Consider the following 45,075-nt stretch of genomic DNA (forward strand, 5'->3'; position numbering starts at 1 on the left):
ATTTCGCGGCGCTGTTCCACTTCCCCATCCGGCACTGCAGGAAGCAGCACGTTCTCCAAGGCGCTCATCCCGTCAATCAAGGCACCGCCCTGATCCACGTAACCAATCAGTTCGCGGCGACGGTCGGCGATCTCGTCGTCGTTCATTGACTCTAGAGGGTCACCCTCCCAGAACACACCACCGCTGTTCGGCACGGTCAGCCCGGCGCTAACGGTGAGAATACTGGTTTTACCGGAACCGCTTCGGCCGGCAACACAGTGCATCTCACCGGCGTGCAGGGTCAGGTTAAAATGTTCGACGACGGTCACCGGCTCAGCGCCGCCACGCTCACCGCCGTAACGGATGGTGATGTCCTGCAACTGCAAGGGTGTGCCGTGATCCTCGGTGCGAATGATGGTGTTTGCCCGCGTCTGCAACGCAGGCTCTACACGAACTTCGGCGGTGGTTTCCGGGGTGGACTGCTCCTGCACGGGGATCTCCTGGGCTGAGTGAGGCGTGGTGGCTACCGGGGTTTGCGGTTGCTGGGGATTCAACGGATCAGTGGTGCTCAACGGACTACCTTTGTGGCGATGGGAACCCAAAGGACCACGGCCAGAAGGCCAGCAACACCGGCCCAGATCGCGGCGTAGGGAGCCAGAAGAAGGCCAACGGCGGCAGCACCCAATGCGCCGATAGGAACGGCGTAGGCACCCACCAGAGCGTTTTCAAAGAAGTGAACCTGCCGGAGCATGTCCGGGTTCCAACCCATCGCTTTGAGAGTACCCAGATAGCCGCGTTTAGCGCTGAGTTCAAAGCGGCCAGTAACGATGGTCAGCAAAAGGCCAACTGCTACACCGGCCACGGCAAGGATGATGCTGGGAACAATCACGCTCGCCAGCGCCACACCGCCCAGGGCACTGGACCCGGCGGCCCGGGGCAAGTCAATCAGGACAGCCACAAGAGCTCCTGCAGCCGCACCAAACACACCCACGGCAAGGGCCAAAGAAACGGTGTTAAAGCGATTGGTTTTAAGCTGCCGGTTGGCGAAGGTCAGGGGCGAATCAACCGTGATCAAGCCGTCCTCACCAGCTACCTCTTGATCAATGTGAGGGCGGTGACGCAACTGCTGAGCGGCAAGGAATGCAGCAACAACGTAAATCACCAAAACGGTGGCGGAGACCAGCACCGTGGCCAGATTCCAGCTCAACAGGCTGAGGATCAGACCAGCGACTGCCAGTGCGGCAGCCCCCACCCCAAACTCTTGCAGAACCCAAGACCGGATCCGTTTTTGGTTCCAACCCATGGCCCGCAAAATGCCAGCTTCACGCCGGCGCAGACGAACATAACTGACGGTGGCAGCTGCGGTCAGCAGGGTGGCACCAATCAGGGTCAAGAACAACAGCGTGAGGTTGGTTGCCGAGAGCGAGGCGGTAACGGCGTCGGCCGCTGACTGACGCACCCATGACTGTTCAACGGTGCCCAAGGGACTTTCCTCGCCGGCGTCGTTCTTGGAGTACCCGGGGACAAAAATACTGACTTCTTCACGGGCGGAACCGGCCACCACAGTGGCTTGAAGGCCCATGCCGCGGATTTGCTGGGCAAGCTTTTCAATCGCCGGACCGGCTTCTTTCCAGCCGCCCTGCGCGGAGGAACGAACACGCACAGCGTCAATCACATCAGCGTTTTCGGTGTATCCACGAGCCGCTGCAAGACCGTAGTAATCGGTGATGGCACCAGCGGACTGGCTCGCCAAACCGGCGGCGCTGAGCGAAGGCTTCAGCTGGGCTTGTTCAACGGTTTTACCTTCAGCATCCTTGGTCAGCGTGTACGGCACGGGATCGTAACCACCCAACGGCAACCGGTTAACGTCACCGGCAGCGGCCTTGACCTGCTCGGGGTCAAAGGTTCCATAAACCATCGGCAATGGGGTGGCTTTGGTGCCACCGGTTGCAAGATCCTTGCGGTAAGAACGCTCCTGGACTGGTGTGCGCTGCGACTGGTCCACAGTGGAGCCGTCCAAACCGGTTTGCGGCAGCCCGTTAACGGTCAACCATTCGCCCGGAACTGCAGACTTTTGCGCACCATCATCGGTGGCAGTGGCAGCCTTGTATAAGGGGGCGCCAGCAAAGTTAGTGCTCCACGTTGCCGGATCATAAAGACCCGCACCAAAGCTTGAAGTGCTGCCAAGCAATTCCGAGTGGTCTGTTCCGCCCGGCCAGTCCAAAACAAAGGGCTCACGCGAAACGAACGGCAAATAGTCCTTATCAAGAGACTTTGTGACGGTACCAATGTCCTTAACCACGTTGCCCGAGTCATCAAGTTGCTCAATCTTAACGTTGTAGTTCAGATCCAGAGACGTACCGGAACGGACAATGAGCGGGATGGCCTGTGAGTCATCGCTGAGCTGCTTGGCCCGAACTGCTGCCTCGTACTGGAACATCATCGGCGCCCAGTACTTCATCCGCTGGCCCAAAAAGTCTGGCCCCTGGTCTAGGTCTTCTTGGCTCATGCCGCTGGACAAGCGCTGTTGAAAGTACCGGCCAATCGAGCCAGCGTTACGGCCATCTGCCGGGGGCGCCTTTTCAAGCGGTGCCAAAAAATCACCAGCGCTGCCCAGCAGAGCGCGCTCGGCAGCAGGATCGACGGCGACCACTGACTCGGTGATTTCCGGCGCCATAGGCAAGGAAATAGAGAGATTAAAGAGGTTGTGTGAGGAGCCGCCTGCGGGGGAAGGGAACTTGATCCCGGACTCCCCTACTGCTGCTTCAATACGAACGCTTTTGCCGCCAGCCGTGTTCTCTTCAACAATCTTTGCTTTGGACAAGGAACCCTCGGCGCTGGTCTTAAAAAGTTCCTTGATTGAAACCCCATCGCCGCTTGTTGCCGAGGCGGTAATCCGGTACTTGGTGGGTGATTCAGGAAGAACAGACTCAGCAGCTGGCCACTTTGAACCATCTACAGCGCCGGGGTTCCCGCTAGTGCGTGAACCTGCCAGGCCCTGGTTAAACCCCAAGTAGTCCATGGCGTCCAAGCGAGGTGTTTCAAGGTTTTGAGTGACTCGAGAGACTAAGGAGATCGGTGCTGCCACGGCGGAGCCGTTAAGCTTGCGGATCTTATCCAGCTGATCAAAGCTGATGCCGCCTTGGCCATTGGCGATGTCCGGCTCCATCAAGGTGCTGGTGTCCTTGCCAGCTTCTGTGCCTGAGGATTCCGTGCCAGTTGCTGGTGTAGCGTCCTGGCCGGATGCCGCCGTATCACTTGCGGTGGGGGCACTCTTAGAATCAACTGGCGCCTGCACCAAAATGTCATAAATGCCGCGCGAATTCTGGTCCACGGTTTTACCCAGAGCCGCCTGCGACTGGCCCTGAACCAGCACAGACAACGCCATAGCTACGATCAAAATGGCCGCGGTCAACAGCAGCACTCGGCTCCTGATGAACCTCTCAACGGCGTTCATGGGACTCCCTGGGACCTGGATTGCGGGCGCACGTGCCAGCGGTCCCCGCGCTTCTTGCCAAGAACGGGGTACTGATATTGCGGTGGTGGTGCAGAACTTATGGCCGGCCTGCCAGCCGTGCCTGAAGAACAGACGCAGCTATTGTAGGCAGACCGGCCACAAGAGTGTTTGTCACAAAACGGTGAAGCTTAGCTTTCGAGGTCCACTTCGCGAACCATCTCGGCCCCAATACCAACCTTGATGGCATCCAGAACCTGCTGAGGAACTGAAGTATCCACCGTGAGCAGAGCCATAACCTGGCCGCCCTCGTTGTGGCGTGCTACCTGCATGCCACCAATGTTGATGTTGTTCATCCCAAAAATGTGGCCGATGGTACCGATCACGCCGGGACGGTCGGTGTAAGCAACAACTACCAAGTGGTCAGTGATGGGAATCTCAACGTCATAACCGTTAACGCTGACCAGCTTTTCAATCTGCTTGGGACCGGTCAAGGTGCCTGCTACAGAAATCTGTGAGCCGTCGCTGAGTGCGCCACGCAAGGTCAAAACGTTGCGGTAATCGTCCACATCGCTACTGGTGATCAGACGTGTGTTGATGCCGCGCTGCTCCGCAATGACCGGCGCGTTGACGTAAGAGACTTGCTCGGAAACAACGTCAGCGAACACACCCTTAAGGGCGGCCAATTCCAAAACCTTGACGTCCAAGGCAGCAATCTCGCCGGCAACTTCAACGTCAATCTGGGTGAGCGAAGCGTGCGTGAGAGCTGTAAAAATACGGCCGAGCTTTTCAATCAACGGGATACCCGGGCGAATATCCTCGGCGATTACACCACCGGCGACGTTAACGGCGTCGGGCACTAGCTCACCGGCCAAAGCGAGACGGACTGACTTGGCAACCGAGATGCCAGCCTTTTCCTGAGCTTCATCGGTAGAAGCACCCAAGTGCGGGGTAACTACAACGTTGTCCAAAGTGAAGAACGGCAAGTCGGTGCTGGGTTCCTTCACAAAAACATCCACCCCAGCGCCAGCAATGCTGCCATCCTGCAAAGCTTCAAAGAGTGCTGCCTCATCCACCAAACCACCACGGGCAACGTTGACCACATAGGCTGTGGACTTCATCTTGGAGAAGGCATCTGCCCCGAGCATACCCACGGTCTCGGGAGTCTTGGGCATGTGGATGGTAACGAAGTCAGACTGCGCCAAGAGCTCATCCAAGGTCACCAGCTTGACGCCGAGCTGCTGAGCCCGGGCCGAGGTGATGTAGGGGTCGTACGCAAGAATCTCCGTGCCAAACCCCTGCAGTCGAGCGGCTACAAGAGCACCAATGCGGCCCAAACCGATGATGCCGATCTTCTTCTCGTAGAGTTCAATACCGGTGTACTTGGAGCGCTTCCACTCACCGTTTTTTAGCGCTGAGCTGGCCTGCGGGATGTGACGTGCCAAGCTCAAAATGTGGCCAACCGTCAGTTCCGCTGCGGAGATGATGTTGGAAGTGGGAGCGTTGACCACCATCACACCAGCCTGGGTTGCGGCCTTGATGTCAACATTGTCCAGGCCAACACCGGCGCGGGCAATTACTTTCAGATTGGGGGCTGCGGCGATGGCCTCAGCGTCCACCTGCGTTGCGGAGCGAACCAGAATGGCGTCAGCGTCCGCAATGGCGGAGAGGAGTTGGGAGCGGTCCGCGCCGTCCGTCTGGCGGATCTCAAAGTCAGGACCCAGGGCCTCAACGGTAGCGGGGGAAAGCTCCTCGGCGAGGAGTACTACGGGTTTGGTGTTAGTCACCGGTGACCTCTTTAGCTCTCTTATTCATGTGGGGTTTTGGTGCAACATTGCCCAAGACAAAGATGCCGGGCCCGGCGAAGCAGGGCCCGGCATCTTTACCGAGTTCGGCGTCGGGAAAAAGCCTAGTTGGCTCTCCCCGGGCAACCTAAATGGCGCCCGAATATTAACCGATCAGTTAACTGCGTTGATGCGTCAGCGTGCGTTTAGCGAGCAGCTGAACCGTCGACGTAGCCCTCGTCAGTCTGCTTCCATGCGAACAGTGCACGGAGTTCGCGACCAACAGATTCGATCGGGTGAGACTCGGCCTTGGCGCGAAGTGCCTTGAACTCCACAGCACCGTTGTCCTGGTCATCGATGAAGCGCTTTGCAAACGCACCGGACTGAATGTCCGCCAAAACTGCCTTCATGTTTTCCTTGACATCCGGAGTGATGACACGCGGGCCGGAAACGTAGTCGCCGTATTCAGCGGTGTCAGAGACGGACCAGCGCTGCTTGGCGATGCCACCTTCCCACATAAGGTCAACGATGAGCTTGAGCTCGTGAAGAACCTCGAAGTAGGCGATCTGCGGCTGGTAGCCAGCTTCAGTCAGGGTTTCGAAACCGTACTGGACCAGCTGGGATACACCACCACAAAGAACTGACTGCTCACCGAACAAGTCGGTTTCAGTCTCTTCGGTGAAGGTGGTCTTGATAACGCCGGCGCGGGTTCCACCGATGGCCTTGGCGTAAGACTTTGCCAAATCCCATGCTGAACCGGAAGCGTCCTGCTCAACAGCGATGATGTCCGGGATACCGCGGCCAGCCTCGAATTCGCGGCGAACCGTGTGTCCCGGAGCCTTCGGAGCGATGAGGATAACGTCAACACCCTCGGGTGCTTCGATGTAACCAAAGCGGATGTTGAAACCGTGTGCGAAGGCCAGTGCCTTGCCCGGGGTCAGCTTGTCCTTGATGGAGTCGTTGTAGATGGCGCACTGGTGCTGATCCGGAGCCAAGATCATAATGACGTCAGCCCACTCGGCTGCATCGGCAACAGATTTGACCGGGAAGCCAGCCTCTTCAGCCTTGGCGATCGACTTCGAACCCTCCTTGAGGGCAATGGCAACCTGAACGCCTGAATCGCGGAGGTTCAATGCGTGGGCGTGGCCCTGAGAACCATAACCAACAATCGCAACCTTGCGCCCCTGGATGATCGAGAGGTCGGCGTCGTCGTCGTAAAACATTTCAGTCACTGGGATGTCTCCTTGGAGTGTTGTATTTCTACTGGTCTGCGTAAATCTTGGTGTTGCTAGGCGCAGCGTATGGCCGCTAGGCCGAACGTAATGCGCGGTCACTCATGGAGCGTGAACCTCGGCCCACGGCCAAGGTGCCGGACTGCACAATTTCGCGGATCCCAAAGGGCTCAAGCACCGAAAGCAGTGCCGTGAGCTTCTCCGGGTGGCCGGTGGCCTCAATAACCAACGAGTCTGTAGACACGTCGACCACTGAAGCGCGGAACAAATCTGCAGCCTGGGTAACTTGCAGACGAGTTGAGGCGTCCGCACGTACCTTGACCAGGATGTGGTCACGTTGCACGGAAGATTCTGAGGTGAGCTCAACGATCTTGATGACGTTGACCAACTTGTTGAGCTGTTTGGTGACCTGTTCGATCAAGTCTCCCTCGGCGTCGACCACTACTGTCATCCGGGAAATCCCGGGAACTTCGGTGGGGCCCACAGCTAGAGAGTTGATGTTAAAGGCGCGCCGAGCGAAGAGGGAAGAAACGCGGGTAAGAACACCTGGTTTGTCTTCTACCAGAACGGAAAGTGTGTGACGGTGCATGGTTAGTCCTCTTCTTCCCATTCCGGGGTCATGTTGCGAGCAACCTGGATCATGTCATTGCTGACGCCGGAGGGGACCATCGGCCACACCATAGCGTTGGGGCTGACCACAAAGTCGATGACCACCGGGCGGTCATTGATCTCGAGGGCCTTTTGGATAGTCGCGTCAATGTCCTCAGGACGCTCGCAACGCAAAGCGGCGCAACCGTAAGCATCAGCCAACTTCACGAAGTCCGGAATGCGCACCGTGTTGTGACCGGTGTTCAAATCCGTGTTGGAATAGCGGCCGTCGTAGAAGAGAGTCTGCCACTGGCGAACCATACCCAGTGAAGAGTTGTTGATGATCGCAACCTTGATGGGGATGTTGTTGATGGCACAAGTGGCCAGTTCCTGATTGGTCATCTGGAAACAACCGTCGCCGTCAATAGCCCACACCACACGGTCCGGGTTACCTACCTTGGCACCCATTGCAGCCGGCACCGAGTAGCCCATGGTGCCAGCCCCACCGGAGTTCAGCCAGGAATGCGGACGCTCATACTTGATGAACTGCGCAGCCCACATTTGGTGCTGCCCAACGCCTGCAACGTAAACCCCATCAGGACCGGTGAGTTCACCAATCCGGGAAATCACGTGCTGCGGAGCCAAGAGGCCATCTTCGGGCTCGGTCCAGCCCAGCGGGTAAGTGTCCTTGAGGTTATTCAGGAACGCCCACCAATTCTCCAAATCCGGAGCGCTGTCGGCTTCATTCTGAGCCCGAACAGCCTCAGTGAGTTCAGGGATGATCTCCTTCACGGAGCCCACAATCGGAACATCAGCAAGACGGTTTTTGGAGATTTCAGCAGGATCAATGTCTGCGTGGATCACCTTTGCATAGGGAGCAAAGGTGGACAGCACACCTGTAACGCGGTCATCAAAGCGAGCACCCAGGGTGATCAACAAGTCTGACTGCTGCAGAGCAGTGACGGCGGAAACCGAACCGTGCATTCCAGGCATACCTACATGCTGAGGGTGCGAATCCGGGAAGGCTCCGCGGGCCATCAGTGTAGTGACCACCGGAGCGCCGGTAACCTCGGCCAGCTCCATAAGTTCCTCGCAAGCGTGGCCCTTCAGCACACCGCCACCTACGTAGAGAACTGGCTTCTTAGCCGCGGCAATCAGCTTCGCTGCTTCACGAACTTGCTTGCTGTGCCCGCGCAATACGGGGCGGTAGCCGGGCAAGTCGATCTTCGGCGGCCATGAGAATGTCATCTGACCCTGCTGGGCATCTTTAGCGATGTCCACTAGGACCGGTCCCGGGCGTCCGGTGGATGCCAAGTGGAAGGCTTCGGCCATCACGTGGGGAATGTCGTTGGGGTCAGTAACCAAGAATGAGTGCTTGGTGATGGGCATGGTGATGCCCACAATGTCGGCTTCTTGGAACGCGTCGGTTCCAATCACGGCACTGGAAACCTGACCAGTGATTGCCACCAATGGAACTGAGTCCATGTGGGCATCCATCACTGCGGTAACGAGGTTGGTGGCGCCTGGGCCGGAGGTGGCGATACAAACGCCCACCCGTCCAGAAACCATGGCGTAACCTTCGGCGGCGTGGCCGGCTCCTTGTTCGTGACGGACCAACACGTGGTTCATGTTGGAAGCCATCAAAGGATCGTAGGTGGGCAGGATCGCGCCACCAGGCAAACCAAAAATGTCGTCCACGCCGAGTTCTTCGAGCGAGCGGACGATTGCCTGAGAACCGGTCATTTGCGTTGGGGGTACAACGTTGTTCGGTCCCAGTACAAGAGAGACGTGGGCAGCGTCGACGACGGGGGTAGCCGTTCGTTCGGACTTTTCCGGAGCCTTTGCAGCTCCAGCGGACTTCGTAGCCATCAGCGTGGGGCTGATGGGCGATCCTTTGCTCATCGGACTCTTCCTTTGTGCATCCACCATGGATGCTGGGTTATTTCTTCGGTGCTGCGGGAACAAAAAAACCCCTCAGCCTTATGGCTCTTCGAGGGGTTGCGCGTGACAGATCGTTTCCAATCGGGCTAAAACGCCACGCGCTTAATAAGGACGACGACGCCGGAAGCGACGGAAACAATCTTGATCATGCGTTTAGTTTTCCCTCTCAGTGAGATGGCTGTCAAAGAGCCAATCAGCCGTCTCACTATATGGACATCATAGTCCACAGATTGGGCACTCCCCTAACCCAACCGGCTCACAATTGTGGCTGCACCCAGCTCAGGGAACAGCCACAACTGCTAGCCAGTCAGGCTAGAGACGCTCAAGGAGAACTAGCCGCAGTAAGCGCCAGTTGATGCGCTGTGCACCAGCTTGGCGTACTTAGCCAAAACACCCTTTGTGAACTTTGCCGGAAGTGGTGCCCAACCAACCTTGCGAGATTCGAGCTCGGCCTCATCAACCAGCAGGTCGAAGCTGCGATTGGCAATGTCCACCCGAATCCGGTCGCCATCCTTGACGAAGGCGATCGGGCCGCCGTCGACAGCTTCTGGTGCAACGTGACCAATGCACAAACCAGTGGTTCCGCCAGAGAAACGGCCATCGGTGAGGAGCAAAACATCCTTCCCCAGTCCGGCACCCTTGATGGCGCCGGTGATGGCCAGCATCTCACGCATGCCCGGTCCACCCTTGGGGCCCTCGTAGCGGATAACTACAACGTCTCCTGCGTGAATTTCGCCGCGGTCCAAAGCGTCAAGGGCGCCCTGTTCACGCTCGAAGACGCGTGCCGAACCTTCGAAGACATCAGCGTCAAAGCCTGCGCTCTTGACAACGGCACCTTCGGGAGCCAACGAACCGTGCAAGATGGTGATGCCACCGGTCTTGTGGATCGGGTTATCAAGGGCGCGCAAGATCTTGCCATCAACGTCCGGTGGGTTGATCGCCGCGAGGTTCTCGGCAACGGTTTTGCCCGTGACGGTGAGGCAATCACCGTGCAGCAGTCCGGCGTCGAGCAGTGCCTTCATAATCACCGGCACACCACCGATCTTGTCTACGTCAGTCATAACGTAGCGGCCGAAGGGCTTCAGGTCGCCCAGGTGCGGGATCTTGTCGCCGATGCGGTTGAAGTCCTCAAGGTTCAGATCAACCTCAGCTTCACGGGCGATAGCTAAAAGGTGCAGAACGGCATTCGTGGAACCGCCAAAGGCCATAGTCACAGCAATTGCGTTTTCAAAAGCTTTTTTGGTCATGATGTCGCGAGCCGTAATGCCCAGGCGCAGCAGGTTCACCACTGCTTCACCGGACTTACGGGCAAATTCATCACGACGGCGGTCAGCCGACGGCGGGGCAGCGGAACCCGGCAGGGACATACCAAGGGCTTCACCAATGCAGGCCATGGTGTTGGCCGTGTACATACCACCACAAGCGCCTTCACCCGGGCAGATGGCCCGTTCAATGCGGTCCAAGTCCCCTCGGCTCATTTTGCCCGCAGCGCAAGCACCCACGGCCTCGAAAGCGTCGATCAGGGTGACTTCTTTTTCCGAGCCATCTTCGAGCTTGACCCAGCCCGGCATGATGGAACCGGCGTAGAGGAACACACTCGCGAGATCTAGGCGCGCGGCGGCCATCAACATACCCGGAAGCGACTTGTCGCAACCGGCCAAAAGGACCGAACCATCAATGCGTTCTGCCTGCATTACGGTTTCCACCGAGTCGGCAATAACTTCACGAGAAACAAGAGAGAAGTGCATTCCCTCGTGGCCCATGGAAATACCGTCGGAGACGGAGATGGTCCCGAACTGCATCGGGAATCCGCCGCCGGCGTGAACGCCTTCCTTGGCACCCTGGGCCAATCGGTTCAGGGACAAGTTGCACGGCGTAATTTCGTTCCACGAACTGGCAACGCCAATCTGTGGTTTGGCGAAGTCGTCGTCACCCATACCAACGGCACGGAACATTCCCCGCGCCGGGGCGGCGTGAATTCCATCGGTGACAACACGGCTACGCGGCTTGATGTCTGGCTTACTGTCTACTGCTGTAGTGCTCTCCTCGCTCATGTCTGAAGTCTATGACTCGAAATACCCGCTAGGTGACCAGCCACCAGCATTGCGGCCCGAATGACGCGAAATTCCCTCAATGTTTCGTCCATATTGTGGACTTGCAACATTCACGGAGCCGCTTTTCAACTTCTGGCGCTTGCCCCGATCCCTGCTGGCGCCCGCTTCCCTAGACACACATCAGTGGCAGAAGTAACGTCGAGGAAACGGCAACCCTGCCAAATGAACAGAAGGGCTCTGTTATGGAGTGGATTATCTGGGTCATCGTCATCATTGTGATCGTCGCCGTCGTCTGGTGGCTGCTGAACAGGAACAAGGGTCAAAGTTCACTGCCGGGCCAAAGCGCTACAAACCAGTCCACCAGCAATCCTCAGGAAACGAGGGCTGACTCTGCGGTGCGCGCCGCATCAGGTCAAACACCAACATCCGACGCCGGTGCCACCGCAGCAGCGGCCGCTGCCGGTGCCGCTCCAATCATCGCGGCCGGGGCAGCTGGCGCTTCCTCGGAGCCTTCCACAGCACCTCCCGCAACACAGAGCGCTCCAGCCGAAGAATCCTTCGCCGTCAACGAGTCCACGGATCCAGCGGATCCAGTTGGGCCCACCACTTCTGCAGAGGCCGAGGCACCCCGTTCTGAAGAGCCTGGTGTTTCAGCAGAGCCTGTATTTACTGAACCTGCACTGGAGGAGCCAGCCTTGGCTGAGCCCCGCGTCTCCGCTCCTGATACCTTCGACACTCCCGTGACTGACGACCCAAGGGATACCGCCGCGGGTGCCGGCAGTGAAACGTACATCGACGCAAGTGCCGCAAAAGTATCCGATCCTGAAGTTGGCATTCCGGACAGCACCGAAGATCAACAACAAGAGATCGATCAGCAGTCCCAGAACGAGGCCGCTGATCGTGAAAAGTGGGAGTCCTCATGGAGCGATTCCACAAGCACCCCCGCGCCGACGCAACAGGATGACTCGGAGGCTACTGCGCCTCAAGGATCTGAAAACCTCAGTTCCGGGAACTCTAGTAGCTATGGCGAAGGCATCACCGAGGAAACTGCCCGCAATTCTGAACCAGTTCACACTCAGTGGGGCCAAGCCGAGCCAGTACAGACCCAGGCCGCTCAGGCTGACCCCGCACCAGCTGAACCCGCTCAGCCGGTGGGCCACTTGGCAGTTGATAAGCCGTACGGAGAGGGGTCCGCATCGCCTAACCCGGACGGCAGTGCTCCGGAGGGCTTCACGGTCAAAGGTGACGCTGGCTCCATGATCTATCACGACGAGTCCAGCCCCTTATACAACGAGGCCGCAGCCGATGTGTGGTTTATCTCAGAGGCTCACGCCGAGGCAGCTGGGTTCCGCGTGCCTCGCCAGGGCCGCCACTAGGGACACTCTCTAAAGTAATTCTGGCAGGAAGTCCTTGAGAATCAGCGGGCGGTTTTGGCCGCCGAAGTTGCACTGAAAGTGCCCGCTGGTTCTCGATTTCACTTTTGAAAAAAACTCCCGTATAGTTTCATGTCGTTGCGAGATCAACGGAGAGAACAAAAAGCCTCTTCAGCCACTTGCAAAGTAATGCACCTCTAGCTCAATTGGCAGAGCAATTGACTCTTAATCAATGGGTTCCGGGTTCAAGTCCCGGGGGGTGCACAGGGATGAGGCTCCCGAACAGTTCAACTGTTCGGGAGCCTTTCTTGTTTTCACGATCGAGTTCTCACGATCAACTCCGCCGAATGGGCAGATAATGTCGTTTTGACGCGGAACTAAGGGACATTATCTACCCACTCGGCAAACAAATGGAGGACCACATGAGCGAACGGCTCACCCCCGGCCAGCAAGCCCCGGACTTCAGCCTGCAGGACTCACATGGCAACACCATCAGCCTCAGCGACTTCCGCGGCAAAAGCACCATCCTGTACTTCTACCCTGCAGCCTCCACCCCAGCCTGCACACAACAAGCATGTGATTTTCAAGACAGCCTCAACACCTTTAGCCACGCCGGCTACAACGTTGTGGGGATTTCCCCCGATGAGGTCAGCGCGCTCATTTCCTTCGCAGCAACGGAAACTCTGAAGTTCCCCTTGCTGGCTGACCCGGATCACGCAGCAGCTCTGGCCTACGGAACGTGGGGTGAAAAGAAAAACTACGGGCGAAGCTACGAAGGGCTCATTCGCAGCACCTTTGTTCTCGACGAAAACGGCGTTATCACCCAGGCGCAGTACAACGTACGGGCCAAAGGACACGTAGCCAAGCTGCAACGGGACCTAAAAATCGCCGAGGTATAGCCCGCCCCAAGGAGGCAAATCTGGCAACTCAAGCACCGCCGTCGAGCCGGTGACAAAGAATCGCTTCAAAGCAGATACACTTGATGCTGGAAACCGCAAGGTAACCAGCACCAGCGCGAGTGGTGAAATTGGCAGACACGCAGGATTTAGGTTCCTGTGCTTTCGGGCGTGTGGGTTCAAGTCCCACCTCGCGCACCAAGAGGCCTCGGCCCAGGACGACTATCCCGTATGAGCGGGGTATGCAAATTCTTGACGGGGTGATGAGCAATTGTCTAAAGCCAGACACCAGCGACTTCTTGCGCGCTTAGGTGTCTGCCTGATGGCAACGACTCTCGCCGCTTGCACGGCGACCCCTACACCGGTACCCACTGAGTCTGGCAGCCAGGCCACATCTGCTAATCCCACAGCAACTTTCAACTTCGGTACAGCAGCTCAACCACTTGGACTGGATCCCGCGCTCACCTCCGACGCGGAAACATACCGTGTGACACGCCAAATCCTTGAAGGACTCCTGGGTGTGGACCAGAACACCGGGAAACCCAGCGCGCTCCTGGCCACCGAATGGTCTGAAGCGGACAACGGATTGAGCTATTCCTTTACTCTGCGTCAAAACGTCAAGTTCCAGGACGGGACGGATTTCAACGCAGCAGCGGTGTGCAGCAACTTTGAACGCTGGTACCACTTCCCGCAATCGCTACGTAAAAGCCATACGGGAATCAGCTTCGGCACCGTATTCAAGGCTTTCTCCGATAAACCCGCAGCATCCACATACAAGGGCTGCACGGTAAAAGACAGCAATCACCTGTCCATCACCTTGAACCAGCGGTTTACTGGATTTTTGCAAGCACTGACCACGCCGGCATTTGCCATCTCCTCCCCCACCGCCTTGGCCGCTGGAAAAGCTGACCAGCCGGTCAAAGCCACAGACGGTACCAGCTACTCCGTCTACGCGCGCCAGCCAGTGGGAACCGGGCCATATACCCTCAAAAAGTGGACTTCCACCGAGGTGAACCTTTCGATCAACGAGGACTATTGGGGCGACAAGGGCCAAATCGGCACTTTGAACTTCATCACCTACGATCGCTCTGAAGCCCGCCTGGCTGCCCTAGAAAGTGGCACAATCGACGGCTACGATCTGGTCACCGTTGACAACTTTCAGCAGCTGGTTAAAGAGGGCAAACAAATCGTTCAGCGCGACCCGTTCTCCGTGATGTACCTCGGAATCAACGAGGCGGTGGAACCCCTAGGCAACTACAAGGTCCGCGAAGCCATTGAGTATGCCATTGATAAAGACACGCTCATCCGCAAATTCTTCATCGATGGGACGGCCAAAGCTTCCCAATTTGTCCCTGCCAAACTTTCCGGTTTTAACTCAAGCGCCACGAGCCTTGGGTACGATCCAGAAAAGGCCAAAACGGCACTCAAAGTCAGTGGCTACAAGAACCAAGAGATCAAGTTCTACTACCCGCTGAACGTTACGCGCGCCTATCTTCCAACGCCGGAAAAAATTTACGCCGAGATCGCTCGCCAGCTGACCGCCGTCGGATTTAACATCAAGCCTGTCCCCGTGGAATGGAGTGACGGCTACGTCCAAAAGGTAACGTCCCCGGGAGACCACGGGCTGCACTTGCTGGGCTGGAACGGCGCATACTCAGACCCGGACAATTTTGTGGCACCACTGTTCGGCGAAACCAACGGCGAATTTGGCTACCCAGGGCCTCAAGTGTTTAGCAAAATTGCCCGCGCCCGCGGCATCAGCGACGGTACCGAACGTCAAGATGCGTACACCTCAATCAACCAGCAGTTGGCCGATGACATCCCCGCGGTGCCCATCGCCTACCCAATTTCAGCCCTAGCGATGTCCAACCGAGTCCTTAGCTACCCGGCGTCGCCAGTGCTGTACGAAGTCTTCACCCAAGTAAAACTAACACAATAAGCCCTGCCGGCAATTTTAGTAAAGAGGTGGCAGGCGATATTCTGCTAAAGCCTTATGCCGCAGCAATCGGAGAACACCGTGACCTTCATTTCCAAGACCGCCAGCGCCGACGTCGTCCTCATTGGAGGCGGCATTATGAGCGCTACTCTTGGCGCGTTCCTCAAACAGCTCGAGCCCTCATGGACTATTGCCATGTACGAACGGCTCGACGAAGCAGGGCTTGAAAGCTCCGGACCCTGGAATAACGCAGGCACCGGGCACTCGGCACTGTGTGAGCTTAACTACAGTCCGCAAGCCAAAGACGGCTCCGTGGATCCTGCTAAAGCTCTCAAGATCAACGAGCAGTTCCAGCTGTCACGCCAGTTCTGGTCTCATTTGGTCAGCAACGGCATGATCGGGGATCCAAAGCGATTCATCCACACGGTGCCTCACATGAGCTTTGTGATCGGTGAGGATCACAGCAACTTCCTCAAGACCCGCTACGAGGCGCTCTCCCCCAACACTTTGTTCCGCAGCATGGAATACAGCGAGGACCCCGCGCAGATCCGTAAGTGGGCTCCGCTGGTCATCAACGGCCGCGATTCCAAGCAGCGCATCGCCGCGACCCGCTCCGCCGAGGGCACCGACGTAGACTTCGGCGCCCTGACCCGCGAGCTGACCACCTACCTCCAGCGTGAAGGCGTTGAGGTCAACTATGGCCACGACGTCACCGGCATTGAGCGCACGGCCGACGGCGGTTGGCAGCTTGGCCTCAAGCACATGCACTCTGGTGAACGCGGCTCAGTCAAGGCTAAGTTTGTGTTTGTTGGTGCCGGTGGTGGCGCTTTGCACCTCCTGCAAGCCTCCGGCATCCCAGAGAGCAAGGGTTTTGGCGGCTTCCCGGTCTCCGGCCAGTTCTTCCGCAGCACCGACGACAGCTTGGCAGAAAAGCACAACGCTAAGGTCTACGGCCAGGCATCCGTTGGCGCACCGCCTATGTCTGTGCCCCACCTGGACACTCGATACGTCAACGGGAAGCGGTCACTCTTGTTCGGCCCCTACGCCGGCTTCTCCACCAACTTCCTCAAGAACGGTTCACTCTGGGACCTGCCCCTGTCCATCCGTCCGAGCAACCTGATTCCTATGCTCGCCGTGGCCAAGGACAACATGGACTTGACCGCCTACCTGATCAAGGAAGTCGCCAAGAACCGTGGTTCCAAGGTTGAGGCGCTCCGCGAATACTTTCCGGAAGCCGAAGCAGACAATTGGGAGCTCATCACCGCAGGTCAGCGTGTGCAGATCATCAAAAAGGATCCCTCCAAGTGCGGCGTCTTGCAGTTCGGTACAGAGGTCATCACCGGTCGCGACGGTTCAATCGGCGCACTCTTGGGTGCCTCGCCGGGAGCATCCACTGCCGTGCCGATCATGATCGAATTGATGCAGCGTTGCTTCCCCAAGCAGTTCAAGGGTTGGGGCGCCAAGCTTCAAGAGATGATGCCCGGTTACGGGGTAACGCTCAACAACAATCCTGAGCTTGCCGAGGAACTGTCCAAGAGCACTGCTCAGACACTGAAACTGGACGATCCCAGCAAATAGCTTGAAACGAACCCCCGCCGGACACCGGCGGGGGTTCGTAGTAGGACACCGATTTTGAACTGACGGAGAGACCACCATGTTCCGCTTGGCACAACTATCTCTGGCCAATCGGGCCCTAATTGCGTTGATCACCATCTTCGCTGCCGTCTTTGGTGTGATCACCATGGGATCGCTCAAACAGGAACTTATCCCCTCCATTGAGTTCCCCCAGATCACTGTTCTCAGTGCGATGCCTGGTGCGTCCCCGGAAGTAGTGGACAAACAAGTCAGCCAGCCGCTGGAAACCACTTTGAACGCTGTAGAGGGCTTGGAATCCACTACCTCCACCTCACGTAGCGGCGTCTCCACCATCAACATGCAATTCGCTTACGGAACCAACCTAGACCGGGCGCGCAACCAGATTGACCGGGCCATCTCCACGGCCAAGCGCAATCTGCCCGATTCTGTGGAACCAACTGCAGTGGCGGGAAGCATCAGCGACTTCCCCATTGTTTTTTTGGCGGTCTCCTCCAATAAACCGTTGAACGACCTCAACGCCGATTTGCTTCGGCTCACCGTTCCGCGTTTGCAGAAGATCGACGGCGTCCGTGGCGCCGATGTTTCCGGCGGCGCGAGCCAGCACATTTCAATCTTGCCCAACGCCGAGGTGATGGCAGCACGCGGCGTGACCTCGACTGACATTTCAGATGCTCTCAAAAACAATGGCTCTTTGGTACCGGCTGGGACTGTTAAAGAACAAGGCAAAAACCTCTCGCTTCAAATTGGCAGCCCCGTGGAATCCCTTGACGCGATCAAGGCACTCCCCCTCATCGGTGCCAAGCAGCCCACCACGATTGGTGAGGTAGCCGCCGTCGGAATTGCTGACGATGCCAAAACCTCAGTGACACGAACCAACGGCGTAGAAACCTTGGCCCTTTCAGTGACAAAAAAGCCTGAGGGAGACACCGTAGGGATCTCACATCAGATCCGTGATCTGCTGCCGCAGCTTGAAGCGGAACTCGGCAACGGTGCCAAGATTACGAGTGTGTTTGATCAGGCTCCGTTTATTGAGAAATCCATTAAGGACCTGACCACCGAGGGGCTCTTGGGCCTTGGTTTTGCAGTGATTGTGATCTTGGTGTTTTTGCTCTCCGTACGTTCAACCCTTGTCACAGCGATTTCAATCCCGCTCTCTTTGCTCATCACCTTTATAGGCTTGTACGCCACCAAATATTCGCTTAACATCCTGACGCTTGGTGCACTCACCATTGCAATCGGTCGTGTGGTTGATGACTCGATTGTGGTGATCGAAAACATCAAGCGGCACTTGAGCTACGGCGAAGAAAAACGGACAGCAATTCTCAATGCCATCCGCGAAGTGGCCGGAGCCATCACCGCATCCACCCTGACCACCGTGGCAGTCTTTTTGCCGATCGCTTTTGTGGGAAACATAGCTGGGGAACTATTCCGGCCATTCGCCCTGACCGTGACCATCGCGCTGATCGCTTCCCTCGCCGTGGCGCTGACCATTGTTCCGGTACTGGCGTACTGGTTCCTCAAGAGCGGGAACAGTGCGGGCCTTCCCGCGGCCCAAGTTGAAGCCGATGCACATGCTAAGGAGCAAAAGGGTTGGCTTCAGCGCGGCTACTTGCCTGTACTTTCCGGCACTCAAAAGCACCCTGTGATTACCTTGGTTGCGTCCGGGCTAATTCTGCTGGCCACCCTGGCGATGGTCCCCTTGGTGCCTACCAACTTGCTCGGTAACTCAGGGCAAAACAGTATGACCGTCAAGCAATCCCTGCCAGCTGGTACAAGCCTTGAAGCTGCGGATGCTCAGGCCAGCAAGGTTGAAAAAGTTCTCCGCGGCATCGACGGGATCAAAGACGTTCAAACCACCGTGGGCAATGCGTCCAACGGATTCGCCGCTTTGGCTTCAACGGGTGCTGCCGATGCCAACTTCACCGTAATCACTGACGAAAAGAAGGATCAGACGGCTCTGCAGGATTCGGTCCGCAACACCCTGAACAACTCCGGTGCCACCGGCAAGGTCAGCGTGGGCTCCCAGCAAGGCGGTTTTGGAACCAGTTCCACCGTGGATGTCACAGTGAAAGCGGCAACCTCTGCGGACCTCAAAACGGCCAGCGACACCCTAGTGAAGGCCCTCACCGGCACTCCTGGCTCCAGTGAAGTTGTCACCAACCTTGCCGCGAGCCAGCCGGTTGTCCAAGTCAAAATCGACCGCGCTAAGGCAGCCGCCGCAGGTATTTCTGAGCAGCAAGTAGCTGGTGTTCTGGCCTCCGCGGTGAACCCACAGCTGGGCACCAAGATCCGCATTGATGCAAACGACTACCCGGTTCAGATTGGCACTGGAACCCAATTCACCTCGCTACAGCAGCTCAAGGACACTCCGCTACCCGGCCCGAGTGGACCGGTATTGCTTGGCTCCGTGGCCACTGTTGCCCAGGTTGATGTCCCGGTAACGATTACCAGCAGCAATGGCCAACGCACTGCCAAGATCTCTCTGACTCCCGAGGGATCCAACTTGGGAGGTTTGGGCACCGAGGTTCAAAAACGACTAGATTCCCTGTCCTTGCCGGCCGGTGTTACGGCGACACTGGGCGGGGCTGCAACGCAGCAGGCAGAGTCATTCCGTCAGCTGGGGCTGGCTCTTCTGGCCGCAATCGCCATTGTCTACGTGATCATGGTGGCGACGTTTAAGTCGCTCATCCAGCCATTGATTCTGCTGGTGTCAGTCCCCTTCGCAGCTACTGGCGCCATCCTTTTGCTCCTACTCACCCGCGTTCCCTTGGGCTTGCCGTCCTTGATCGGAATGTTGATGTTGGTAGGCATTGTGGTCACTAACGCCATTGTGCTGATCGACTTGATCAACCAATATCGCAAACCGGCTCCTGGACGGGAGGCTATGAACGTGGCCGAAGCAATTGTTCATGGAGCCCGGCAACGTCTTCGCCCAATCCTGATGACCGCGGCCGCAACGGTGTTCGCACTCACTCCGATGGCGCTTGGGCTGACCGGCGGCGGCGGCTTCATCTCACAACCGTTGGCCGTTGTGGTGATTGGTGGTTTGGTTTCCTCTACCGTGCTCACTTTGGTTCTAGTCCCGGTACTTTACCGCTTGGTTGAAGGCCGGCGCGAAGCCCGCGCTGATCGCCACAGCTAGCTCATCTTTGCGGCGGTTCTCAGGGGGCAGCGCTTGGAGTTAAACCACGACGGCGGAAGGAACCTCTTGTGGGTCGGCGAAAGCGTTGCGCGGCACCAGCACCAGTGACACAGCTGCGACTAGCGCCGTCACTCCGCACACCGCCCACACCGTCAGGTACCCGGCTAGCGGAGCAGCCGTGGCGCTTTGAACGGCTCCCGCAGCAGCCTCGGAACCTGCCGTAAACAGGGCAATGCCAAACACTGCTGAAGCCACAGCTCCACCAATAGTTTTTGTCGTGTTGGTCAGCCCCGTTGCCATACCCGTGCGATGCGCCGGCGCTGCCGCTGCAGCTGCAGAGGGCAATGCTGCCACCAAGGCGCCGGAGCCAAGCCCGGCAACCGCCATGTTGACCATCGCTTGCACCAGTGAGGCGTGGAAAGGCAAAAACAGTAGGTACCCCACCCCCACCAAAACGGCAGCACACACCAAAGTCCAGCGAGGTGTAACTACCTTGGTAACCACTGGAAACAACAAGGCGCCGATCAGCAATGAGAGCACGTACACACCGATGATGATGGAGACCTGCCCCGCCGCCAAGCCCATCCCGTAGCCAAAAATCTTTGGATCCGTGCGCGCAAAGGTGGACAAAGGCGCTTGAGCGCCAAGGACCGAAACACCAAACAAACCAGCCGTGAGAAACACCGGCCACATGTTCTTCTGCGCCACCATACGGATATCAACCAAAGGATCCTCAGTGCGCAGCTCATGCCGGGCGAAGGGCACCAGCAAAAGAACTCCGCTCACAATAAGGACCCACGGCCACCATGCAGCTGTCCCGTTGAGACGAACAAAAGTCAGCCCGGACGTAAGTACCAAGAGTGCTCCGGCGAGCAGTCCGAAGCCCACGGTGTCCAGACGCCGCGGTTCTTGAGCTTTTCCAGATCCTTCCGTGGCTCGTCCGGCGGGGGCTCGGGAAGCATCACTCGGCACACCAAAGGCGATAGCCGCGCAGACCAAGGTTGCCGCAATCGCCGGGATGGTGAGGGTCAGCCATAAAGAACCGGCGAAGACTTCAGAAAGCGATCCCGACGCCAGCGCACCAGCTATCACACCGAATTCGAGGGCACCAACCAAAATGCCGGCAGCCTTACGGGTGCGTGCCGCGGAGTCAGGTGCATCCCTGACGCGGCTGTGAATGAGCGCAATTTCCATAGGCAACCAGACCACGTAAAAGCCTTGCAACGCCCAGGCGATCAGGAAGCTCGTAAAGTCTTGGGCAATCACCACACCCCATGAAGCCAAAGCTGTCAGGACGCTCGAGACCAGAAGAATGCGCTTGTGTCCCCACACGTCACCCAACTTGGCCAAGAGGGGAACGGCCAAGGCGCTGAGCATCAATTGCCCTGCTTCAAACCAGTTGACGTCGGCATCGTGGATGCCCAAATGCCGTGCAATGTCAGTCAGGATCGGCGTGTAGTAGCCCTGCAAAATGCCGCTAGTGAGTTCCACCAGGACCAAGAAAAAGATAATGCGCCGCACACTTGCCTCCGCCTAATCGAACGCTCTCACCGCTGGGACGCTGTTCTTGCCGCGCGCGGTTGATTGAATCCTAAGCCCCACGATGAGCCGGGAATACTTCTGTGCACGCGTGGCTTATACATGTCGATAGATGCAAATGCATGTATCTAGGATAGAGTGAATGCAACACAGAGGAAGGTTCACCATGCAGATCGGCGTCTTCAGCGTCAGCGATATCACCACTGACCCCACCACCGGTAAAACCCCCACCGAGCACGAGCGTATTCAAGCTTCCGTGGCCATTGCCAAAAAGGTCGAAGAGATCGGCATGGACGTCTACGCGATCGGCGAACACCACAACCGCCCATTCTTCTCCTCCTCCCCCACCACTACGCTCGCCTACATCGCAGCGCAGACTGAACGCATCACACTCTCCACCACCACCACCCTGATCACCACGAATGACCCGGTCAAAATCGCCGAAGACTTCGCGATGCTCCAGCACCTCTCCGGCGGACGTGTGGACTTGGTGATGGGCCGCGGTAACACTGCACCCGTATACCCGTGGTTCGGCAAAAACATCCAAGACGGCATTGAACTGGCGATTGAAAATTACGCCCTACTGCGCCGCCTCTGGGACGAAGACACCGTCAACTGGTCCGGCAAATTCCGCACCCCGCTGCAGAACTTCACGTCCACGCCGCGCCCGCTCGACGGCGTTGCCCCCTTTGTATGGCACGGTTCCATCCGTACCCCGCAGATAGCCGAAGTGGCCGCGTACTACGGTGACGGCTTCTTCGCCAACAACATCTTCTGGCCCAAGGAGCACTACCAGCAGCTCATTGGCCTCTACCGCGAGCGCTACGAACACTATGGCCACGGCAAGGCGGATCAGGCCATTGTGGGTCTGGGTGGACAGTTCTTTATGCGCAAGAACTCCCAAGACGCTGTCAAGGAATTCCGCCCATACTTTGACAACGCCCCGGTCTATGGCCACGGCCCGTCGCTTGAGGACTTCACCTCCCAGACCCCACTGACCGTGGGTAGCCCGCAAGAGGTCATTGAAAAGACTCTGACCTTCCGCGAAGCATTCGGTGATTACCAGCGCCAGTTGTTCCTGATTGACCACGCGGGACTTCCACTCAAAACGGTCTTGGAACAACTGGATCTCTTTGGCGAAGAGGTTTTGCCGGTGCTTCGCGCCGAGTACGCAGCCAAAAAGCCAGCACACGTGCCGGATGCGCCAACGCACGCTTCCCGTGTTGCTGCTCGCGACGCCGCTCTGGGAGCAACAGCTGAAGCCACCGCTGGCGCCAGCGAAAATAACTAGCCACACTCCGAGGACAAAATGTCAGAAAAACCAAGCACTAACGATATTCGCGTGGCTGCAAGTTCCTGGGAATCATTGTTCCGGGCACAGGTGGCTGTGATGCGCCGAATTCAGCGTGGTAAAGAGTTCCACGAGCTGGCCTTGCGCGAATACGATGTGCTCTTTACCCTCAGCAGTTGCCCTACGGGGTGGCTGAGACTTAATGAGCTCAACGATCATGTGCTGTTGAGTCAATCAAGCCTGAGCCGGCTCGTTGAGCGGCTTGAAACCCGGGGCTTGGTGGAACGCACCACAGCCCCGGAGGACGGCCGCGGTGTGCTGCTACGGCTCACGCCGGAGGGCTCTGAATTACAGAAACGGATCGGCCGCGGGCATCTTCAAACCATTGCCGAGGTGATGCTGCCTGCTTTGACCCGAGAAGAGATGAAGCAATTGGAAGTTCTGACCGATAAGTTGCGGGCCGGCGTTGTGGCTAATTCTTAGCCGATAATCACCGCAGCGCCCGGATTGTCTACCGGCAAATTGCCGTTGACCACAGCAGTCACTGACATCCGGTTCAGGACTAGGCTGCCACCAACTGTGGACAAAAATGCGGTGTCCGAGGAGTCCCTGCCAGCACAAATACGCAACAGAGTTTCGCGTGGGGCCAAGCCCGTGGGATCAATAACGTGCCATTGGCCGTTCACATGAGCTTCGGCCACCGCATGGAAGTCCATCGGGTCCAGCCCCGGAGCGTAGACCGCTGCGAGGCGGGCAGGGACATCCTTGGCCCGAAGCAGAGCAATTGCCAAGTGAGCAAAGTCGCGGCACACACCGCGGCGGTGCAACAAAGTCTCCACGGCGCCGTCGGTCCCTCGTGAAGAGCCACTGACGTAGCGCAGCTCCTGGTTCACCCAAGTACGGACCGCATCGAGAAGTTCCATGCCGTGCAAGCCGCCGAACTCGGCGTAGGAAGTAGGCAGAAGCCGGTCCGATTCGGCGTAACGGCTGGGCCGAACCAGCGTCACTAGCTCAAGAGTGCTGGGATCCTCAGGGATAGCTCTTCCCTCAACGGAGGCCGTGTATTCCACTGATACATCTGCGGGTTCGGCGAATTCCATGTAGTGAGTGATGGAACCATTGGCTCCCTCAAGCACCTTTAACGGTACGTCTTGATCCCCTGACCGGACTGAGAGGTGTTCCTCGAGTCTGGTGTATCCACTATTGCGCGCAACAGCAATGGACATGGCCACCTTGGTGTTGGCGACGGTCTTGAATTGAATACGTGCAGAAACGTTGCGTTCCATGGGACTCCGTGGGTTGCGGGGAAGGCTCAATTGGTGATTTTCAGGGACAAAAGCATCCGCTGAACATTAGCGAACTCGGAGCTTTCATTGACGAAACGCGCCGCTTGGTTCAAAGTGTCAAAAGACTTCAGCGGGGCAACTTTCTCATCTGGCGACAAGGCGCGCAACTCGCCCGTGTCGGCGAAGCTCACTCCCCCAACGCTTTCCGAGCCGGTCACGATGTTTTGCAAGCTGCATGCCTTTGAACCGGCACCACCCACCAGGTTGGTAATACCGTAGGAGCCAAAGAACTTGTACCCCTGAATCACACGAAAAACGACGCGTGGAGAGATCGTGTTGGCGGCATCCGAGTGCGGAATATCCACTGGCACACTGCTGATCACTGTGTAATTCTTGGCGTTCGCGGCCTTGCATGCGGCAGGTTTCGGGGTGGGCAAACCAGTCTGCAACACCGCTACCGGGTTCCCGTCTTGATCCTTAACTTCCACCTTCACAGCGCCTTGTTTGGTGCCAGCGGCAGGGGAACCGCTTTGGGCAATCCACTCTTGAGGCAGGTCAAAACTGACCTTTTTGTCCGGATCGGTGAAAGTTTTCCAGGCACTGGCGGTGGCACCGGTGTCTGGCGTGGGGCTGGCACTGCCCGTCCCGTTGGACGCGCCCGACGACGGCTGCGTACCATCGCTGGCAACCGAGGCGCCTGGTGTGGGGCTACTAGAGCTTGCGCCCGCCTCGTTATTACCGGAACCTGCCGTCCATTGCGGCGCCGGGGTGCTGCCAGCGCATCCGGAGAGCAGCAGCGAGGCAGCGAGAAGCGCCCCGATTTTTTGTGCCACCGGTTTGAGCCTATGCATCATTGGTGCCTCAGTCATGTGATCCAGCCTAGAGCCTGCGCAACAAGGTCTCGCAAAAACGCACACCGTCGCTCAATGATTTGAGTCCTATTTTTTCATCCACCCCGTGTATAGATTCCCGCGCTGCAGTGTCCATAACAAAAGGCGCAAAGCGGTAGACGTTGGCGCAAATTTCTGTGAACCGCCGTGAATCTGTTGCCGCAAGCATCACGTACGGGACGGCCGGAACGTGCGGGAAAACGGTGCTGATGCAGCCACTGAGGAACTCCCATGCTTCCCCTTCATCCGGCGATACGGGCGAGGGGTCGCTGCCTTCAAGGACCATCATCTCTACGGCGGGATCTGCTATCACAGTAGTGATTCTTTTGAGGGCGGATTCTACGGTTTGCCCTAGGGCCAAACGAATATTCACGTTGGCGGTTGCCGTTGCGGCCAGAACGTTGGCGCCCGCGCTACCGCTAAGCGTGGTTACGGCCATGGTGGTACGGACTAGCGCGCTACTTTCCGGGCCCATCAGGGGCAAAATACGTGCCAGAGCCAAGCGGAGTTTCCTTGCCCGGGAGAATACCAATGACATTGGTTTCGGTGCCAACGGCGCAAGCCGTTCAAACATGGACACAGTGGCCAGCGGTAATTCGACGGGAAACTGTTGCATCTCCAAGCGCATGATCGCCCGTGCCAAGCGAGCCGTAGCGCCCATCCGTGGTGGTTGGGACGCGTGGCCGCCGGGGCTACGCGTTGTTAGTTGCAGGTCCATAATGCCTTTCTCCGCAACCCCCACCATCGCAGCCGGGCTTTTGATGCCGGAGAGAACTCCAGTGGCAATGGCTCCACCTTCATCTAGTACCAGCCACGGTGAAATGCCGCGTGCTTTCAACAGCTCCACGGCAGCTTTGGCTGAATCCCCTGCGGTTTCTTCGTTGTTGCCGAAGGAAAAATAGACGTCGTTTTGTGGGGTGAAGCCCTGCTCTATAAGAGCCTCGGCAGCTTCAAGCCACGCTACGAGTGCGCCTTTGTCGTCCAAGGTCCCGCGTCCCCACAGGTGTTCGCCGTCGTTGTGTCCTGAAAAGGGCGGGTGAGTCCAGGTTTCTGGCTCGGCAGCAGGCACTACGTCGTAGTGGGCCATCAGAATAGTTGCCCGGCTCGCGCCGTCGTAGGTTCCACTGGGGTTGCTACCGGCCCAGCGGATCAAGAGGCCATGCTGGTTCACGCGCTCTAGCTCGAGCTGGGTGTGCACCAGGGGGTATAGCTCGCAGAGGGTTTGCAGGAATGATTCAAACACTTCTGGATTGTGATCGTCGGGATTGCGTAAAGACACTGTGGGGTGCTGAATTAACCGGCTCAGTGAGGCAGCTGCGCGTTGGCCGGGGAGGTATAAAGCACCTGAGAGAAACGAATCTGGAGCCGGTTTCATGCGCCGAAGTCTATCCGGGCAGACATGCACCACAGGGCTAGGCTTGCCGTATGTCCAGTTCAGATGCACCAGCAGCCCATCAAGACCCCCATAGCAGCGAGTCAATGTCGGCTTTGGAGATAGCCGATTGGCGCCTGCAGACCTTTGGGATCTATTCCACTGTCCGGGAGATAGCCCGAACCAGCCCGCGCGATGCACACGAACACTGGTGTACCGAACGGGACCGAATGTTCCGCGAGCACCCCGCATCGGCGCTCGACGCAGCTTCAAAGGCACACTTCACGGGGCTGCACGTGGCCGCCTATGACCCTGACTTTCGATTTGAACTACCCTTGCTGAGCCGTGGCGCTGGCGAGGTACGCAACGTAACAACAGGGACCGACGGCGTTGTACCTTTTGAGCGCTTGGGAACCTTCGCGGTACCAGAGATTGGTGAACTCGCTGTGTGGCGGCTAAAGACCTACGGTGGTGGCATTTTTGTGCCGCTGCGCGATACAACAGCAGGCAAAGCTGGTGGCTCTTACGGCGCAGGAAGATACTTGTTGGACACGATCAAAGGCTCCTTTACCGGAGTAAATGAAAGTGGGGAGTTCATTCTGGATTTCAATTTCGCCTACAACCCTTCGTGCGCCTATAACGAAGCGTGGGCGTGCCCTTTGCCCGGTCCGGACAACAGGTTAAGTACAGCCATTGAGGCTGGTGAGATGTACGCCCCAGATCTTGCCAGTACAGAGTGATGCTCGCTGTGTTGCAAAAATCTACGTAACACTCTGGCTAGGACGTAGGATGTCTGAATGATCTCTACTCTGCCCCGCCGAATCGCCCGCGTACGTCCTTTGGCCGGAGATTCTTCGGCCAAGCAAGGCCAGTACTTCGTGGCCAATGATGCCGCTAATTTTGGCTCGGCAGCAGGCCAAGAATGGACTGTCATTGACTCCCCCTTCTCCGGTTCCTTGGCTAATGCAGGCTCTCCGGCGGTGGCTGGTTGGGAAATCGGAAGTACCGTAGCTCAAAGCGACTTCACGTTTTTAGCCCCGTCCGCACCGGCGAACGTTTTTGGTATGGCCCACAACACTGGCGCCCCCGGACGTGCCTTGCCGCCGCAAGCATTCCACAAAGCATCCACCTCGGTGATTGGCCCGGGCGAGGCGATTGAGCTGAGCGAAAGTGTGGGCTACGTTGACCCGGAAGCGGAACTGACCATCGTCGTCGGACGTGCATGCCGAGGCTTGACCTTGGAGACCGCACGGGAAGCAATTCTGGGTTTCACCATCGGTAATGACGTCTCGGCCCGCGACTTACAGAAGTCTGACGAGTTATGGATCAGCGCCAAAAGCCAAGACACCTTTACGCCCGCCGGGCCATGGATCGTCACAGATCTGAACTACAGCAACGCGCCGATCAGCATTGTGCACAACGGCAACGAACTCAAGGCTGCAAGTACTGCTGATTTGGGCTGGAACGTCGAGGAAATCATGGTTTACTTGACCTCCTTTATGACCCTTCACCCAGGCGACCTGATCTTGACAGGCTTCCCCGCCGAATGCGCACGAATCAACCCCGGAGACACAGTAGTGTGCCGCGTTGGTGGAATTGGCGAACTCCAAAACCCCGTGGTCGCTTCAACCTGGGCGTAGGCCGCAGACAAATTTCCAGCTACCAAATAGCAGGTTCACAGTTTGATGTGAAAACCTTGCAGCATGGAGCACAGCCTGCGGGAACCCGCGCGTGAGGTGGACCGCCAGGTGAGCATTGCTCCGGGGCGGTCCCTCCGCCGTCGCGGTTTATTGCGTTTCCCCCTGATCCGCCAGCTGATTCGCTTCACCGGTGTGGGGATTATTTGCACACTTTGCTCGATCGGCTTGTATGCCGTGCTGCGTCCGTGGACGGGCCCACAGACCGCAAACGCGCTGGCACTGATCTTAACTTCGCTGCTCAACACGGCTCTGAACCGGCGGTTGACGTTCAAAATCAACGGGCAATCACGGCTGCTACACGATCACCTCAACGGGCTGATTGTTATTGTGGTGGCCCTGGTGATTACCGGGGGCAGCCTTGCCGTGCTGCATTGGATCAATCCCCACGCCACGGTGTCCCAGGAACTTTGGACCACCACCATCTCCGGATTTTTTGCCACAGCTGTGCGCTTTACGCTGCTCCGTCACTGGATCTTCCGCCGCGCCAGAAACCGCTAACGGCTCAGGGCTCACCGCCCACCGCACCGAGTGAGGTAACTCGACCGACGGCGGTAGTCACCAACGCGGCGGCCCTGCGCACTTGCTCGGCGTCAACCCCTTGCGCAAAGCTAAAGCGCACCGCAGTCTGCGCGATCTCACGAGCCAACCCAATGGCGAGCAGCACCTCAGAGGGCTCGTCGGATCCGGCCGCACACGCGGATCCACTTGAACACACCACGCCAAGCCGTTCGAGCTCAAGGAGCACGGATTCTCCGCTGGTTCCTGGGAAACAGAATGACGCCACAGACGGCAGACGCTGGCTCCTGTGCCCAGTCAGTATGGCGTTGGGGACGCTCGCAAGCACATGGGAAATGAACTCTTCACGCAACACACCGACCCGTTCGGCCTCGGGTGCGGCGCTGGCTGCGCCCAATTCCAAAGCCATGGCCATGGCAACAGCGCCTGCAACATTCTCGGTTCCTGCCCTGCGTCCACGTTCTTGACCACCACCGTGGATGAGTGGCTCGGCGGGGGTCCTGCTCTTCAGAAAGGCCACCCCGCACCCCTTGGGTGCGCCAAGTTTGTGCCCAGAAATGCTGAGTGCATCCACTGAAAGATCGTTCACCTTCAACGGCAGCCACCCTGCGGCCTGGACCGCGTCACTATGGAATGGAATGTTGTGCTGATGCGCCAGCTCCGCCAATTCCCGAATATTTTGAACTGTTCCGATCTCATTATTGGCGTACATAATGCTGACCAGCGCTGTTTTCTCACCTAGAAATGGCCTCAGGGCAGTAGCTGTCACCACACCAGACTGATCAACCGGAACCACGTCCAGTGCAAAGCCGTGGAAGCGTTCCAGATAGCGCGCGGATTCCAGTACTGCCGGATGTTCCACGGCGGAAATCACCACTCGGTTCAGCGCTGGGTTGCCCGCTTGGCGTGCGAGCGCGATTCCCTTAATGGCGAGGTTGTCTGCCTCAGTTCCTCCCGAGGTGAAAGTGATTTCACTCGCACGGCAGCCCAGCACCTTGGCAACTCTGGATCTGGCGTTGGCCAAGATATCCGCAGCAGTGTGGCCTAGTTCATGGTGGCTTGAGGGGTTACCGAACTCCGCCGTGAGGACCGGCCACATGGCTTCGAGAACTTCACGCCGTACCGGGGTGGTTGCCGCGGCGTCGAGGAAAATCATGGCGTTGTGTTGCCTTTAGTACTGAATTCCACGGCGTTGAGCTCAACATCAAGTCCCAGATCCAGCGCTATCACCGAGTGTGTGAGCGCACCAATGGAGATAACGTCCACTCCGGTTGCCGCGATGTCCGCCACAGTGCTCGCGTTGACGTTGCCGCTGGCTTCCACAATGGCTCTGCCAGCCACTTGTTCCACACCAGCAGCTAGGTCCGCGAGTGCAAAGTTGTCCAACATGATGGTGTCCACGCCGGCGGCGAGCACCGGTTCAATCTGCTCTGCCCGGTCCACTTCCACTTCAAAGTGAACTGTGTGCCCCAACTGCGCTTTGGCCGAACGGAGCGCTTCCGTGAGCAGCGTTGAATCGCCCCCGGTCAGCACCGCTAGGTGATTGTCTTTGGCCATCACTGCGTCGGAAAGACTAAAACGGTGGTTCGCTCCCCCGCCACAACGCACGGCGTAGCGTTCCAAGATCCGCAGTCCCGGCGTCGTTTTTCTGGTGTCCGTAATACGGGCTTTGGTTCCAGCCACCAGCGAGACAAACGTGGCAGTTTGGGTGGAGATCGCGCTCATTCGTTGCACCAAGTTCAAGGCAACACGTTCCGCCAGCAGCACCGCTCGGGCGTTTCCGCCGACGGTGGCCAGCACGGTCCCGGCCTCAAAGCGTTCACCTTCAGGAACCAAAAGTTCGACGACGGCACGTGGGTCCGTGCGCAGCATCGCCGCGGCGAATACGGGACCGCCGGAGAAAACGCCTGAGACTCGTGCTCGGAGCGCGGCTTGAGCGGTGGCAGTTTCCGGGATCAGCACTTGGGAGGTGATGTCCCCATAGGGTGCGTCCTCGTTCAGTGCCCGGGTGAGAATCTCGTCAATCGCCGCCTGTGGCAGGCTCACCGTAGTTTTAGTCATTGATCAGGCTCGCTTTCTTGCAATACGTGTAGCGCCGTTCTGGGCTTGACGCGAAGTTCTGGGGCAAGCTGTCGTGCCGGTAGTGGGCACCAAGAGAGGTTTGGCGTTCTTGCGCGGCGCGGACCATCAGTTGAGCAGCTAGCAGCAGATTCGAGTCTTCGGGGTCCTGCGGCTCCTCACCAGCTGCCCAAGCGGCCAGGAGGTCTGCAGCTTCCCGTAAATGAACACCGTCCCGCAACACCCCTACATGCGTAGTCATCAACTGACGCAGCGAGCTCCGGGAAAACTTGCGTTCATCGGCGCCTGGAGCGACGGCCCACTCGTGGTCAGGTAGCGTTCCACCAGCGTGCGCAAACCCGAGGCCGCAATCGGCCGAGTTTACGTACAAAGGGGCAGGATCGAACGACGCCCGACTTGCGCTAGAGCTTGAAGCAAGAAAAGTGCCAACAGCACGTCGGCCAAAAACCAGACCTTCGAGTAAGGAGTTACTGGCCAAACGGTTAGCCCCATGCACTCCCGTGCAAGCAACTTCTCCGGCCGCGAGCAGCCCTGGAACATTGGTTCGGCCGTGCAGATCGGTCACTACACCGCCCATCCAGTAGTGAGCAGCCGGCGCCACCGGAATCAGTTCTTGAGTCCAGTCCAGTCCTGCGGCCAAGGTGAGCTTAGTGAGCGTGGGAAAACGTCTAGCCAAAAACCCTGAACCGCGCTGAGCTTCAATCCCTCGAGCATCCAAAAAGACGTGGCCCGCTGGGTCCCCTAGAGAATCCAGGTGGAGGGCAATGCTCCTGGAAACTACATCGCGCGGGGCCAGCTCCGCATCGGCGTGGTAGCTAGGCATAAATCTGGTGCCGCGAGAATCCAGCAGCACGGCTCCTTCACCGCGCACTGCCTCGGAAATCAGCAGCGGAGCAGAACCCTCACCGGCAGGAACCATCGCAGTGGGGTGGAATTGGAAGAATTCAAGATCGCTCACCTCAGCGCCTGCACGCCATGCCAAGGCCAAACCATCCGCGGTGGCAACAAGCGGGTTGGTGGTCTGGGCGAACAACTGACCCGCCCCGCCGCTGGCCAAAAGGACTGCATCACACAGGATCTCTTTGGCCACGCCGGCGTGCAAAAACTCCACTCCGGTGACGGCCCCGGCATCAAGCACCAAGCGTGTGACCTGCGCGTGGGCCAGCACAGTCAAACGCCCTGCCTGTGCAGCTGCGAGGACCGCCTCCACCAGTGCCGAGGCAACACCAGCTCCGGTTGCGTCACCACCAGCATGCAAAATTCGTGGCGCAGAGTGTGCCGCTTCCAAGCCTAAGGCGAGGCGTCCGTCGTCGTCAGTGTCAAAGTGGACACCAAAGCGAGCCAGCCCAGCGATGTCCTCCCGGGCCTCCGTACACAACACCCGGACGGCTTCTTCAGAGCAATGCCCGGCACCGGCACGGAGAGTGTCTGCGATGTGTGCCGCTACCGTGTCCCCAGGCGAGGGCTCGGCCAGCACTGCGGAGATCCCACCTTGAGCAAAGTAGGTATTGCTCTGTCTCAGCTCTCCCTTACTCAACAGCACCACTTCGGCACCGCCTTCGGCAGCTAATAGCGCGGAGTAGAGCCCTGCAATTCCACTTCCGACGACGACGAGCCGCCGCCGCTGAACGCCTGCCCCAGCCGAGTCTCGGCTCCTAATATCCATGGTTGGTGTCCTCAGGCCTAGGCTGGCTTTGCGGCGAGCATCCGCTCGAGCGCAATTTTGGCTCCGCTTTGCACAGCGGGGTCCACCGAGATTTGGTTGACCACTTCACCACGGACCAGCGATTCAAGTACCCATGCAAGGTAGCCCGGGTGAATCCGGTACATCGTGGAGCACGGGCAAATCACCGGGTCTAGGCAGAAAATCGTGTGCTGCGGGTACTCCTCAGCCAAACGGTTGACCATGTTGATCTCGGTGCCGATGGCGAACGTGGTGGGTTCGGTGGCAGCCGCAATGGCTTTTTTGATGAAGTCCGTGGAACCGGCAGAATCGGCCGCGTCCACCACTTCCATGGGGCATTCGGGGTGCACAATGACTTGCACTCCCGGATGCTCAGCACGAGCCTTCGCGATCTGGGAGACATTAAAGCGTTTGTGGACTGAGCAGAAACCGTGCCACAAGATCACTTGCGCATCTTCAAGGGCCTCGGAGGTGTTTCCGCCGAGGTCTTGGCGCGGGTTCCACATGGGCATACGCTCCAGCGGGACGCCCATGGCCTTTGCGGTGTTCCTGCCCAGGTGCTGGTCCGGGAAGAACAGCACTCGCTGGCCACGTTCAAAAGCCCATTTGAGGACAGTCGCTGCGTTGGAGGAGGTGCAGACAATTCCGCCATTCTCACCACAGAAGGCTTTGAGCGCTGCCGAAGAATTCATGTAGGTGACTGGGATGACCGGAACGCGGCCATCGGCGTCGGGCTCTGTACCGTAAATCTCGGTCAATTGTTCCCAGCACTCTTGCACGGAGTCGATGTCGGCCATGTCTGCCATCGAGCAGCCAGCCGCAAGGTTTGGCAGGATCACCGCTTGGTCCACTGTGGAGAGGATGTCTGCTGTCTCGGCCATAAAGTGCACACCACAAAAAACGATTGCCTCGGCCTTGGGCCGAGTCAGCGCCGCATTGGCCAGTTGGAACGAGTCACCCACAAAATCTGCGTGAGCTATCACTTCGTCGCGTTGGTAGAAGTGCCCCAAAACCACGGCACGCTCGCCCAATACTGCTTTGGCTGCAACGATGCGGGCGTTCAGTTCGGCGTCGGAAGCGTCTTTGTACTCTTGCGGCAACTGGCCCTGCCGTGGTGTGGCGGCCGGTGCCCGGTCAGCGCTCGAAGCTCCGGGACCGTAGCCCGGTGTGCCTGCAAGGGCCTCGGCGATGTCGTATTCCCACGGTCCTTTGGCTAGCTCCGGGCTGCACGTGGAAGCCGGTGCATTTTCGGCCTGTTCGCGGGTGATCAGCTGAATTGCTGTGTTGACGCTAGTCATGGTTGCTCCTGTTTTCAATGTCTAGCCCGGGTGTTCCGGTGAATCTGTAGAGACGAGGGGGACGGTGTTTGCCGCCTTGTAAGTACTGGTCGGTTTCTTCAATGTGAGCTGAAGCTTTGAGTTGGCGGCGAAAGTTTGCCGGGTCCAATTGCCTGTCCAGTACTGCTTCATAGACTTCACGCAATTGCGACAGCGTGAAATATTCGCCCAAAAAGTGGTAGGCCAACTGCCCATATTCGAGCTTGTTTCGTAGCCGCCACAGCGCATATTCCACAATCTCGTTATGGTCAAAGGCGAGCTCCGGGACGCGGTCCGCACGGAACCACTTCACATTTTCTGAGTCGTCGGCCAGCGCAGCTTCGGTGGGCTGCACGAGCGCCCAGTAGACAATGCTGACCACACGTTGGGCCGGTGAACGGTGCAGACCCCCAAAAGCGTAAAGCTGTTCAAGGTAGTTCGGGGCCAGACTTGTGGTCTCTAGGAGATTGCGTGCAGCGGCGTCCTGAAGGGATTCTGCGTGGCTTAGTGGCCCACTGGGCAGCGCCCACTGGTCCAAATAGGGTTCACGAATGCGCCGCACCAAGGGGATCCAGAGGGTAGGGCGCCCGCTTTTTGCGCTGGGGCGCAGGGCAAAAATCACTGTGGAAATGGCCAAGAGCGGCGGTGCGCTGCGGCGTTCCGATACATTGGCCGCCCCCGGGTAAGTCATTACTGGCATGGATGCCTCCTCTCCAGTGGTCCCATTCATTACTTCGAATCTGTGGCCAGATCCGGTGACCAGATCCAGCGTTCCCATTCGGTCTTCAACCCGGTCGACTAGTTAAAGTCACATCGACTAAAACTAATGATATGCGCGTTGTGGACAATCACCAACTACCTCGTCATTTGGCCCCCAGAGATACTCGCGGTGTAAAACTAAGTGACCCCTCCAGCGAACGCAAGGTGCAATTGTTATGAGCCACTCCCCCGTCCAAGAACGGCCCCACGCCGAACTGGGACATTCCATGAAGCCACGCCAGCTGACCATGATGGGGCTCGGCAGCGCCATCGGTGCTGGACTGTTTCTCGGCTCAGGAAAAGGTGTCCAGGAAGCTGGCCCAGCCGTTCTGATCTCCTACTTAGTGGCCGGGGCCCTGATCATCATTGTGATGTGGGCCTTGGGTGAGATGGCGGCTGCGAATCCAAACTCCGGGGCTTTCTCTGTTTACGCACAAAAGGCCTTAGGTCCCACCGCGGGCGCCACCTTGGGTTGGTTGTGGTGGCTTCAGCTTGTGGTTGTGATTGCCGCGGAGGCTTTGGGCGCGGCCGGGCTGTTGTTCAGCGTCTGGCCGGTTATCCCGGTCTGGCTATTGTCGCTGGCTTTTATGGTCATATTCACTGGGATCAACCTGGCTGGCGTCAAGAACTTTGGCGAGTTTGAATTCTGGTTTTCTATCCTCAAAGTCGCTGCCATTGTGGCGTTTTTGTTGATAGGAATTGCCCTGATCGCCGGCTGGTTGCCGTCCTCCGTAGCGCCCGGGTTCGGCCTGCTGGGCGCTGACTTCGCGCCGCATGGACTCGGTGGTATTGCCACGGCTTTGTTTGTGGTCATTTTTGCGTTTGGTGGCACCGAGATTGTCTCGGTAGCAGCAGCCGAAACTGAGAACCCTTCACGCTCGGTAGCCCTCGCTGTGCGAACAGTGGTGTGGCGCATTCTGGTGTTCTACATCGGATCCGTACTGGTCATCGCCACCTTGCTGCCCGCCACATCGCCAGCCCTCGAGTCGCCCTTCGCTGGTGTTCTGAACCTAGCTGGCATCCCGGGTGCCGGTGCGGCAATCACTCTGGTAGCCGTCGTCGCACTTTTATCCGCCCTCAACGCCAACCTCTATGGCGCATCCCGGATGGTCTTTTCCTTGGCCGATCGTGGTGAGGCGCCAGCCATTCTTGGACGGCTCAACGCTCACCAGGTCCCCGCCGCCGCGGTCAGCGTCTCCGTGGCGTTTGGCTTTGTGGCAACCGTTCTTGAGCTGTTGTTCCCCGGCAAAATCCTGGACATGCTGCTCAATCTGGTGGGCTCAACCTGCCTGATTGTTTGGGGCACGGCACTCGTCTCCCAAATAGTGCTCCGGCGCCGGGCGGAACGGGAAGGCACCGAGCTGCCCCTGCGTATGCGCGGATTCCCCTATCTCAGCATTGCTGGCTTGGTGTTGTTAGTGGCGATCCTTGCGGTTGGTTTCAGCGCCGAGGATAGCCGCAACCAGCTCTTCAGCAGCCTTGCGCTGATCGCTGGCATTGCCGTGGCCTGCTACATCACTACTCGACGCTCCGCTGCCATCCGGCGGTAAGGTTGCAGTAGAACGCACGGACACCAGATTCCAGGAGGCTCAACGATGAGCGGCAGGCATAGCGGAGCGGAAATGCGGCACACGGTAGAGGGCACTGACCCTGGACTGTTTGTTGAAGTTCATCGGCCCGAACAAGTTTCGGCGTTGCCGCCGGTTCTGCTGATCCACGGTTTTGCTTCTTCAGCCAGGCTCAACTGGCAGGACACCGGGTGGCTCAACGCACTGCTGAAGGCGGGGCGAACGGTTATTACCGTTGATTTTCCGGGGCACGGCCAAAGCACAGCGCCGGAGGACATGGATTCCTATGCCCCCAGCCGGATCCGTGCGGATTTACTACAAATTGCGTACGACGCCGGGGCACGCCCCGTGCGCGAGGGGGATGCTTCCAGCGGGCTAGACATCATTGGTTATTCCTTCGGCGCCCGCCTCGCTTGGGAGCTGGGCGCAACCCAGCGCGGGCTAGTGCGCCGCATGGTTCTCGGTGGTCCTGCCCGTCACGATCCCCTAGCGGCATTCGACCTGCGCGCCGCCCAACAGTACTTGGCCGACGGCACTCCGATTACCGACGCGTCCACCGCAAGCTTGCTCAAAATGGCTCAGTTGCTGCCATCCAACAACATTTTTGCCCTGCTTACGCTAGTTGAAGCCGTCAAAGTTGAGCCCTTCGACCCCGCAGAAGCGGCCCCCAGTATGCCTGTTTTGTTGATTGCCGGGGATCAAGACGAGCGCGCTGACACCATTCCCGAGCTGATATCCCTGCTGCCTGGCGGCACAGCACAACAAGTAATCATTCCCGGCAGGACGCACTTCAACGCCATCACGAGCCGGATGTTCAAGGACGCAGCCATCGAGTTTCTCGCCAAGGATTGAGGGCTGGAGGGCTTCGGGACTATTCCCCTTCTTCTTCCTCGATAAATTCTTCAATCGCCCGGGAAAGCCTGCGCATACAGTCGATGGTTTGAGCTCGCTCTTCGGCACTAATGGCTGCGGCAGTCGCGTCACGGAGACGGTCAACGTGCGCTGTCACCTTCGCATCAACCTCACGGCCTTTATCCGTCAGACGCAAGAGCCCATCGCTTGAGCTAATCATTCCGGCTTCAATGAGCTGGCCAGTAGCAATCTCCCAGTTTTCCTCATTGTCCCGCCAAAACGGTTCCAAGGCAGTCTCGAGCTCGTCATTGCTCAAAGCGGTATCCCGGAGAACATAAAGGACAAACGTTTGGTTGTCCTTAACACCCAAATCCGCGTAGCCCATTTCAGCTGCCTTGATCAATTTCAGGTTCAACCTGTCAACCCAGTAGCCAATAGTGTTGGGCTCGGTAGCCATAAATCCTCCCGGTCATCTCTCGTGCCGATTCTAGCCCCCCAGAGACCAGCATTGACTGGACCGTGGCAAAAATGACGAACTCATCCCTGTGATGGGTTTAGGCTAGGTGCGCACCACGGCAAATTCACAGTCCCTCTCCATGAATGGACTGAAATTTTGTTGAGGAAACTGCCTGACCTGGAGGATTCGTGAGTTATCGCTTTGCCGACCGTGCCGAGGCCGGCCGTCGCTTGGCCATGGCATTGCCACAATTGCGCGAACAACAGGACACCGTGGTGTTAGGACTGGCCCGAGGTGGCGTTGCCGTTGCCGCCGCTACAGCCCGCGAGCTCTACCTGCCCTTCGGTGCACTCCTAGTGCGTAAACTCGGCATTCCTTCCCATCCAGAAACCGCGTATGGTGCTTTGGCCCATTCCCAAGGACGCATTGTTCGCATCTTGGACCGGCGCATCACCCGTGGCATGTTGAGCCGGGAGGTCACCACTACACAGCTCGCCGAAATCGAACAAACTGAGCGTGCGGCTCTTGAACGGCAAGTACTGCTCTACCCTGTTACGCCCCCCGTTAAAGGAAAAACGGTTCTGATCATCGATGACGGTCTAGCCACTGGTGCCACCATGCGGGCCGGCATCGAGGCAGTAAAAGATCTGGGCGCTTCGAGAGTTTTGCTTGCTGTGCCAGTAGCCTCGGTGGAAGCCTCCCGGGCACTCCAACGCGTGAGTGAAGGGCTTGTGGCCCTGCAAACCCCAGGCAAGTTTCACGCCGTCGGATCTTATTACCGCGACTTCCCACAACTTTCTGACGCGGATTGCATTCAGCTCTTCACCCCGCGGCCCAACTAGTGGTGGCTGCCCATTTAGTGGAGTTCAGCAACCATTCGGCAATCGAAGCGGCGAAGGCGCCACCCAAGATTGCGCCCAATGCGTAGCCGATCGAGATCCCGGAGTATCGAATATTGGCGAGGAACATCTCCGCGTACATCGAGGACTGTGGGCCGTAAGAAAGACCCAGGCGTACCCAAGAGAAACGTTTTACCTCGACCGATCTTGTCAGAGAGCCAACCACCAACCAAGGTGAAGATCAGCCGGGTTGGAACTCATGTCCCGCCTCCTCTACCTGAATCCCAGGAAATCGTTTCAGCCAGCCTGCCCTGATTGGCACCGTTCGATAATCGGTCGACTCGTTCTCCCAAAGAACTCCAAGTCAGTGCGACACAGATCACAATGATGCGTTCCGCGCCTCTCAACTTCCCCATAAGATGGCTCAATGACCGCCGATACTGATGCCAGCAATGCAGCTTTGAACGCTCCGCCAGAGAACGCTCCAACCTCAGCCCCGGCGTCACAAACCCTGTCCCGTGGCATTCGGGCCTTGGAAATTTTGGCGCAGTCAGCCGAGCCGCTGAGCATCGCCCAGTTAGCAGAATCAATGGAGGTGCACCGTTCGGTGGCCTATCGAATTTTGCGGACTTTGGAGGATCACTCGCTTCTAGTCCGGGACGACGCAGGCCGGGTGACGGTTGGCCCCGGACTGGCAGTACTAGCCCGCGGGGTCTCTCGAGATCTGCAATCGGCTGCTTTACCGGAATTAAACAACCTCGCTAATTCACTGCACATCAGCGCGTTTGTGGCGGTGTGGGACCGCGAGGACTGCGTTACGCTGCTCACCGTGGAGCCGAAGCATACCGGAGCCACGATCGCGCAGCGGCCAGGTACACGCCACCGAATTAATGCGGGGGCGCCGGGGCTAGCCATCCAATCAACCATGACTCAAAAGCAGTGGCAGAACGCCGCGCCAGGGATCCCCTACCGGCCAGAAGCTGTGGCAGCCCGCGAACTCGGTTATGCGATGAGCCACGATGAAGTCATTGCCGGAGTTTCATCGATTGCTGCACCCATCCGGGTACCCGGTGGGCGCCCCGCTGCGCTTGCCACGGTGTACATCCGCACCGATCAACAGCCAGCCCACATTGGCGGACTACTCCACGCAGCAGCTCAACGTATCGAAACGTCACTCGGCTCATCATCCGGCCCGGTGGACCAACAGCACCGCCGTTAGTTCGGCGTCGTAGTCTGCTTCCGGCGTTTAACTACGACGGCGGCTGCCGCACCGAGCAGCAAAAGGGCTACCGCCGCTGCTACCGGGACAAGGAATGCGGGGGTGTAGCCGTGGCTTTGGGCGATGCTGCCGGCCACCGATGAGCCAATTGCTGTACCCGTCACAATGCCACTGGCCAGCATTGTCATAACAGTGCCCAGATTCTGCACCGGAGATACAAGTCCACCAATCGCAAACACCGTCACCATCACCGGCCCCACCGTTAGGCCTAGCAATAGCAGGACGGGAATCATGGGGCCCAAAGAATGCGGCAACAATAGCAACGGGGCAACAACCACCATGGCAGCTGCACAAACAATCCAACGGGCAGTGTGGCCAAAGCGCTCCGGCCATGCAGCCACTGTTAAGGCGGAGGCCGCGGAGCTCAGACCCATCACCGAGTAAAGCAGTCCGGCAAGATCAGATGTGGCGAAGGAGCCTGCAAAGGCGCCCAAGGCGGTTTGTGTGGAGCCAAAAAGCGTACCCATACACACCATCGCTGCCACTGGAATAGCCACAGCAACCCATTGGCCAGCTGCGCTTGATGTCCGCTCTTGGCGCGGACGCGAAGTCCCTGATGCCACTGCCCGGTGGGTTGGGTGGACGGCAAATGCTGGGACCAGTACCAGCGTCAGAAGCGCAGCGAGAGCAAGCGGCAACCACGGTGTAACCAGGCTTGCCAGAATACCCACCAAGGCCGGTCCCAGAACGAAGGTGAGCTCATCAGCGGTGCTCTCATAGGACATGGCTGTATCCAAGTCCCCTGCCGCTCCGGAGGTCCCATTTTTGGTGATAGCCATCCATCTCACGCGGGCCAAGGGACCCACCTGTGGGCACGTAAAGCCGGATAGCAAGGCACTCACGAGGCAAACGATCAGCCCGGTGCCTTCGAAGGAAGTGGCTGAATACGCGGCCAGAATAAGACCGATAACAGCAAGAGTGTTCAGGATTGCTGCAATCTGCAGCACTGGGCGCTGGCCAAAACGGTCGGCCAAGGTGCCCACAATCGGCGCGCCAATCGCTGAGCCTATTCCCACCGCGCCAGCGGCAAGGCCACCAACTGCATAGGAGCTGCTAACTGCGGTGAGGAGCGTGAGAGCTCCGACGGTCAGCATGGCCAGAGGCAAACGAGCAAAAAGCCCTAAGGGGATAAAGCCCTTGCCGGCGAGGCGCGGAAGTGCGCCGTAGCGGCGGAACATTCCGGCAAGTTTTTCGGTAGGTGCCACGTCCGAGGAAGCAGTTCCGCTAGGTGCTTGCTGGGACGGGCTTGCGTTCGAGCTTGGCAGTTTGGAGGTTGCCTGTGGATCGCTCATAAGTCACTCCGGGTACATCAACAGTGTGTGCATCGTCCCTCCACCCGACGCACGCAACCCGGTAACTCATCCATTATACGTACTTGCCATGGCTAAGCGAGGCTGCTCAAATCCACAAACTTCAGTGTGGATCCTTGCCTGCCCTTCATCAATTGCAGCTGAGCCGGGATCCGCATTTTCATCTCGGCGACGTGACTGACTAGCCCCACCATTCGGCCACCCTCGCGCAATGACTCTAGAGCGTCCATGACTTGTTCGAGTGCTTGCTCGTCCAAGCTGCCAAAGCCTTCGTCAACAAACAAGGTGTCAATCTCCACACCACCAGACTCCTGCTGAACTACGTCAGCTAGGCCAAGCGCCAGTGCCAGGGAGGCCATAAATGACTCTCCACCGGAGAGCGTGGACGTTTCGCGCGACTGTCCTGTCCACAAGTCCACCACTTCCAATCCAAGCCCCGATTTCTGGTTACGCACTGCCCGGGCGTCGGTGTGAGCCAAGCTGTAACGGCCATCGCTCATAGTCAGCAAGCGCGTTGAGGCTTCCTCGGCAACGCGTTCCAAACGGGCCGCAAGCACATAGCTATTGAGCGACATTCGCCGCGAGTTCTCCCCGTTACCAGCTGATGTCTGCGCCAAAGAACTGAGCATCGCAGCTCGCTCCCACACAGGACCATTCGCCGCGCTTTGATCGGCAAACACTTTGGCAGCTTTGGTGATTTGTTCCACGGCGCTGTGGCTCAAATCGGCTTGCCGCTGGAGAGAGCGCAACTGCTCAGTGGAGGTCTCCAACACCTCGTTGAGATGCGTGACTTCTGCGCGCAACGTATCCGATGTAAAGCTGTCCGGGGCCTCTGCTGCTGCAAGTTCGGTCTGAGCCTGGATCAGCGCATCGCTTGAGAACAACTGTTCAAGCTGAGCCTGTTCAGTTTCATACTTTCGCAGGCTCTGCTCCAGCGCGGTCAGATCAGCGCTGCTCAACAGCCCCACCCGGACCTGCTCGGAGGACTCAAAGTGCTGCTTGGCGAGGGCCTGCTGAAGTTTGCTTTCGCTTTCTTGGAGGGCTGCCGTGGCCACAACTACTCGTGCCCTTGCATCAGCATTGGCTTGCAGGACGTCTCGTTTGCGCTCAAGGACGGTGATTCGTTCGGCCAAGGTGCTGGCCCCGGCCCGGAGCTCTTGAAGTTCGGCGTTGAGTTGATTCAGCTCTGCGCTTGCAACGGCGAGCTGTTGTTCTGCCGCGATGCGCTGCTGCTCTGCAGCTTCTATTTTTTGGTCAACGGCTGCCAGCTGGGCTTCCACAGCCGTTTTGTTCTCCTGCGCATCGGAGAGTTTTTTGCTGGCCGATTTAATCCGTGCAACACGCTCTTGGGCAGCGGCAAGCTGAGCTTGAGCCACGCTGAGTTCAGTAGAACCGCCCTTACCGTCAAGGTGAGCCACTGCGATCTTGCGCTCCGCCAAAACGGCATCCGCTTGTGACTCAGCGCTCGTGGCGGCTTCATACCCTGCGAAGGCTTCTTTTTCGAGCTCGCCGAGGTTGCCAGAGCCCTCGCTAGGTGAAGCCGGACGCGGGTGATCAGACGAACCACAGACCGGGCATTCGTGTCCGGCTTCTAGCGTTGCCGCAAGTTCTGCTGCAGCATTCTGCAGGCGTTGTTCACGCAAGGAAAACCACTGCGAACGCAAGGATTGAGTGTTTCCTTTGGCAACGTTATGCGCCTGAGCAGCGCTTTCACGTTCAACCACGGCCACCGAATATTCACCGATGACGGAAATGAATTCTTGGGCTGCTTCCACTGCCTGAGCCGCCGCGTCGAGGGACTCTTGAGAACGCTCCAGCTCCGCAATTTCCTCATTTAGCATGGTCAGCGTGTTTTTCCCGAGCGCTGCTTCCTGGCGCTGCTCTTCGATTCGCGTCATCGCTTGTTGAGCCTCGGATTCGAAGCTGCGAATGGTCGCCTCGAGAGAATCAACGCGTTTTTCTTGAGTCACACCGTGACGAAGTACAGCTAGGTCGTCAACGGTTTGGGTCAAAACCTCGCGTCGTTCTACATCCCCGAGCTGTTCCAAACCCAGCTCCTGAAGTTGCTCAACAGCAGCTGTTTCGCTCTCTAGTGAAGCACTGAGCTCTTGGCTTGCCGTCAGGTGGGCATCAAGCACCGGCACCACAGTTTGAGCGGCGAGATGAACACGCAGGGATTCGGTCTGCTCGATGTAGAGCGCTTCTTCGGCATCGTGGGCCATTTTCCGCACTTGTGCAAGTTCTAGTTGCAGGTGTCGCTCTTGGGTTTTGACGGCCTCTTGAACAGCAATTTGGTGTGCAACAAAAGTCTCGGCGGCAACACTCGCTGCTTGGGCCTGTTCAGAAGCTACGGCACCGCCTTGAGCGAGCAACCATTCAAGCCTGCTCGCCGCTTTGTCCACGTCCAAGGCATCTTCGGCCTGGATGGCAGGCACCTCGGACTCGGGGACGGAGGGCAACTGCTCCAGGAGCGGGGCGGCAGCGTTTTCAGCCCCCAACAATACGTTGCGCAATCCGTGCTCAAGGGCGTTGATTCGTTCTTTAGCCTCTGTTGCCATTTGGGAGAGCTGCTTCTCCACAGCTTCAAAAACGCCTGTGCCAAAGAGCTTCTGAAGAAGTACCCGGCGGTCCTCCTCTTTGGACCTGAGGAACGCCGCAAAGTCGCCTTGGGGAAGCATCACTACTCGGGTGAATTGTTCCCGGTCCATGCCCAATACTGCAGAAATTTCAGCGCCAACTTCATCATTGCGCGTGGACTTTTCTACCCACCGACCATCAACGAATTCCCGTAACCGGCTCGTGGCATTTTGCGTCACAAAACCTCTTGAAGAACGGGTACTGGGTTTGGCCCACTGCGGGCTGCGAAGCACCTCAAAGCGCCGCCCCTGAGCGGTGAACTCACACAGCACACTTGGCTCAGCTTCAGGTGCAGCGTGATCGCTCCGAAGGCGTTTGCCGTCTTGCCGAACCCCAGGCACTGAACCGTACAGGGCATAACAAATGGCGTCCAAAACACTGGTTTTACCCGAGCCTGTGGGTCCGTTGAGCAAAAACAAACCGTGCTCCCCCAGTGCATCAAAGTCGACGCCTTCTTCGCCAGCAAAGGGGCCGAAGGCGTTGATCACCAAACGGTGGATTCTCACTTGCTACCCTCCAGGGCGCGAACACTTTCAAGAGCCTCAACCAAGCTTTGGCGCTCCGGTTCGGATGCCGGCCGGTCACGCACGTGATCAAGAAATCCGCAACAGACATCAAGCTCATCCACTGCTTCACGCACTCTTTGGCTGTACGTCTTCTTCTGGCTTAGCTGTGCGCCTTCGGGGTCAAAACTTAGGACCAGGGTGTGCGGAAATCTGCTCCTGATCGAATCCATGGCCTGGGCCGGTTTTTGTGTGTCGGTCAGAGTCACTTGGCAATAGGCTTCTTGCGCCCACTCAAGCTGCGGATCTTCAAGCAGCCCGGCCAAAGTCCCACGCAATACCGCTAGCTGGCGCAGTGACGTAAAAGGCACTTCCCGCACCGACGTTACTCCGGCTGCGTCTATCTCCACTAACCATGCACCCTTTTGGTGCCGAGCCTCAGAGAAGGAATACGGGAGCGGTGAGCCTGAATACCGCACGGTTTCTGAAAGAGTCTGCCGGCCATGTAAATGTCCCAAGGCGGTGTAATCAAAGCCTTGGAAAAGATCCAGTGGAACAGCACCTAGCCCACCAATGTTCAGGTCCCGCTCGCTCTCTGAGGTGATACCGCCGCTGGCAAAGGTATGCGCCATCACCACCGAGACAACCGTTCCAGCATGGCGCCGCGCCTGTAAGTCTGCGTGGATACGTTCAACGGCCGCTTGCGTGACTGAAAAGTGCCCCGGCTGTTCCACGTCCAGGGCCGCAGCCACCATCCTCGGTTCCAAAAACGGAATTCCGTAAACGGCTAGCTCAAACCCATCACCTTCAACAACGCAAGGCTGAGCGAGTTCCGAAACCCGGGTGCGCAAAAAAACTCCACCGCGCTCTAGAAGCCGTGAAGCGAAACCCAACCGAATCCCAGAATCGTGATTACCACTGGTGATCACCACCTTGCATCCTGTTGCAGTGACCCGAACCAGAGCATCATCAAAAAGATTCACCACGTCTACGGGCGGCAAGGCACGGTCATAAACGTCCCCGGAGATCAGCAGCACGTCCACTTCTTCAGTGACGACTGTTTCCACCAATTGGTCCACAAATGACCGTTGAGCCTCCAACATCCCGGCCCCGTGGAAAGAACGGCCAAGGTGCCAATCTGAGGTGTGCAAAATCCGCATATAACCAAACTAGCGGAACCCGCCAAAACACTCACGCGGGCGGGTGTCGCTAACGTGCGAGGA

General features: G+C 58.0%; 34 protein-coding genes, 2 tRNA genes and 1 pseudogene (1 of these 37 cut by a window edge). 16 read left to right on the top strand and 21 right to left on the bottom strand.

Features of this window, described 5'->3' with window-relative positions; translation table 11 throughout:
• From ACQQCD_RS10725 to ilvD, 7 genes are all read right to left on the bottom strand, one after another.
• Positions 1 to 470, bottom strand: partial view of an ABC transporter ATP-binding protein gene (locus ACQQCD_RS10725; RefSeq protein WP_430268411.1) — the 5' portion only. It extends 283 nt beyond the left edge of the window; the window shows 470 of its 753 coding nt (coding positions 1-470); the start codon lies at positions 468 to 470; its stop codon lies off the left edge, out of view.
• 77 nt (positions 471 to 547) lie between these two features.
• Positions 548 to 3,436, bottom strand: a complete 2,889-nt coding sequence (locus tag ACQQCD_RS10730) for an FtsX-like permease family protein (protein WP_430268376.1) — start codon at positions 3,434 to 3,436, stop codon at positions 548 to 550.
• 188 nt (positions 3,437 to 3,624) lie between these two features.
• Complete coding sequence (gene serA, locus ACQQCD_RS10735; RefSeq protein WP_430268377.1) at positions 3,625 to 5,220, bottom strand: phosphoglycerate dehydrogenase; 1,596 nt, start codon at positions 5,218 to 5,220, stop codon at positions 3,625 to 3,627.
• A gap of 203 nt (positions 5,221 to 5,423) precedes the next feature.
• Entirely contained in the window at positions 5,424 to 6,449 is a 1,026-nt protein-coding gene (gene ilvC, locus ACQQCD_RS10740) for a ketol-acid reductoisomerase (protein WP_430268378.1), read from the bottom strand.
• Between the two features lie 76 nt (positions 6,450 to 6,525).
• Complete coding sequence (gene ilvN, locus ACQQCD_RS10745) at positions 6,526 to 7,038, bottom strand: acetolactate synthase small subunit (protein ID WP_430268379.1); 513 nt, start codon at positions 7,036 to 7,038, stop codon at positions 6,526 to 6,528.
• Between the two features lie 2 nt (positions 7,039 to 7,040).
• The gene (locus ACQQCD_RS10750) at positions 7,041 to 8,939 is read right to left on the bottom strand and encodes an acetolactate synthase large subunit (RefSeq protein WP_430268380.1); all 1,899 of its coding nucleotides are present in this window, start codon (positions 8,937 to 8,939) and stop codon (positions 7,041 to 7,043) included.
• A gap of 371 nt (positions 8,940 to 9,310) precedes the next feature.
• The gene (gene ilvD, locus ACQQCD_RS10755; protein ID WP_430268381.1) at positions 9,311 to 11,032 is read right to left on the bottom strand and encodes a dihydroxy-acid dehydratase; all 1,722 of its coding nucleotides are present in this window, start codon (positions 11,030 to 11,032) and stop codon (positions 9,311 to 9,313) included.
• Between the two features lie 242 nt (positions 11,033 to 11,274).
• Between ilvD and ACQQCD_RS10760 the strand changes: the two genes are divergently transcribed.
• From ACQQCD_RS10760 to ACQQCD_RS10790, 7 genes are all read left to right on the top strand, one after another.
• Positions 11,275 to 12,408, top strand: coding sequence for a hypothetical protein (locus ACQQCD_RS10760; RefSeq protein WP_430268382.1), 1,134 nt, complete (start codon positions 11,275 to 11,277; stop codon positions 12,406 to 12,408).
• A gap of 188 nt (positions 12,409 to 12,596) precedes the next feature.
• Positions 12,597 to 12,669 (top strand) — tRNA-Lys (locus ACQQCD_RS10765).
• Positions 12,670 to 12,827: 158 nt separating this feature from the next.
• On the top strand, positions 12,828 to 13,304 hold the full coding sequence (gene bcp / locus ACQQCD_RS10770; RefSeq protein ID WP_430268383.1) for a thioredoxin-dependent thiol peroxidase: 477 nt from the start codon (positions 12,828 to 12,830) through the stop codon (positions 13,302 to 13,304).
• A 113-nt stretch (positions 13,305 to 13,417) separates the two neighbouring features.
• Positions 13,418 to 13,502: transfer RNA gene (locus ACQQCD_RS10775), tRNA-Leu, on the top strand.
• A gap of 121 nt (positions 13,503 to 13,623) precedes the next feature.
• Positions 13,624 to 15,240: an ABC transporter substrate-binding protein gene (locus ACQQCD_RS10780; RefSeq protein WP_430268384.1), complete on the top strand. Its 1,617-nt coding sequence runs from the start codon at positions 13,624 to 13,626 to the stop codon at positions 15,238 to 15,240.
• 78 nt (positions 15,241 to 15,318) lie between these two features.
• Entirely contained in the window at positions 15,319 to 16,815 is a 1,497-nt protein-coding gene (locus ACQQCD_RS10785) for a malate:quinone oxidoreductase (protein WP_430268385.1), read from the top strand.
• 76 nt (positions 16,816 to 16,891) lie between these two features.
• Positions 16,892 to 19,975 carry an efflux RND transporter permease subunit gene (locus tag ACQQCD_RS10790; RefSeq protein WP_430268386.1) on the top strand — a complete coding sequence of 1,028 codons (3,084 nt, stop codon included), beginning with the start codon at positions 16,892 to 16,894 and terminating at the stop codon, positions 19,973 to 19,975.
• A gap of 39 nt (positions 19,976 to 20,014) precedes the next feature.
• Here ACQQCD_RS10790 and ACQQCD_RS10795 read toward each other — a convergent pair whose 3' ends face one another.
• On the bottom strand, positions 20,015 to 21,496 hold the full coding sequence (locus ACQQCD_RS10795; protein WP_430268387.1) for an MFS transporter: 1,482 nt from the start codon (positions 21,494 to 21,496) through the stop codon (positions 20,015 to 20,017).
• A 184-nt stretch (positions 21,497 to 21,680) separates the two neighbouring features.
• Between ACQQCD_RS10795 and ACQQCD_RS10800 the strand changes: the two genes are divergently transcribed.
• A complete protein-coding gene (locus tag ACQQCD_RS10800; RefSeq protein ID WP_430268388.1) occupies positions 21,681 to 22,805 on the top strand; it encodes an LLM class flavin-dependent oxidoreductase in 1,125 nt (374 codons plus the stop codon).
• 18 nt (positions 22,806 to 22,823) lie between these two features.
• Positions 22,824 to 23,288: a MarR family winged helix-turn-helix transcriptional regulator gene (locus ACQQCD_RS10805; RefSeq protein ID WP_430268389.1), complete on the top strand. Its 465-nt coding sequence runs from the start codon at positions 22,824 to 22,826 to the stop codon at positions 23,286 to 23,288.
• Here ACQQCD_RS10805 and ACQQCD_RS10810 read toward each other — a convergent pair.
• From ACQQCD_RS10810 to ACQQCD_RS10820, 3 genes are read right to left on the bottom strand one after another with little or no spacing between them, the layout of a single operon-like run.
• Positions 23,285 to 24,091, bottom strand: a complete 807-nt coding sequence (locus ACQQCD_RS10810) for a transglutaminase-like domain-containing protein (RefSeq protein WP_430268390.1) — start codon at positions 24,089 to 24,091, stop codon at positions 23,285 to 23,287. The genes ACQQCD_RS10805 and ACQQCD_RS10810 overlap by 4 nt on opposite strands.
• A 26-nt stretch (positions 24,092 to 24,117) precedes the next feature.
• Positions 24,118 to 24,960: a hypothetical protein gene (locus ACQQCD_RS10815; protein ID WP_430268391.1), complete on the bottom strand. Its 843-nt coding sequence runs from the start codon at positions 24,958 to 24,960 to the stop codon at positions 24,118 to 24,120.
• A gap of 10 nt (positions 24,961 to 24,970) precedes the next feature.
• The gene (locus ACQQCD_RS10820; protein ID WP_430268392.1) at positions 24,971 to 26,356 is read right to left on the bottom strand and encodes a M20/M25/M40 family metallo-hydrolase; all 1,386 of its coding nucleotides are present in this window, start codon (positions 26,354 to 26,356) and stop codon (positions 24,971 to 24,973) included.
• 50 nt (positions 26,357 to 26,406) lie between these two features.
• Here ACQQCD_RS10820 and ACQQCD_RS10825 point away from each other — a divergent pair, with 50 nt between their 5' ends.
• The 3 genes from ACQQCD_RS10825 to ACQQCD_RS10835 all read left to right on the top strand — a co-directional run bounded on the left by ACQQCD_RS10825 (position 26,407) and on the right by ACQQCD_RS10835 (position 28,551).
• Positions 26,407 to 27,093 (top strand): DUF1684 domain-containing protein, encoded by a 687-nt coding sequence (locus tag ACQQCD_RS10825; protein WP_430268393.1) that lies wholly within the window; start codon positions 26,407 to 26,409, stop codon positions 27,091 to 27,093.
• Positions 27,094 to 27,150: 57 nt separating this feature from the next.
• Positions 27,151 to 27,993 (top strand): fumarylacetoacetate hydrolase family protein, encoded by an 843-nt coding sequence (locus tag ACQQCD_RS10830; RefSeq protein ID WP_430268394.1) that lies wholly within the window; start codon positions 27,151 to 27,153, stop codon positions 27,991 to 27,993.
• A 63-nt stretch (positions 27,994 to 28,056) separates the two neighbouring features.
• Positions 28,057 to 28,551: a GtrA family protein gene (locus tag ACQQCD_RS10835; protein ID WP_430268395.1), complete on the top strand. Its 495-nt coding sequence runs from the start codon at positions 28,057 to 28,059 to the stop codon at positions 28,549 to 28,551.
• Positions 28,552 to 28,555: 4 nt separating this feature from the next.
• On the opposite strand, the gene ACQQCD_RS10840 is transcribed toward ACQQCD_RS10835, so the two are convergent.
• Genes ACQQCD_RS10840 through ACQQCD_RS10860 form a run of 5 tightly spaced genes read right to left on the bottom strand, consistent with a single transcriptional unit; the run spans position 28,556 to position 34,348 of the window.
• On the bottom strand, positions 28,556 to 29,725 hold the full coding sequence (locus tag ACQQCD_RS10840; protein ID WP_430268396.1) for a cysteine desulfurase family protein: 1,170 nt from the start codon (positions 29,723 to 29,725) through the stop codon (positions 28,556 to 28,558).
• On the bottom strand, positions 29,722 to 30,630 hold the full coding sequence (gene nadC, locus ACQQCD_RS10845) for a carboxylating nicotinate-nucleotide diphosphorylase (RefSeq protein ID WP_430268397.1): 909 nt from the start codon (positions 30,628 to 30,630) through the stop codon (positions 29,722 to 29,724). Before nadC ends, ACQQCD_RS10840 begins: the two co-directional genes overlap by 4 nt.
• Positions 30,623 to 32,314 carry an L-aspartate oxidase gene (nadB, locus tag ACQQCD_RS10850; protein ID WP_430268398.1) on the bottom strand — a complete coding sequence of 564 codons (1,692 nt, stop codon included), beginning with the start codon at positions 32,312 to 32,314 and terminating at the stop codon, positions 30,623 to 30,625. The genes nadC and nadB overlap by 8 nt, the downstream gene beginning before the upstream one ends.
• 17 nt (positions 32,315 to 32,331) lie before the next feature.
• The gene (gene nadA, locus ACQQCD_RS10855) at positions 32,332 to 33,630 is read right to left on the bottom strand and encodes a quinolinate synthase NadA (protein ID WP_430268399.1); all 1,299 of its coding nucleotides are present in this window, start codon (positions 33,628 to 33,630) and stop codon (positions 32,332 to 32,334) included.
• Positions 33,623 to 34,348 (bottom strand): NUDIX hydrolase, encoded by a 726-nt coding sequence (locus tag ACQQCD_RS10860; protein WP_430268400.1) that lies wholly within the window; start codon positions 34,346 to 34,348, stop codon positions 33,623 to 33,625. The genes nadA and ACQQCD_RS10860 overlap by 8 nt, the downstream gene beginning before the upstream one ends.
• Before the next feature lie 235 nt (positions 34,349 to 34,583).
• Between ACQQCD_RS10860 and ACQQCD_RS10865 the strand changes: the two genes are divergently transcribed.
• Together ACQQCD_RS10865 and ACQQCD_RS10870 are read left to right on the top strand one after the other, a co-directional pair.
• Positions 34,584 to 35,957, top strand: a complete 1,374-nt coding sequence (locus tag ACQQCD_RS10865; protein ID WP_430268401.1) for an amino acid permease — start codon at positions 34,584 to 34,586, stop codon at positions 35,955 to 35,957.
• A gap of 45 nt (positions 35,958 to 36,002) precedes the next feature.
• Positions 36,003 to 36,827, top strand: a complete 825-nt coding sequence (locus tag ACQQCD_RS10870; protein ID WP_430268402.1) for an alpha/beta fold hydrolase — start codon at positions 36,003 to 36,005, stop codon at positions 36,825 to 36,827.
• A 19-nt stretch (positions 36,828 to 36,846) separates the two neighbouring features.
• Here ACQQCD_RS10870 and ACQQCD_RS10875 read toward each other — a convergent pair whose 3' ends face one another.
• On the bottom strand, positions 36,847 to 37,284 hold the full coding sequence (locus ACQQCD_RS10875) for a helix-turn-helix domain-containing protein (protein ID WP_430268403.1): 438 nt from the start codon (positions 37,282 to 37,284) through the stop codon (positions 36,847 to 36,849).
• Positions 37,285 to 37,472: 188 nt separating this feature from the next.
• Here ACQQCD_RS10875 and ACQQCD_RS10880 point away from each other — a divergent pair, with 188 nt between their 5' ends.
• Positions 37,473 to 38,126 (top strand): phosphoribosyltransferase, encoded by a 654-nt coding sequence (locus ACQQCD_RS10880; RefSeq protein WP_430268404.1) that lies wholly within the window; start codon positions 37,473 to 37,475, stop codon positions 38,124 to 38,126.
• A gap of 1 nt (position 38,127) precedes the next feature.
• On the opposite strand, the pseudogene ACQQCD_RS10885 reads toward ACQQCD_RS10880, so the two are convergent.
• Positions 38,128 to 38,368 (bottom strand): annotated as a pseudogene (locus ACQQCD_RS10885) (MFS transporter); the annotation flags it as partial.
• 182 nt (positions 38,369 to 38,550) lie between these two features.
• Here ACQQCD_RS10885 and ACQQCD_RS10890 point away from each other — a divergent pair.
• The gene (locus ACQQCD_RS10890; RefSeq protein ID WP_430268405.1) at positions 38,551 to 39,342 is read left to right on the top strand and encodes an IclR family transcriptional regulator; all 792 of its coding nucleotides are present in this window, start codon (positions 38,551 to 38,553) and stop codon (positions 39,340 to 39,342) included.
• On the opposite strand, the gene ACQQCD_RS10895 is transcribed toward ACQQCD_RS10890, so the two are convergent.
• The 3 genes from ACQQCD_RS10895 to ACQQCD_RS10905 form a co-directional block, all read right to left on the bottom strand.
• Entirely contained in the window at positions 39,339 to 40,694 is a 1,356-nt protein-coding gene (locus tag ACQQCD_RS10895; protein WP_430268406.1) for an MFS transporter, read from the bottom strand. The two genes, ACQQCD_RS10890 and ACQQCD_RS10895, sit on opposite strands and share 4 nt — an antisense overlap.
• A gap of 92 nt (positions 40,695 to 40,786) precedes the next feature.
• Entirely contained in the window at positions 40,787 to 43,855 is a 3,069-nt protein-coding gene (locus ACQQCD_RS10900) for an AAA family ATPase (RefSeq protein ID WP_430268407.1), read from the bottom strand.
• Positions 43,852 to 45,012, bottom strand: a complete 1,161-nt coding sequence (locus tag ACQQCD_RS10905; RefSeq protein ID WP_430268408.1) for an exonuclease SbcCD subunit D — start codon at positions 45,010 to 45,012, stop codon at positions 43,852 to 43,854. Before ACQQCD_RS10905 ends, ACQQCD_RS10900 begins: the two co-directional genes overlap by 4 nt.
• Between the last annotated feature and the right edge of the window lie 63 nt (positions 45,013 to 45,075).

This window comes from Pseudarthrobacter sp. J1763 (assembly GCF_050490295.1).
Taxonomy (GTDB): Bacteria; Actinomycetota; Actinomycetes; order Actinomycetales; family Micrococcaceae; genus JBNPEO01.

What these genes read in the sequence shown, in the direction of transcription:
- ACQQCD_RS10730 (WP_430268376.1), bottom strand. Translation starts at nt 3,436, where the DNA reads ATGAACGCCGTTGAGAGGTTCATCAGGAGCCGAGTGCTGCTGTTGACC.
- ilvN (WP_430268379.1), bottom strand. Translation starts at nt 7,038, where the DNA reads ATGCACCGTCACACACTTTCCGTTCTGGTAGAAGACAAACCAGGTGTT.
- ACQQCD_RS10750 (WP_430268380.1), bottom strand. Translation starts at nt 8,939, where the DNA reads ATGAGCAAAGGATCGCCCATCAGCCCCACGCTGATGGCTACGAAGTCC.
- ilvD (WP_430268381.1), bottom strand. Translation starts at nt 11,032, where the DNA reads ATGAGCGAGGAGAGCACTACAGCAGTAGACAGTAAGCCAGACATCAAG.
- ACQQCD_RS10760 (WP_430268382.1), top strand. Translation starts at nt 11,275, where the DNA reads ATGGAGTGGATTATCTGGGTCATCGTCATCATTGTGATCGTCGCCGTC.
- bcp (WP_430268383.1), top strand. Translation starts at nt 12,828, where the DNA reads ATGAGCGAACGGCTCACCCCCGGCCAGCAAGCCCCGGACTTCAGCCTG.
- ACQQCD_RS10780 (WP_430268384.1), top strand. Translation starts at nt 13,624, where the DNA reads ATGGCAACGACTCTCGCCGCTTGCACGGCGACCCCTACACCGGTACCC.
- ACQQCD_RS10790 (WP_430268386.1), top strand. Translation starts at nt 16,892, where the DNA reads ATGTTCCGCTTGGCACAACTATCTCTGGCCAATCGGGCCCTAATTGCG.
- ACQQCD_RS10800 (WP_430268388.1), top strand. Translation starts at nt 21,681, where the DNA reads ATGCAGATCGGCGTCTTCAGCGTCAGCGATATCACCACTGACCCCACC.
- ACQQCD_RS10805 (WP_430268389.1), top strand. Translation starts at nt 22,824, where the DNA reads ATGTCAGAAAAACCAAGCACTAACGATATTCGCGTGGCTGCAAGTTCC.
- ACQQCD_RS10810 (WP_430268390.1), bottom strand. Translation starts at nt 24,091, where the DNA reads ATGGAACGCAACGTTTCTGCACGTATTCAATTCAAGACCGTCGCCAAC.
- ACQQCD_RS10815 (WP_430268391.1), bottom strand. Translation starts at nt 24,960, where the DNA reads ATGACTGAGGCACCAATGATGCATAGGCTCAAACCGGTGGCACAAAAA.
- ACQQCD_RS10820 (WP_430268392.1), bottom strand. Translation starts at nt 26,356, where the DNA reads ATGAAACCGGCTCCAGATTCGTTTCTCTCAGGTGCTTTATACCTCCCC.
- ACQQCD_RS10825 (WP_430268393.1), top strand. Translation starts at nt 26,407, where the DNA reads ATGTCCAGTTCAGATGCACCAGCAGCCCATCAAGACCCCCATAGCAGC.
- ACQQCD_RS10830 (WP_430268394.1), top strand. Translation starts at nt 27,151, where the DNA reads ATGATCTCTACTCTGCCCCGCCGAATCGCCCGCGTACGTCCTTTGGCC.
- ACQQCD_RS10835 (WP_430268395.1), top strand. Translation starts at nt 28,057, where the DNA reads ATGGAGCACAGCCTGCGGGAACCCGCGCGTGAGGTGGACCGCCAGGTG.
- ACQQCD_RS10840 (WP_430268396.1), bottom strand. Translation starts at nt 29,725, where the DNA reads ATGATTTTCCTCGACGCCGCGGCAACCACCCCGGTACGGCGTGAAGTT.
- nadC (WP_430268397.1), bottom strand. Translation starts at nt 30,630, where the DNA reads ATGACTAAAACTACGGTGAGCCTGCCACAGGCGGCGATTGACGAGATT.
- nadB (WP_430268398.1), bottom strand. Translation starts at nt 32,314, where the DNA reads ATGGATATTAGGAGCCGAGACTCGGCTGGGGCAGGCGTTCAGCGGCGG.
- nadA (WP_430268399.1), bottom strand. Translation starts at nt 33,630, where the DNA reads ATGACTAGCGTCAACACAGCAATTCAGCTGATCACCCGCGAACAGGCC.
- ACQQCD_RS10860 (WP_430268400.1), bottom strand. Translation starts at nt 34,348, where the DNA reads ATGCCAGTAATGACTTACCCGGGGGCGGCCAATGTATCGGAACGCCGC.
- ACQQCD_RS10865 (WP_430268401.1), top strand. Translation starts at nt 34,584, where the DNA reads ATGAGCCACTCCCCCGTCCAAGAACGGCCCCACGCCGAACTGGGACAT.
- ACQQCD_RS10870 (WP_430268402.1), top strand. Translation starts at nt 36,003, where the DNA reads ATGAGCGGCAGGCATAGCGGAGCGGAAATGCGGCACACGGTAGAGGGC.
- ACQQCD_RS10875 (WP_430268403.1), bottom strand. Translation starts at nt 37,284, where the DNA reads ATGGCTACCGAGCCCAACACTATTGGCTACTGGGTTGACAGGTTGAAC.
- ACQQCD_RS10890 (WP_430268405.1), top strand. Translation starts at nt 38,551, where the DNA reads ATGACCGCCGATACTGATGCCAGCAATGCAGCTTTGAACGCTCCGCCA.
- ACQQCD_RS10895 (WP_430268406.1), bottom strand. Translation starts at nt 40,694, where the DNA reads ATGAGCGATCCACAGGCAACCTCCAAACTGCCAAGCTCGAACGCAAGC.
- ACQQCD_RS10905 (WP_430268408.1), bottom strand. Translation starts at nt 45,012, where the DNA reads ATGCGGATTTTGCACACCTCAGATTGGCACCTTGGCCGTTCTTTCCAC.